Source organism: Desulfogranum japonicum DSM 18378 (genome assembly GCF_000429945.1).
Classification (GTDB): Bacteria; Desulfobacterota; Desulfobulbia; order Desulfobulbales; family Desulfobulbaceae; genus Desulfogranum; species Desulfogranum japonicum.
Genome location: NZ_AUCV01000043.1, coordinates 1 through 54,311, shown reverse-complemented (window position 1 = coordinate 54,311; position 54,311 = coordinate 1). Strand labels below are relative to the sequence as shown.

The window sequence follows — 54,311 nt, the reverse complement described above, 5'->3', positions numbered from 1 at the left end:
TGTGAGTAACTGGGCAAGCATACGTCAGATTCTTTCTACCCAGTGCAGAATGACAATTTCAATGAAGTGTAAGAACGGCAGTACAGTGCACGTGAGAAAAAGTAGCCGCCCGGATGCATCCCAACAGGAAATTTTGTCAGCTCTTGGAGTGCAAAATCTACCAGGTAAGCAGGTGAAGACAACAATATGAATAAAAAGTAACTGCTCACAGAATAAGAAAAAAAGTAGTGCCATAACGGCACATGCTGAACCGGTAAATATCTGTATTTACGATAAATTGTGATCCAGCGTCACGAACTTGGGTTAAGAAATAGAACCGCCTGTAATGCAAAATATAAAAAACTGCTTACAGGTATTCATAAGGCAAAATTCTTGTATTGGTTTTTATCTGTGGCCAGGGCCGCAGAAGGTGTGCCCCGGCTTTATGCTGTACCTTTCAGCTGTGGAGGTAATGTATGGGGTTTGGAATATTTGCTTTTCTGGCTCTCGTCCTATTTTTTTTTCTGGCCTATCATCGCTCCTCCCTTTTGTTTGCAGTCACGGCGTTTTTTATCTTCCTTTTGGGTGGCCTATGGGCTGCCAGGCTTCCAGCTTCTGCAACACTGATAATAATTACCTCGTATTTACTTCTTGCAGTTATATTCACAGTGCCTGTCGTGCGAAGAAATTTGTTTACACGGTATCTTTTTCGAAAGGTACAGTCTGTTGTGCCAAAGGTCAGTACCACAGAACAGCAAGCCCTTGATGCAGGAACACTTTGGTGGGACAGGGAAATCTGGAACGGGAATCCTGACTGGAACCAGTTGCTGGAGTATCCTGTACGTGAATTAACCGGAGAGGAACAAGCTTTTTTAGATGGTCCGGTTGAGACACTATGCACCATGCTGGATGATTGGAAAATTACCCATGAAGAGCTCGATCTCCCTCCACAGGTATGGGATTTTCTTAAGCAAAAGCATTTTTTCGGCATTATCATTCCCAAGCAGTATGGAGGCCTTGGTTTCTCTGCCACCGCGCATTCAGAAATCATAGTCAAAATAGCCTCAAGAAGTATTCCAGCAGCAGTTACTGTCATGGTTCCCAACTCACTTGGCCCGGCAGAACTTCTCATGCATTACGGCACCAGGGAGCAGCAGGATTATTACCTTCCACGGCTCTCCAACGGTGAAGAGATTCCCTGTTTCGGCCTGACCGGTCCTGAGGCTGGCAGCGATGCCAGTTCGATCCCTGATACAGGTATTGTTTGCAGAGAGGAGTACAAAGGGAAGCAGACCATCGGCATTCGTCTGAACTGGCATAAACGCTATATTACTCTTGGTCCCATTGCCACACTCATCGGCCTTGCCTTCAAACTGTACGATCCTGACAAGATCTTAGGCCAGGAGACGGATCTTGGTATTACCTTTGCTCTTGTACCAAGAGATACTCCACATATAACCATTGGCAGCAGGCATTTTCCCCTTAACTGCCCCTTTCAAAATGGTCCCAATCAGGGGACGAATGTATTTATTCCTCTAGATATGGTTATCGGTGGCCCAGAAGGGCTTGGTAAGGGTTGGTCTATGCTGATGGAGGCACTTGCCGCCGGACGTGGCATTTCCCTGCCCGCTCTTTCTACGGGAGGAGGTAAACTTGCTGCCAGGGCTATGGGAGCATATGCCATGGCACGTCGTCAATTCAATCTGCCGATTGCAAAGTTTGAGGGCATTGAGGAAGCCTTGACCAGGATTGCAGGAAACACCTACACCATGGACAGCGTCCGTTTATTGACCGTGTATGGTATCGATAACGGTGAACGGCCTGCAGTTATAACCGCCATTGCAAAATATCATTTGACCGAGCTGATGCGGGCCATAGCAAACGACGCCATGGATATTCATGGCGGTGCAGGTATTTGCCTTGGCCCCAGAAATATACTTGGGCGGATGTACCAGGCAGCTCCCATTGGCATTACTGTTGAAGGCGCTAACATCCTGACCCGAAGTTTTATTATTTTCAATCAGAGCCTGCTTCGCTGCCATCCCTGGCTAAAAGAAGAAATTACCGGGGTGGCCGAGCAAAATCTCATCAGATTTGATAACGCTCTGTTCCATCATATCGGCTTTCTGCTCAGCAATTATTCCCGGGCATTGGTTTATGGACTGACCGGCATTGCATGTATTCAACCTGCTGAATACCTGTCTGAAACCAGAGATTATCAGCGTCAGGTAACTCAAATGGCAACTCGCTTTGCTCTGCTGGGTGATATTGCATTGTTGGTTCTTGGCGGTGGTCTTAAACGACAAGAGAAACTTACAGCCCGACTCAGCGACACCCTTGGCTACCTGGTATTGACCATGTCGGTAATTAAACATTTTGCAGATCAAAAAGCGCCTGAAGAGGACAGACCGTTGCTGGACTGGGCCTGTCAAAAGAATCTCTACCTGGCGCAGGAAAGTATCTGGTCATTTCTTCAGAATTTCCCTGCCCGCAACCTTGCGCGAGTACTTCAACTGACCATCTTCCCTGTAGGACGCAGGTTGAAGTATCCGGATGACCGGCTGGGGAAAAAGGTTGCCGGACTCATAACCACACCTTCTGGAGCGCGGGATCGGCTTACCCGCGGAGTTTTTGTATCACAGTATACAGAAAAGCTTCACCCACGAGAAACTTTGTCCTTGCTGGATCGTTTTCTTATCCTCAATCTTCAAACTCATCATGCACAGGATACGTTGCATAAAGCTTTCAAGCAGGGGATGCTGACACACCACGACCGGTATGATCGTATTGAAGAAGCAATACAAAAAAAAATGATCAGTGTTGAGGACGCAGACAAACTTCGTGAGCTTGAACAGTTACACCAACAGATTATTACTGTGGATGATTTTGCAAATCTTTAACCGGAGAATGCTGTATGAGCCGTTTACGACCTGTCTATATTGTTGATGGCAATCGCACTCCTTTTATCAAGGCTGCAGGACGACCTGGACTATTCAGTGCAGCTGATCTGGCAGTGAACGCTGGAAGGATCCTGCTGGATCGACAGCCTATTTCACCCCAAGATCTCAGCGAAGTAATCCTTGGGTGTGTTATCCCAAGCCCGGATGAGGTGAATATTGCCAGGGTTGTTTCCCAGAGACTAGGATGTGGGGTCAAGGTGCCTGCCTGGACTGTTCAACGTAACTGCGGGTCAGGCATGCAGGCTTTGGAAACCGCTGCAGATCGCATACGAGACGGCCATTCAAGCCTTGTACTCGCTGGAGGCGTTGAAGCTATGAGCCGAGCTCCAGTACTGCTGAATCAGCAGATGGTCAGTTGGCTTGGAGAATGGAACAAAGCTAAAAATATCAGAAGAAAGCTCCAGCTCCTCTGTCGACTTCGACCTCACCATTTTTCCGTTATTATAGGCATTCTTCGTGGGCTTACCGATCCTGTAGTTAATCTGAATATGGGGCAGACAGCAGAAATTCTGGCAGAGATGTTTTCTATTACACGGGCAGAGATGGATGCATATGCTCTGCGCAGCCATCTACGTCTTGCCAAGGCCTTTGACGAAAGTCGAATGGGTGAAATCTCCCCTCTCTATAGCTCAGAAGGGACGTATTATCTTGAAGATGATGGGCTTCGTAGAGATTCGAGCATGGAGCAATTGTCGCGGCTGAAACCTGTTTTTGACCGGAAATTTGGTCGTATTACTGCTGGCAATGGTGCGCAGATAACAGATGGGGCAGCCATGCTTTTGCTCGCAGACGAACAGGCGGTAGCGCGTTACAATTTGCCGGTCATGGGGTGTATCGAAGCCACAAGCTGGGCAGGGGTACCCCCGGAGCATATGGGGTTGGGTCCGGTACATGCAGTGGAAACTCTGTTCCGACTCCATGACCTTACAATTTCTGATATAGACTATTGGGAGCTTAACGAAGCCTTTGCAGGTCAAGTGCTTGCATGTATTCAAGCCATGGCGGATCCAGAGTATTGCGCTACCCAATTTGAGCGCAGTGAGCCATTGGGTGTAATAGATCAAGAGCGTCTTAATGTTGACGGAGGTGCCATAAGCCTTGGCCATCCCGTGGGAGCAAGTGGTGCCCGGATTGTTTTACACCTGTTACATGTCCTGAGCCAGCATAATGCCAGGCGAGGTATAGCGACACTATGCATAGGAGGTGGCCAGGGCGGGGCCATGTTGATTTCTCGTATAGACTCCATAACCAAGCATGATGAAAAGGATTGACCGCATGGATATCACACAAACAGTATACAATCATTTTCATTTTTTCCTTGATGAACAGCAAATTGGCTGGCTTACCATTGACGTTGCCGATACATCAACCAATGTGCTCAGTCAGGAGGTTATATCAGAGTTGCAGCGTGTTCTCAAAGAGATACGGACGGTGGAACTGCAAGCTCTGATTATCTTATCAGCTAAGAACAATGGCTTTATCGCCGGTGCTGATATCAATGCATTTACTGAACTGGGTACAGGGCAGGAAGCGTTGGAATTGATACAACAAGGGCAGGGTGTTTTCACAGAGCTTGAAGACCTGCCGTTTCCCACCATTGCTATAATTCACGGTTTCTGTCTAGGAGGGGGCCTGGAGTTGGCCCTGGCCTGCACCTATCGAATAGCTGCAGATGAGCCAGAAACCAAAATAGGATTACCTGAAGTAAAACTTGGCATCCACCCTGGATTTGGCGGTACTGTCAGGTTAATCCGGCAGATAGGTGGCCCGGCCGCTTTACCTCTGATCCTGTCTGGCAAAATTCTCACTGCAGCTCAAGGGGCCCGCATTGGTATTCTCACCTATGCGGTGCCTCGGCGAAATTTGAAAAATGCCGCAATTCAAATTGCTTTATCTCCTCCTGCACCCAAAAAGGATACATTGGGGAACAAATTGGTGGCATCATCTCTCGGCAGGTCGCTGGTTGCAAGAATTGCCAAACGAAAACTGCAAAAGAGAGTAAGAGAGATACACTATCCAGCGCCCTATGCAGTCCTTGATCTGTATAAGAAGTTTGGCGGATCGTTTACCACCATGATGGAACAGGAAGCTCATTCTGTTGCCCGACTTATTCGAGGTGAAACTGCGCAAAACCTCATCCGTTGTTATTTTTTGCAGCAACAACTGAAATCTCAGCCAGGTGCATCTGCATTCTACCCACAAAACATCCATATTGTGGGCGCTGGAGTCATGGGAGGCGATATAGCGGCTTGGTGCGCACTCAAAGGATATAAGGTATCAATCCAGGACAACAGTCATGAAATCCTTGCCCGTGTTGTTCAACGGGCAAGCCGACTGTTTCAAAAGAAATTGAAAAGAAGGCACCTGATATCAGCAGCAATGGATAGGTTTATTCCTGATCTGAACGGGGTTCATGTAGCCAAAGCAGATGTGGTAATTGAAGCCATATTTGAAGATGTTACTGCTAAAAAGAATGTATTTAGCATCATCGAACCTCAGCTCAAACCAGAAGCTCTTTTTGCAACCAACACTTCATCCATCCCCCTAGAGACGCTGGCTCAGAATCTGCAGTACCCTGATCGCCTTGTAGGCTTGCACTTTTTCAATCCTGTGCCCAAGATGCAGTTGGTCGAGGTCGTTGGAACGGAGTATTCCTCCCAGGACAGTCTACAAAAGGCTGTTCAGTTTACAAAAAGTATCGGCAAACTGCCTTTACCGGTACGTTCCGCACCAGGATTTCTGATTAACCGTATTCTTATGCCTTACCTCCACGAGGCCGCCATATTGGAAAATGACGGTGTTCCTCCTGAAGCTATTGATCAAGTTGCAGAAGAATTCGGTATGCCGGTCGGCCCCATTGAACTCATGGATATGGTGGGACTCGATATCTGTCAATCAGTGGTTGCTTTTATGGGTAAAAACGAAAATGACCTGATGCCAAAATCCTTTCAATCACTTTTGAATCAGGGAAGAGTAGGGAAAAAGAGTGGCGCAGGATATTACATCTATAAAGGAAATAAACCCCAAAAGAAAAGGCCCCAAAAGCACTTTGTACTTCCTGGCGATATTATTGACCGGATGATACTCAGGATGGTTAATGAAAGCATATCCTGTCTCAGAGAAAAAGTGGTATCAGATAGTGACCTGCTTGATGCAGGCATGATTTTTGGGACAGGATTTGCGCCCTTTAGAGGTGGTGTTATCCAGCACATGCACCGGCAGACAGCAGCCAAGCTCTATGATCGACTTCTTGAGCTTGAAAGATCCTATGGTGAACGGTTCAAACCGGATGCCGGATGGCAGAACTATCTTTAGACCACCTTGAAGAATTGTTGATTCATCAAATGTTCCAGAGTGTTCACGCTATCTCGTAGTACTCAGAACTTTACCTTGGAGAGCATAATATGGAACACAATGCAGACTATCTTCTCCCTGATGAGGTACAAACGCTGCCCGGTCTGTTCTGGAAAAGAGTTGCCAGGACTCCTGATAGAATTGCCTACCGCTTTTTTGATACCATTACCGAACAGTGGCAGGATATAACCTGGAAAGCCATGGCAGATAAGGTATCTTTATGGGTTGGAGCCTTAGCGGAGGAGCACCTGAAACCTGGTGAAAGAGTTGCCCTTATGCTTCCCAATGGACCGAACTGGACCTGTTTTGATCTTGCCGCACAAACTTTAGGCCTGGTCACAGTTCCGCTTTTCGCCAATGATCGACCAGAGAATATTGCCTATATTCTCGAGGAAACCCAATCAAAGGTACTTCTCTGCCCAGGTCTTGCCTATTGGAACGATCTGGAACCTGTGCTTGACAGGCTCACTCACATACAGAAAATTATTACTCTGGATTACTGTAAACCACAAGAGCAGGAATCCAGGATTGTCTGCTGTGATTCCTGGCTTGATAACAGATCTTCTGCAATGCCAAAGCAATACCCGACCGACAGCGACCTTTTGGCCACCATTGTATTTACATCCGGGACAACAGGGCCGCCAAAGGGGGTTATGCTCAGCCACCGTAACATCCTGGAAAACTGCCTTGCCGGGCATCTTGCCGTGCCGGTACGTAACAATGATATCTTTCTTTCTTTTCTTCCCCTCTCTCACATGTTGGAGCGAACTGTCGGATATTATCTACCCATGATGGCAGGGGCCATGGTTGCCTATGCACGTTCCATATCCACCATTGCTGAAGATCTGACTATCATAAAACCTACGGTCTTGATCTCCGTACCAAGAATATTTGAGCGGATTTATTCGGGAATACACATCAAATTGGCAAAAAGTTCCTGGGTATCGAGAATACTTTTCAATCTGGCAGTTGCCTGTGGGTGGAAGGCATTTTGCGTTCGTCAGAAAAGAATGTTTTTCCATCCACTCCTGCTAATCAAGCCACTTATTCATCGGACTGTTGCGCGAAAAATCCAGCAGAAATTAGGAGGCCGTCTCAGAGTCATCATCAGTGGTGGTGCTCCGTTGGCACATGAGATTGCACGACTTTTTCTGGGCCTTGATCTTCCTTTAGTCCAGGGCTATGGATTAACGGAGACCAGCCCTGTGGTCAGTGTAAACCGGCTGGATACAAATGATCCGGAGAGTGTCGGTCCTCCTCTGCCAGGTATCGAAGTATCTGTAAAAGATACAGGTGAACTTCTGGTTAGAGGAAGCTGCGTTATGCTCGGCTATTGGCAAAACGAAAACGCAACACAGGCAGTGATTGACGAACAAGGCTGGCTGCATACAGGTGATAAGGCTGTGCTGAAAGATGGATACATATATATCACTGGAAGGCTTAAGGAAATTTTGGTGTTAACTAACAGCGAAAAAGTTCCGCCCGCTGATCTTGAGCTGGCAATAAGCCTTGACCCGCTTTTTGATCAGGTGATGATAATTGGCGAAAACAGACCATATCTGACCATGCTTGGAGTTGTCCAACCCGAGCGCTGGCAAGAATTATGTGCAGAACATGGTCTCTCTGCTGAAGCAAATCTTTTGGCTCATGAAAAACTTGTGGAGATAGCCCTGGCCAGGGTTGAGCAACGGCTTAAACCGTTTCCTGGGTTTATGAAGCTCAAACAGCTTCGCCTGATTACCGAACCATGGACCGTGGAAAACGGGTTGCTTACCCCAACCTTGAAGATGAAACGAGAAGCCATAGCCGAACACTATCACGACTTGATAGATGAAATGTATCAGTGAATACAATATACAGGGCACCCTTCAGGATATTGATCGAATAAAGGAAGCTATTCTATCTTGTACCAATTCTGCGTCCGGCCCCTGAACCATTACATGACATGGACAGTGCAGCAGATTTAACTCTTTCTGCTCACTTCCGATTTTTTTAAAAAGTAGTCTGCCGCCTTTTGCGTGTACAAGCGGGTCATTATCGCCGTGCAGAAGTAATGTCGGGCATTGAATTTGCTTAAGCAGTTTAGCAAGCTCTGTAAGCAGCTTCCCAACTTCCCTGATTCCGGAAACAGGATTTTGTCGGTAATTTATATTTGGGTTTTCAGCTATAAAATCAAGTGATTGATTAATTTTTTCTCCCCCGGATATTTTCTGGACCATGGTATTCCAAACATCTGTGGATGGCATAAATCTGGTTGAATAATCTTTTAAACGAAAAGGAGCTGAGACTGAAAAAACCCCTTTGATCCAAGGTGTTCGGGCGGCAATATGCAAAGAAAGATTTCCTCCCAGTCCTACCCCGCCGATAATGACCTGTCTACACACCGTATCCAGTAATATACAAGCTTCTTCGACAGCATCAATCCATTCCTCATAGGTTCGTCCTGCAAGATCTTCTGCGCATGTACCATGCCCCGGAAGTCTGGGTACGTACACCCAATACCCCTGGCTGTTTAACCATCGCGCAAAGGTTTTAAGTTCCTGTGGGGAAGACAGGTAACTATGGACCAGAACAATACCTGTCTTTCTGCTCATGCGTGGATATAAAATCGGAGCGCCCTTGTGGAGCAGGCTCACGCTTTGGCATTGCCAGGTCTGTTTGTCCTCGGCATATTGTTGTTTTGATTTTTTCAGTAAATATCGTGCCAGAACCGCTCGCAACAAGGTATCTGGCTGCCATGCCAGCGAAAAAAGAACCTTCTGCAGTCGCTCCAGTGGCTCAACTTCATTGGCAATGATTTCTACCGGATTATCAATTCGCCCATGGTGAAAGCTGACTGGAGCGGACAGCTTAGATCGATCCCGCAGAAGAGTTTTACCTTCTTCCTGCACAATTCCCTTTTCCTTGGCCAGTTGCAGAAAATTACTGAATTTTTTAAATCTGTCATCAATAAGGAGATGATGTTGTTCATGCTGCAGGGAACTATGTAGCCTACAGTTTGAAGGAGGTGTTTTTTGCAGCGTCATGGCCGCCAGGTATACCCGACGAAGAAGGTTTCTCTTTTGTACTCTTTGGTAAGGGTACAGGCGGAGGAAGGTTGCGAACAGGTGGTCATGGTTTATCGTGGTCATTGAGTATATGGCATGCATATACTGCTGCATTACGATCTTCCCTTGTTTCTTTAAGAGGCTATGTAACTCCGGCGTCTCGAGAAACTGCTGAAAATTTTTTCTTTTAAGGGCTTTTGTGACGATTTTTCTCTCCAATATGGGAGCAATAGTCATAGGTTTACCAAAGCGTATGTCAAGATCAACCCCGGAAAGAAGCATAGTGCCTTCGATCATGATCTCCTCCAAAATCCGGTCCGGCAGATCTTTAATCATCTTCGCAGCAAGAGTTGCCGCTACATTCTCCCTGGCCCGTAAAGGATAGTAGGTGAGATTAACAGGAACGACGCTGGGACTCTTGAGCTTGGCATTTTTTAACTCAGACAGTCCTAAATGTTGATATACCTGTTGGCATAATGAAGGATCATCTGCATGAAAATCCAGATAACGCTTAAAGAGTTCTGCACGCATGGCCAATATAGCAGCGCCTGTATGTGGCTCTCTCAAGCCTTTTGGATTAGTGGCCATATATTTTCCCCCATGAACGATCTTTTTCGTCTTTACCATAGATCCCTCAGGGAAAATGATCCAATGTGCTTCTCCGGTCAGTAACGTCCGGGTTATCAACTCGTCGCGTTGCGGGTGATTGGTTGATACAGCTCCGACCATTTCAATATAACGGCCAAATCCTCCCTGAAACAGCTGGGCATTGGCCAGAGACCAGACTGGAATTCCTGTCAGGCTGAAAATCTGATGGGGTAGAATAAAGGTTTCGATGCGGGTAAAATGATTAACAACAAAGATACAGGGCGCATCGGGAATGTTTTCCTTCCCATGAACAGAGATATTCGCTTTGGATAACCGGGAAAGCGCTTGAATAGCTATTCCAGTGGTAAGATATGCCGAACGATTCATGGAGGATTCAACTCCGTTCAATTAAGGGGATCTTGTATAATGAGTTGTTTATAATGGAGATCAGCTATGTAAGAAATTTGACCGGAGTCATATCTTTGATAACTGAGCCTACTCTTGCCTCCGAAGGCAACATTTTCAGCATAACGCCCAGGACCGGCAGAACAAGCAATTGTTCAAAATCCCTTTAAAGATATACTTACAATTTAGTAATTATTAAGCATAATACAAGGTCCAAGGGTATTCTACTGACGTCTATGTCAGTTGTATTATGAAGCTCATGAACTCCTGTAATCTCTGTGTCTTTTTATCGAATGAGTCAGGTCACATTACCATCAGCAGGCAACTGTTTGCGCAGAGACCTTGGGAGTAGTACTTGCAGTTAGAGTATGTTGCAAATCTACTGTGTGGTTAGGAATCAGGATACGGGAGGGATACTCGATGGATTTTGTTCTGAATGAACGTGAGCTAATATTTTGATACTATCAAGATGGCAGTCTAAAATGTTGAATATGTCTATGTATTGCAATGTTGTTTTCCGGTCAATGCACTTTGAGTCGCCTGAGGCAATATCAGGCCAGAAACAGGCCAACGCTTATCAACAGTGAGTAGAGAATTAATACAGCAGCAGTTTGGCCTAACATACGGATATAGACTTTGCCATCTTGTGGCTGGCCAATCATCAGCCAGAGTTTCATACCCAGTGGAAATACCACCAGGGGCAGCAATGGCAAGGCAGATTGTAAGATGTAGGCTATGGCCAGGGTGCATGCCAACGCGATTGCAAACCAGAGGCGATATTCAAAAGCGGAAAATTCTCGTCCAAAGCGAACAGCCAGGGTACGTTTGTTTGCCTTGATGTCAGTTTCCACATCCCGATGATTATTCACCACCAGCAGGTTGGTGCTCAATGCACCGACCGCAGTGCCTGCAAGGAAGACCAGTATAGTAAGTTCTCCTGCCTGTACATAATAGGTGCAACCAACGGCTACCCAGCCGAAAAAGATCATCACGAAAAGTTCTCCTAATCCCAGGTACGCCAAGGGGAAGGGGCCTGCAGTGTAGCCGTAGCCCAGCAGGATGGAAAGGATGCCGACTGCCAGCAACCACCACCCTCCAAAGGGGATGAGTCCACATGCGAAAATGAGAGCCAGAAAGAAGATCCCGGCGGTCATCCGCTTCATCCATTTCAGGGAGATCAAGCCTGAAGCAGTTACACGCTTTGGACCCTGGCGTTCTTCGGTGTCAGCTCCTTTGATAAAATCATAATAGTCGTTAGCGAAATTGGTGCCGATCTGAATTAACAGAGCGAAACACAGACAAAGTAAAGCTGGCACAAAAAGGAAGTGGTCAGCCTGGTGTGCCAATGCGCTACCGACCAGTACCGGTCCCATGGCTGCTGGCAGGGTTTTGGGACGGATGGCAAGAAACCAGGGGGGTAAACTGCTTTTCATGGTTGAGGTAATTTACGTGAAGGTTGTAAGAAGTGGAATGTATCCCTCTGTTTTTTCTCAATATGCATTTTGCACACTTTAACGTCTTTTTATCTCTCTTTCAATTGCACTGTACTTTGTCTGTTTAAGAATGGTTCTCAGCTTGACTTCCTGTTTTCTCTGCCTGATAATAAATGATTATGAAAATACTTCATCTTCTCAGTCAGCGTCCTGATTTCACCGGCAGCGGTATTTATTTACAAAATATTATACGCATGGCCGAGAAAAAAGGGCACAGGAATTACCTGATTGCAGGAGTCCCTTTTGATAGCCAGGTTGTCCCGCTGGACGTTAGTACAGATGCCTGTAGATTTGTTACCTTTTCAGGAGGAGATCTGTCCTATCCAGTACCTGGCATGAGTGACGTTATGCCGTATCAAAGCAGTCGTTTTCGTGATCTTACTCCTGCAGAAATTGAGGAATATGAAAACGCGTTTTCAGGTCGGATTAAAGAGGCACTGGAAAAATGGCATCCGGACATTATTCATAGCCATCACCTCTGGTTGATGAGTGCCATAGCAAGAAATATTGCGCCTCATCTCCCTTTGGTTACAACCTGTCACTCCACTGATTTGAGACAATTTATCAACTGCCCGCATCTGCGGGATAGAGTAGGGCAACCTTGCCGTCAAATTGATAGGATCATGGCGCTAAGCAGACAGCAATCTGCTGACATAACCGAGCTCTATGACATTCCTTCTGGACAAATCACCGTTACTGGAGGGGGATTTACAGCAGATTTGTTTTCTCCCGGCAAAAAGCCTGCTTCACCACCTGTTCAGATTATTTATGCCGGTAAGCTGAGCAGAGCCAAGGGTGTTCCCTGGTTGTTGAGGGCCTTGGAAAGGATAGCCCACTTGCCTGTCCATTTGCATCTGGTGGGCCAGGGAACGGGAAAAGAAGACGCCGAATGCCGAATGCTGGCAGACAAACTCAAATGTGGCGTAACGCTATATGGTCGGGTAAGTCAGGATGTTCTGGCACATCTCATGGGCAAGAGCCACCTTTTTGTGTTACCGTCTTTTTTTGAAGGGTTGCCTCTTGTGCTTTTGGAAGCACTGGCCAGTGGTTGTCGTGTGGTAACCACTGATCTTCCAGGTTGTTGTGAGTTGCTCCAGGGTGTGGACAGCAACTTGGCGCAATTACTTGAACTCCCACCATTGCAGGATGTGGATAATCCATTTCCCGAAGATATGGAAAAGTTGACTGCGAATCTTGCAGAAATTCTGGAGAGAAAGATCAACGAAAGTTTAGTCGCTCCTGATGTGAAAAGTGAGATGACCAGCACCATAACCGCCAACTATACATGGCCGGCAATATTTGCAAAAATAGAACAGGTGTACCACGAGGTTCAGTCGGCAACCAGTTGCAGGTAGAGTTCCTTTCCTGAAGCCTCCAGTTCAAGAAGCAAGGTCCTATCTTCTGGTGTTTTGCGTATAATATGTTCTGAATGAACTTTCCAGTTACAATTGACAGGGTGTTTTACCCGGAGAAAAAGCCTGTCAACCTTATACGAGGATGGTGGCAGGTTTTTTCGATTCACCAATATTCCTGAATTCATGGGAACAAGTTGTCCCAACTGCTGATGACAATACTGGCTCCAGCATGTCTGAATATCAGGAACCAGGATTGTTGCAGCATCGTCTGCACTTTTTCGAATAGCGGTTATCCATCTGCTGACCACCTCATAATTTCGCCCTGGATCTGGATGAAGCAGATTGCTCCAGTGGAGAGCTACTATAGGCCCGTTCAGTGGACGTTCAGGACTGGCTGCAACAACATTCCATGGCGTTGGCGACATGCCGCGTTCCAGAACCAGGACATTCTCCTCCCAGGTGATATGCTTGGCAAGTGGAGGTGAAAATCTTCTGGTTCTGGAAAATCTGGTGGTTACAAAGTGAATACCATACTGGTGGAGAATTGACTGGAACGAATCAGGACCATTGCCAAAACTGTGCTTAAGTGCAGGAGGGATGAAAGAACGGGGAAACGCACCCAGGTTATGTTGGTCCAGGAGTTCTCCAAAAGCGTCCAGATGTGTTTTGATGATCTCAGGGGAGCGCATCCAACAGTCATTGTCATGGAACTCTGTGCGATACATCCTGCCATCCTGCCAGAATTCGTGACCAACACCATGAAGGGCTATCTCAAGGTCATCTTGGTGCTTTCTCAGATAGTGTGCAGTTTCCTCAAGCCAGGGCCCCCGGTTGAGGTGATTGTTCCATGATTCTTCCATCCAGGTGGCACCGCCAACTTTTTGTAAAAAATCGTTCGAGTCCCATTCGCAGAGAACCATGGCCAGTAAGATGCGCATGGAGAGTTGTTTTGCCAGATACGACAACGCTTCATAGTCAGCCAGGCAATGTTTTCTGGGCATTCCAGTTCTAAATGGCTCCTGTCGGGAGGAGCCGTCTTGGCCTTGCCACCAGCCCACATCTTCGACAACAAGAAAAAGCGGTTTGGGAATGATGATCTCAAAACCGTTATGAATCAGTGTGTTCATGGTTACAAGCTGATCCAGCGTCTTATTTTTGGGCCGATGGTATTTGATTCTGCAAGCGTTAAGGTGTTCCAGCCCTTGAGGTTCAGACTTTCTTTTTCCGGATACCATTCCTGCCCGGGCAAAGAAAACACTTCCCAGCTCAGCGGACGACTCTCGGCACCCCATTGCTTTTTAAACGTGTAGGTTGAAGCTCCGGGGCTGGATCTGCCAAAATCAAAGCAGGAAAGTCCTTGATCACATGCCCAGGAGAGCATGGTCCAGTAAAGCAACATATTCGGGCAGAGTGGGCGATAGGCTCGCAGCGAAGAAGCCCAAGGGTTATAGAGTGTATTTCCTTTTGTAAGAACAATGGAAGATGCCAATGGCACTCCTTGTCTTTCTACCAGAATAATCCTGACAGATTCTCCAAACGCTTTGAAGATCTCAATGAAAAAATCATACGAATGGACCGGTGAACCCAAATCACGCATGTTGGTTCCGAAGATTTGATAAAAAGAGTCAAGGAGTTCTTTGCCTCCCACCTGGGAAGTACAGCTATTTTTTTCTGCCTTACGAACCTGATTTCTCACTTTGGAGCCAAGTTGCTGCCAAAGAACTGTAGAACATTGCGGTAAAAAACGTCGCAGCCCGACTTTGAAATCAAAGCTACGGTGTTCCCAGCCTTGAATTTTTATATCGTGGATAGCAAGAGGATACAATGCATCCTGACGTAACTCGACATGGGCAACTTCGAGATCTCTTGCCAGGGCAAAGGCGCTATTTAGTAATTCACTGAAAGATTGGTAATCATTGGCAAAAATCCCAGCACAATCAAGATAGGGAAGGGAAATCAAGCGGTTTATGCCATCAGGGGGATGAAAATATATAAGGGGCAGAATTGAAGAAAATTTTTCGACAGAAGAACTTCCGGTAGAGGGGAGAGCGAGAAAATATGGCTGATGGTCGTAACTGTTTTTAATTATGGACGACCAACTGTAGCGGAGAAAGGGACTAAGCTCCGGATGGGAAGAGACATACGCGTCCCAGGCACGTGTGTCATGGCAGAGATAGGGTTTCCACATGATTTACGCTACCATGTCGGCCCTGGCCATACAAGATAAAAACGGTTTTGCACAGTGGTAGGCAACCTCAGGAGAACTCCGTCTGGTGTTGACGAACGATTACGGAAAAGTAATGGCTATTGCGGTAGCATCATCATGCATTTTAAAGCGAGGATACAGATGACAGGATGTATCCTTTTTCTGCAGGCTCCTCACATGCTCTAAAATGCCTCCGACACCTCTCTGGTGGTAAAGGCTGACAAACTGTTCCATAGTGCTATTTTCTGATTTCTCATTACCTGAGCATGGCAGGGACAAACCATCGGTGTATAAAATAATATCCGCTATGCCTTCAAGAGGTTCCCGGCCAGAGTTGGCAAAATCAAGGGCCTGTTTTTCACCATTCAATGAGCCATACTCCACATTCATTTTTTCTCTTACCTCAATGATCTTTTCTTGAAGCAAGTCAAGAATGTTGTCATCTGGAGAAGGATTCAGTTTTTTCCACTCAGCAAAGGTTTCTTCATCCTGACCTGGATCTTGAACCAGCATGTGAAAAGAGCCGTCGCGCTTGATTGTGAGGATAAGACAATCGCCGATTTGGCACCAATCAAAGTAATTCTCTTCAATTCGTACCACTGCCATACTTGTGGACCAGCGATTCCATTTTTTTTGGAGATCAACGGCAAAAGTAGCCATATGATTACGGATAAGTCGGTTGGCTTTGTCTGTCAGTTCCAGCAGCGAGCCCTGGTTAAGTTTGAATACCTCGGCAGCCTGCTGTGCAGCAAGGAAGCCTCCACTCGTGCCATCGCTGAAAAGTTGGCCATTTATACTGGAGGCTCCATCAAAAACTCCGAAGATGTTATCCTGCATGAGAAGGACATCTTCGTCGATTACACCGGTTCCTCGTTCGCGGATGTAATCGACCTTTCGATCATTACAATGTGCAGATAAAGGGGGAGATATGGACTCACGGATTAATTCATAGGGTGAAGAATACATAGTTCCTGGTAGATATCATATTTTAAGGATCCCTTAACATCTACCATAGGTTGTTACTATTGAGCAAATAGGAATTTTTAATGATAATTGAGTCTTGAATTGTCAAAGCTAATAGAAGGGTACAATCTTTTGGAAATATTATAAAAACATCGACCCTTCTTCAATAGGTGTTGCATAGCATGTGGATATGGATTGCATGGGGCACTCACCCTTGCTCACTTTACATAATTCATCCCAATTCCCATTCTGGAGATACCCACGTAAAGGTTGATGAACCGAGCTCAAGAATTGAAAAGCTTTTTGTAAACGCATGTCCCAGGTGTGACTGTAGCGTAACAGGTCGTCTGGACGTACAATATGTTTATCCGGGCCTGGAAGTTCAAAGGGTTCCAGGATGTTTAACGTGCCGTAATGATTTGTTAGCTCTTCATCTGTGTGGATGTCTCGTACTGCGATTTCAACTTGATAGGCTGTAATGCATGTATTGGGATTGTTGTTATGGTTCATGTATCGAGTATTGTCCCAGCAGAAAATAAAGTTGCCCCTATTGTTACGATAGCTGTAATGCAGAATGGTTTCCTGTAATTCTGTGCTGTATTGCCGGAGTTGAGCAGGCGTTATCTCCCGGTCGAGTTGGTCCTTGACCCAGGTGATGGTCCCTGTTGGAATATAGGCTGTGGCAAAGAGGCCGTAACCAATGTTCTCATTAATATATCTGACTTCAGTGGATGGATGTATCATGGCGATTTTGGTCAAAAGCTTCTTTTGGTATCAAGGCGCTGGGTGATTTCTCGTAATATAATCTTGTACAGCTCTGCTCCGAGTATTCTGTCTTCAACGCCATGGTCCACTGATGGATTATCGTTAATTTCGATCACTTTCAGACCTTGCCGAGTTTCTTTCAGATCCACGCCATAAAACCCCTTTCCTATAGTGCCAGAGGATTTCTCCGCAAGTTTTGTGATACATCGGGGAACGAGGTGTACAGGTATAGTTTCGCATTTACCTGATTGTACGTTTCCGTTGGAGGAGTGTCTGTAAATCTGCCAGTGTCCACGTGCCATGAAGTATTTGCAGGCAAAAATAGACTCGCCATTGAGCACACCTATCCGCCAGTCATACTCTGTGGGGAGAAATTCCTGGGCAAGGAGCACTGATGAATGTTGAGCAAGTTCTTTAATCTTAGCATTAAACTGTTGCTCGGTTTCTACTTTGTGTATTCCTATGGAAAAGGAACCATCGGGAATCTTCAGAACCATTTTTTCGCCAAGAAATGAGGCAACCTCGTCAAATGAAGGTGGATTCTTGCAAAAAAGCAATTTGGAACGAGGTGTTGGGATGCTCTTATTATCAAGGAGTTCTTTTAGATATACTTTATTTGTGCAGCGAATGATGGATGAAGGGTCGTCGATTACAACCATATCCGCCTGCTCTGCCTCTACAGCGAGCTTGTACGTAATATTGTCAACAGCAGTGGTCTGACGAATAAACAGCGCATCAAATTCAAGCAATCTGCTCGCGTCTTCTTCTGTCAATAGTTCTGCGTTGAGACCCATTTTACGCGCCTCAGAAATAAAAAGATTCAGGGCTCTCCTGTTACTTGGAGGCATTGATTCCCCTGGATCATGAAAGATGGCAATGTCGTAACGCGCAGGTTTTTTTTCTTTGGGTTTTCTCCATACTTTCTTATTAAAGCGGTCAAGATTGTCGGCAAAAAGGTCTTGTTGGTGGTCATCAAGCTCTTTGAGGGTAAGTGGCCGGATATCTGTAATATGGTGTGGACGTTTAAGATTGAAGCATACCCTGAGTAATGGTGCGGGGTATTGTTCAAAGATAGCCCTGGCGATTTTGCTGAAAGCGGGATTTTCAGGTTTGCCAAAATAGAGATCAAGAACATATTCTTCAGATGTGTCGCTTTCCGGTAAAGAGTTTTGTCCGTTGGTCATAACGGGGACTGGTGTATCAAGTCTTACCGGGCTTTTTCGGTCCAGCTTGTTAAGGGTTTCAATGCTGGGCAGTATTTTATGTTTCCTGGCCTGGGCGAGCAAAGAGCAATAGTAACCTTCGGACAGGTAGTGCAGATCTGAACAGAGATTAATGACCAGGTGGGGTTCTGCGCTTAATTTTTCATTTTGCAGGTACGTGGTTGCAGTGGTTACTCTATCAGAGGAATAATAGGGCGCCCAGAGATCCAGAGAATCAATAACAAGAAAAACATTTTTAAGGGTAGGTGGACAGTCTGGGATTGCTGTTTCCCCTCTGGTAGCTGATTGCATGGGTACGGTTTGCCTTTATTTGATTTGGAGTAGAATAATACTCCGAATATATTGAGAAAGAAGTGAACTGAACACAAAGGCTACATACGGATAGAGGTAACTGATCACGGGTATGCCGGCCTGTCACTGACGGAGAAAGGTCGGGGGATAATTGCAGGTGCAGCATCCTCCGACTTTTCCTGGTTTTATGGTGTTGTGGGCATCGGGCATGGTCTGGAGGCTATCCTTCCACGCAACGGATTGTGACACAGGAATGTATGCTTTGCCAGTAATGTATCTTGTTGAATACATTGCTTTCTGAAATAAGGCAGATACATTTCTCCTCTCTGACCTATGCACCAGGCCCTGCCGGCACATAGGTAATGACATGGAGTATCTTGTCCTTGTTTTCATTGTGCAGAGTTCCATTAATGGTTATCTGCTGACGCAGCAACAACAATATATCATTGAGTCGATCATCAAACCTGACAATATATTTTTCTTCATCATCGGTCAGAAGAGCGCACCCGGTCACAGTACCATTTGTCTCCCACTGATCGGCAACAAGAAGACCTGTGAGGGTGGAACGTCTCGACACAGTCTCTCCTAATCCATTGCTTAGACCATATTTTTTACATACATTATCTTTTAATATTCGTTTACCCTGTAATTGTGATCTTCATAACGTTCAACTAGGTCGAGCCTGATAGGGGTGAGTGAAATGAGTTGGAATTCTCTTTCACATTCTTCGCAGTAAACCTCATCACCAGCTTCATGGTCGTAATAGATTTTGATTCTACCGCCACACATCGGGCACTTTTTCGTTTTCATGATAACTCCAAGTCAAAGTTAATAGCTTATAGACTTGTTGGCAAACAGTGTGCCTGTTTTTAACTATTTGTTTTAGCGGTTTTTTTAGTTGATGTGGGTGGGAAAAGAGAACTTTTTGTTCTCTTTTTGTTCTCCAGTGACTATGCTGTGAGTCTATATTTTACGCAAAAGACAGCTTTTGCATGATTTTATAAAGATAGAAGGTGATGAGAACTTTTGGTTCCTGTTTTTTTATGATGGGAACCTGGATTTCTTCTTTTTCGGGAAATGGTATGAAGCAAATTCTCGTGGTGAGCAAAAATCCAGAATTGCTGGCAAGTTTGAGGACAATATATCCAACAGGTTTTCAAATACTTACAGCCTCTTCAGTTATGGAAGGGCTTGATTTGTTCCGTCAGTATCGTTGTGATGTCATATTTATTGAATTACGAATCCTTCAATATTTTTCTCAAGCCAGTTCCAGTGACTATGGTGCTGCGCTGCAGCCATTCAGGGCACAATCACCAAATGTTGACATTGTAGTCATCACCTCCCAGGAGTTATTGCGTGAGGCCGTTACTGCAGTAAGGCAGGGTGCAAGTGCGTATATCATGTTTCCCATAATTGCTGAAGAGCTTCGGTTGGTTTTCAGTACGCTCAGGGATTCGCAAATAGTACAGTCAGAACGTAACTATTTACGTGATCAGTTCTGGGACCAGGATGCTGCTCCTTTTGTTAAAACTCAATGCCAGAGAATGAGCAAAGTCTTTGAAGATGTTCGTTCTGTCGCTCCAACAAAAAGTACTGTATTGCTCACCGGAGAAACCGGCACTGGGAAGGGTGTGCTGGCCAAGCTGATACACCGCCATAGTAACAGGCGCAATGAACAATTTATTCATGTCCATTGTGGTGCCATTCCTGACACGCTGCTTGAAAGTGAACTCTTCGGTCATGAAAAAGGTGCTTTTACCGGTGCTGTCAAAAGAAGAATGGGCAAGTTTGAAATAGCCCATGGCGGGACTATTTTTCTTGATGAAATCGGGACGATAACACCTGCTGCACAGATCAAGCTCTTGCAGGTGCTACAGGATGGTGTCCTGCAAAGGGTGGGGAGCGAGCAGGATACCAGGGTGGATGTTCGAGTGATCGCTGCCACCAATGAAAGCCTGGACCGACTATGTGAAGAAAAAAAATTTCGTAAAGATCTGTATTACAGGCTCAATGTGTTTCCCATTAATTTACCCCCGCTGAGGGAGCGAAAGGAGGATATATCAGGTCTTGCTCAAACGTTTATTCAACAGTTTAACAGGTACCATGTAAAGGATATCCGGGATATTCATCCCCAGGTAATAGAAGCCTTTCTGCGATATTCATGGCCGGGAAATATTCGTGAATTAGAGAATATTATTGAACGGGCCTGCATTCTTGAACGTTCTTCCGTACTATTGCCTGAAAGTTTTCCTGCCGAACTTTTTGCAGTGGAGGAAAACCTTAGCAGGGTTCAGATGGATACCATGCTGACTCTTTCAGAGGTCCGAAGAAGGGGGCTTGAGGAAATCGAGCGTTGTTATCTAAAGGGAGTGCTTGAAATGCATAGAGGCGTTATCAATAAAAGTGCTGAGGCAGCAGGGGTTACAACGAGACAGTTTCATAAGTTGATGAAGAAATACGGTTTACGAAAAGAGGAATTCAAAAAATAAGCACGTTGCAGCTTCTGGCTGGCAAGGGAAAAAACGTGTTAGAGCCTATCCTGTGAGCTTTGCAAGATCGGCTGCAACGTGCCTTGACATTATTGGGTTTCAGTTGGGTGTATTTTCAGGAAAATGCTCGCTTTGACTCCCGAGGCTGATGAAGTTGTAAGCCCCACACTAAATTCACCTCCTTTGATATGAAGCACTTCCTTGCAGGCATCAATGGAATTGAGAGGAGCCCAATGGAGAGCATCTCTACTGACATAGAGCATGTAATGTTCCAGGAATGCTTCCATTTCCTGTTTATCCATTTTAGCAAAATCACTTGATTCTAATTCCTCCAGGCGTTTCCATTCTGCTTCCGTCATGTTCTGCGGAACCTGAACCCGGAAATAGAGCGGCTCTTTCAGTACCAGATCTATATGATCCTGACCGAAATGTACCAGATCACTGTCTATATGCAAAAGTATGGGGATCACATCGCCTTTTTGTAGTGCAATGACATACTGGTTTGGATCACTTCTTTTTGGAAGAGCCTGAACCTCTTCCAGAGAAAGAATCTTTTCCTGCGGGAAAGTCCTGGTAATTACATCATGACCAGCGCAGCCGGTCAGCACTGAAAACAGAACACAGAGAGCTGCAATACAATAGAACTTCATTCTATTCCTCATGGTTTTCTCCTTCTTGGCTAATATATTCAAGGATATCTCCTGGTTGACAATCAAGTGCTTTGCAAATGGCGTCCAGAGTTTCAAAACGGATGGCGCGTGCTTTACCTGTTTTGAGAATGGAAAGATTCTGCGGAGTAATGCCCACGGCAGATGCCAGTTCATTGGAACGCATTTTTCTGCGTGCAAGCATCACATCGAGATTAACACGTATGGGCATCGTTTATACTGTCAAATCGATATCTTCTTGTAATTGCCGTCCTGCTTCCATTACCCAGGATATTACGGCAAGAATACCGCCCAGCACCAATATATTTATGTCATCAGAACCGAGGCTCAATGTCAGCATCCTCTGGCCAGGAGGATGATGTAGGGTAAGAACAACGCTCAGGAGACTTCTGCAGCAGAGCCCGGCAGCAAATGACAGCAGAAGCACCTGGGAAAGTCTTTTGTACCAGAAAACATTGGCAGCCAGAAAAATCTGTCCCTGCTCGTAGAGCTGAAACAGGCGTTGCAGGCAGTAGAGCCCATACACACCTACTCCAATGGGCAACAGGGTAGTTACGATGAAACCCATCAGCAATGTTGGCCATGGCAGAGGGAAATGCAAATAATAGGGTAAAACCTCTTTTTGAACTAATTCGGGAAGATGATTCAGGAATAACCAGAATAATCCATTTGACAGGGGTACCACAGCCATCAAGATCTGCATGAACAGCCGAAACCTCCGACTGACCCTTTTGAGTTTCAGCGTATTAGGTTTGTCTTTTTGCATAATGTCAGTCTCCACAGATAGTTAGGTCTTTATAATTATCGGCAACTACTCATGGTGCACCTGATTTTCCACGATCGGTTTGACTTAGGAATGATCAAATACGTTGCCCAGCCTGCTTACGAAGGTCTCAGGAGCACTGCAACCATTACAAATACGAGAGATGTTAAAGTGTATCCGTCTCAACTGGGAATAATTACGATAAATGTACTGGCGATAAGCTCGGTTGTATGAAACAGATATCTCTACAATGCAAATGAAATCTGGCTTGATCTGTATCAAAGACACGGACGATTATTGTCTGATAGTTATCGTTTGTCAATAATTTTTAAACGTAAAACATGAATTAATGATCACGGTGAGGGGGTGTGCAAAGCGGCGAAAACAGAATTTACGGTTTTGAAATTCATTTTTTTATTTCAGCAACTTTGACAAATATTACCAGTCAACTATAGTCGCCTATATGAACGGGTAAAACACAACGAAAGGGTAACCATACATCGGGTGGAAGCTGGTATGGGTTGTCACTTTATTTCAGATACTTGTAATTTTTCCCCGCCCCTAAGTGAACAAAACAACCATGAGAGAGGAGACATAGATGTTGATGAACCAGGTTGACCGTAACTGATTACGGGGTTAACAACACTGGTATTTCAATTAGTTCTGAGTTGTAACTGGTTACAGGTGCTTCAGATTTGGACAAGCGCGGTTTTTTCGCAGGTTAGCAAAGACTCCGGTAGGCTATCTATGCGGGAAACCGCGATCGTGCAAAGAGATAAGCGACCAGCGGGAGACTTCGTGGAGTCTGTGATCAGTTACGGTTGACCTGGGGACGGGATGTGTATCCACTGCGATGAGGAGAAGCATGTATAAAGTACTTATTGTTGAAAATATTCCAGTGATTATCAAACTTCTCTCTCATTTCTTCCAGGCGCAGGGGTGTGAAATTCAGCAGGCCCAAGATGGATTGGAAGCCATCAATATAATGGAATCTTATGTGCCGGATATACTTTTTACCGACCTTATAATGCCAAAGGTAAGCGGTGAGGTGCTGTGTAGAATAGTTAGGGATTCCCAGCGATTACGAGATATTTTTGTGGTTATTTATTCTGCTGTGGCTTATGAAAACGAAGACTTTCTTTATCAACTCGATGCCGATCTATACATTGCCAAGGGGGGTGAGGGAAGAATTCAGCACCATATTCAGACGGTAATTGAGCATTACCGTAGCGGAAAAAAGCGTTTTGGTATCGTGCAGGGGACGGAAAAAATAAAGAAAAGAAGCATAACAAGAGAGTTGCTTTTATCACGTCGGCATTATCTCGCAATTATGGAAAATCTGGCCGAAGCAGTTATTGAGATGGATATCAGCGGCCAGATCGTTGAAGCAAACAAAGCAGCGCAAAGATTATTGGCCCGGGATTTTACGAGCATTGTCTCCAGGCGATTAACCGAGTTTATTGCCGGCCCCGGATTACGTGAGGTCAAACAATGGTTTCTGCGGGCTGGTACCGAAGATATCGCACCTTTCCATTCCGGCTACGACAATCCTCTTGAATCAGGTTCACACAAAATTCTGTTGCATCTTGTTCGTACCATTGACAGGGACACCGGTTTTATCATTGCTATCTTACAGGATATCACCCCTCAAAAACAAACAGAAGAACAACTGGTGCAAACCGTACAGGAATTTAATGCTGTTATGGACGCCATAGAATATGGGGTTCTCTTCATGGATTCAGATTTACGGGCCCGTATTGCAAATCGTGCTTTGCGTGATATGTGGGGATTGCCAGATGAGATTTTAAACACAAGACGAACCTTTCGAGAGCTCATACATTACAATCGTCACAGCGGTATCTACGACATGGCGGCGGAGTCTTTTGAGGATTTTGCCGCACAGCGGGAAGCATTGGTGAAAGCAGGAATCAGTGAGCCAAAGGAATTATATTGTAGAGACGGCAAGGTCTTGCAATACCAGTGCGTTGTACTGCCCGATGGGGGCAGGATGCTCACATATTTTGACATAACTGAACATAAAGAAACCCAGGCGCAGCTCGCTAAAACCCTGGAAGAAGTCAATGACCTGGCCCGTCACGACGCTTTAACCGGTCTACCAAATATCCGTTTACTCCAGGAACGTTTTTATTTAACTTCATCAATTGCCAAACGTAAAAAATGGAATGCTGCTATCCTGTTTCTGGATCTTGATGGGTTTAAAGCTGTCAATGATACCTATGGACACAGGACTGGCGATATGGTTCTTAAGATGGTTGCACAACGCCTGCTGCGTATTGTTAGAAAAGTCGACACGGTTGCGCGTCTTGGTGGTGATGAATTTTTAATTATTCTTTCCGAGGTGCATGACCAGGATATTATTGGCAGGGTTGTGGAAAAAATACTTGGGCAGCTTGCGGCTCCCTTTGAGCAGGGGAAAATACGTATACAGATCGGGGCAAGTGTTGGTATCGCCCTGTTTCCTTCACAGGGGGAAAACTTGAAAAGTCTTATAAAAAAAGCAGATGATGCTATGTATGAAGCAAAAAGAAAGGGGAAGCAGACATACGTTTTTGCCAGCTGACCACCTTATAATCTGAAATTTTGTCAAAAAAGCCAACTTGTTGAATTGTAATTAGTAACGAAATTCACTACTATTTTTTACACGGTGCGTAGGACAATACCTTTCGCATGGTCCCGGACTGCAGGCTGCGCCACACACACCATCAGGACTGAATTTTGTCGATAATAACGTTTTGAAATGTAAATAATGATATCGGTGAACAACTGAGAGAATGAAAGGATTACTATGTTGAAATTTTTACCAGGAATCTTTCTGCTGCAAATTATCACTGTGGCTTTTGTAGAAATTTTTCCTGTTGATTTTGCTCATCTGGAAGGGATAACCAGTATTGAATGGTTGCGCCTGGCCATTCCGTTACTGGTTGTGGGGTTACTCACTGCTTTTTGGCTGGGATCAACAGCGGCACATATGCGCAAAGATGAAATTCTGCGTTTACGGGAAAACCATGCAAAGGAACGCGAAGGTATCATAACCAATGCTGAGCGTGCCAAAGCAAAGATCGTCAAACAGGCACATCAAGAAACCTTGCAGGAAGTGCGACGCACTTCAACTGAAGCAAAAATAAAAGTAGGAGCAACCTTTATAGGGGCCGCAGGGGTAGGGGCTTTACTGTTACTGACACAGTTTATGACGTTGGGACTGCTATTGCTGACCGCGGCAGGCGGGGCACTGGGAGGCTATACTTTGCGTATCCGGCAGGAAAAGGGAAAAACCTTGCTACCCTGGAAACAGGAGAATACCAGCTCATCAGCGTTGGAGATGAAAAAGAAGGATTGACTGTCTCCGTCAGATCGATTTTTGAGAGTGATAGTAATATACAATTGGGGTTCATTAGAGGATTGTTAATATTGCTAACTGGTGATCTTCACTTTGCGATTCCCCAACTGGTGCTAGGCAGACGCTAAACTTGTTAAGGCATAGCGACTGCGCGACCAATAACCAGGGTAAATGGCAATCGAGGAACCGCTTCACAGCCTATTATGCATTGTTTACCTTTGCTGTAGGCTCTGAAAAAACACCATTATTATGAGCCTCCGATATCAGCTTCTGATAAAATTTTTCAAGCACCCCGCCAGAGAAATACTTGTTCATGTATTCCAGGACTTCACTGTACTCAACATTCAATTTTCTGTATGAGGAATGACGTTCATTCGTACATAGATTCTGAATGAGAGGCATTAATTTGTCAGCTGATTTGACAATTTTCGACTCAAGTGATTCTTGGTTTATGTACTCATCAAACAAAGATGAGAGGCTTTTTGCTGCGGATTCAGGTAGCATTGAGAATAATTTTCCAGCTGCAAGTTTTTCATTCTCTTCCTTATTCTTTATATCATCCCGATATGGATTGGTGTCACCTGCATAGATTTCTGGCAAATCATGAATTAAAGCCATCTTTAAAAGTTTGGAGAAATCGATATTGTCAAATTCATTTTCAAGCAAAATTAAGAAGACAGATAGATGCCAAGAATGTTCAGCATCACTTTCAGCCCTACCGTTACTTGACGTCTGACATACTCTTTCACAGGTTTTAAATTTTTCGATTTCCTTTAAAAAATCAATTGTGGATTCTATTTCCATTACATCTCTCTCTTTATTTGCACCGGAGATAGGTCGGAGGCCTTACAGCTTCCTTCCCCTTAAAAGCGTATTTGCGAGTATCCCAGCATACTGCTCAAACATTCAACTCACGCTTCATGTCCCGATCCTCCATACACTGCCAGGAGGGGTTCACACCCAGTCATCAGCGTAACGGCAGCATGCCTCCGTGGGTTGCCAGTGGCGGAATACCGGGTTTCCACGAAAACAGGTAACTTATCGGCAAAGTGACTTCGCGGTGCAAATAACCACTCTGAGAAGCGAGGTGAACAAGCCCGCGGCAAGTTCACAACTGCTCGATTTGCCTCGTTGTCGATTCCAGGAACTTGAAAATCGGTTACTGCCTGCACATCTCCAGATAATCCCGCATGGCTTGCTCTTGCAGAGTCTGTATTTCTCCGTCCTGCTTCATTCGTGTCAATACGGCCTCCAATTTTGCTGCCAAGGCCGAATGACGTGTATGAAGATAATGATACAGGACATGGCGTTCAAGTGGGGGCTGTAAGATCCTAATACCTGACGGGTCAAAATCTTTAAGATCGCACTGAACACTTATACTATCCACAACGATATCAACGCGACCGAGTTTAAGCATTAAAAAGGCCTGCTTGATATTACTGACCTCCTCAACGCTCATGCCCTCAGTCTTGGTTTTAACCAGTTTAAATCCTCTGACGGCTCCGATAGTGTATGGCATGAGACTTTGCCAATCCTCGACCACGAATTCTGTCTCTTTGGTATAGACTACAATATCCACAGAGCCTATTGGAACAGAAATCATCATGAGATTTGGATACGTTTGCTCAAGTCCGGCAAGTCGCTGAAATTCTCCATCTGTATCTCCCTTATTGGCCATCATCAGTGCACGTTCGCTAGGTAGTTCTAAAAACTGAAAGCTGATGCCCAGTCTCGAATAAGCTTCCTTTAGGATACGCTCTCCTGATAATATCGCTACTCCAGACCGGTTGCTCGGTCGTGAAAACACTAGATGCTCCTGAGCCTTACAGGGAAGCGTGGAGAATAACATGAAGATCACCAAGCACCAGATACTGTAATCCGTTTTCATAGATCGCCCTTCCTTATTTCCTCATGTACGATCGCGAAATAGCAGGTTTGTCTCAGCAATGAATCCATAGACGTTACCACCCCGCATACCTTACCAGTTGAACCGTTTTCCGATCCTGGTGCGCCGATACAAAGAGCAACTTCTCTTGTAATTACACATGGGGTAAGTGACTTAACCTGGCAACCTTCCTGTATTTGTAACTGGTTACGGTGCACCAGAGATTTTCGTAATCGGGCTGGCACAGTGTATTGAATCATACGTATGTCAGGCTGATCGCGAAAGATCAGGTGCACTGTGAACAGTTACTCTTCTCATATAATTGTCTAACGTTATCTTGCAAAATGCAATAGGTATGTCTTTTTCCAGGCCAACAGTGGAGCGCCATGTGTGGATAACATGCCCCTTGACGATTGTATGGCCTGTGTTTGGGAACATTGGCTTGAGATTCGCACATTCATCCTTGTAGACAGCTATACTCCGTCGGAGTCTATTCGGCTACGGCATGGTAGCTCATTGGAAGCGCCTAGTGCGGACCAGCTTGCATGGTGGTGTGGATGCTGGGGGAGAGACTCCCTCGGCTACCCTATTATGTGATGCTTTTTATTAGGAAGTCACATTAAACTGTTAAGATGCTTTCATGCTTTGTTCTGGAGAGAGATTGGCCGTTGATATGTCAGGTCAGCCCATGGGCTGTTTTCCGCAGAAAATGCAAGATCTTATCTGTAAGCTGTTCTGGTTGTTCTTCTATCACTAAATGTCCGGCATCTTGAATTACGTGTAATAATGAGTCTTGTATCAAATGGTGCAAAACTTTACCCCGTTCCAATGGTATCCATGAATCCTCTCGACCCCAAAGAATCAAAACAGGTCTGGAAATCTGAGCATATAAGGGCTGCACCTCGTCAGTGTAACTTGAATTTGCCTGCGCAATTTGCCTGTAAAATGCCGTCTTGCCGTTAGGCTCCGTCCATGGACGGACAATCATATCTAACATCGCATCATCAATGGGTTTGAAGGCCGCTGTTTTGACGTATGCACGAACAATTGCTTCATGGATGTAGTCTGGCACACCTGCAAAAGCGGCTTCATGGGTTCTGACGTGCATAAAAAAAGGTGAACCCCACGGAGAAACTGCCACGGGGTCAATAAGTACGATTTTGTCGAACTCCCATTTATTAATAAGGTGCGTCCGCAGAACCGTCGCACCCCCAAAGTCGTGACCGATGATGGCTGGCTTCTCAAGTCCCCAGTAATTCAAAAGCCGATCCAACACCTGATTCTGAATGCCTAGCGAAACATCCCCAGGCGATTTATCCGACTGACCGTAGCCAATAAGGTCATAATAATATACGGTGAAGTCTTTTGATATGGCGTCAATAAGATGACGGAAATTGAATGAAGACCATGGTGTACCGTGAACCAGGACCACCGGAGGTCCATCACCAGTAACCCCATATCTAACAGTGCGGCCATTAAAAATATAGGAATCAGGTAACTTCCATTCGGTCATTTAGAATCTCCTTTGGGGCAATGATAACAAGCTGCATAGGGTGCTTGATGCCGCTTTTTGTGAGGACGAATTCAGTGGTCGAGATGGCCATAGTGCTGAAAATCTAGCTCTGTTAAGATAGCATTGAATTTACTCAAGCAGGAAAAATCGGCGCTCAAATACAACATTAGAAAGCTGGATGGGACAATAACAATCTTGCTAAGGTGTTGTTTGCCTGAAATTACCCATGCAATTGTCCTGCTTGTCCAACCGGGGATAAGATTGTGGTTCGTTCCTCATCCGTAACTGATCACAGGTATTTCACACGGAGTCTTTCGCTGGTCGCTTATCTCTTTGCACGATCGATGTTTCCCGCATAGATAGCCCACCGGAGTCTTCGCTAGCCTGCGAAAAACCGCGCTTGCCCAAATTTGAAGTACTTGTGACCAGTTACGACTCAGAACTAATTGAAATATTAGTGTTGTTAACCCCGTTATCAGTTACCCTCTCTCATACAACCTATCCATATTCGTTATGTTAATTATGTTAGGAGATTGACAATTCATAGCGTTGTCCTGTTACAACCGTTCCCCATTGAGAATCCTGAAGTTCTTCAACTAATTCGAAACCAAATTTCTTGTAAAGATGTCTTGCAGGCTCTAGTCCTTTAAATGTCCATAAATAAACTTTTTCAAATGACATTTGATTGCAAAAAGTAATGGCACGATTCATTAGTCGATTGCCGACTCCATTTCCTATAGCTTTTTCAGAAACAATAAACCAGCGAAGATGAGCTGTTTTTAATTTTTCTGAGGAACTATCAATAGCAATTGAAGCTTCAATAGAGCCATTTATTGATAATGACCAAATGCAATCCTGTGATTCATTATATCTGTTTATGAATTCTGATAATTCGGTTGCTACCTTAGCCTCAAAATACTGACCAAAATTCCATTCCTTTGAATAGTATGAAGCATGCAATTCAGTTATTCGGCCTATTATGCCCGGCATGTAACCTGTTATAATTTTAATATCTTTCAAGATTGTATTCCTGTTTTACAAGCAGTACATTGTAATCAATCCTTCATCCCGCGTGTTATTTTAAACATAATCGCGGTGTTGAACGGTACTCGCGCAGATCAGGCAAACGCAGTTTGAATGATCTATGCTCCGTTGCCGGTCAGATACCTCATTCTGGCGCGAAGCGAAGCGATTAAGAGTAACTGATTATAGACTCCACGGAGTCTCCCGCTGGTCGCTTACCTGCAAAAACTACGCTTGCCCAAAACTGAAGTACCTGTGACCAGTTACAAGTCATAACTAATTGAAAAATCTGTGTTGTTAACCTCCGTGATCAGTTACGTTTAAGGTCCGAGTTTATGCAAATATTATAAAGGTTCTGCATGAACTCCAAGGTATTGTACAGGAGGATTTCGCGTTGAGAGATTTAGCCAAAACTTATCCTTAAGTTCCTCGGGCCACACAGTGACATTGTCAAAGTCTCCTTGAGCAAACCATTTTAATTCTTTAATCAAAAATTCATCTCCCCCCAAGCCTTTAAGATTATCAATTGTTTCTTTTCCAAAATACTCTGTAATTAAATAGAAAACTTCCATGTGATGAATGTCAGTACTCGTCTCTGAATACTCCCTAATATAGAGTAATGGGCCCACTTGAACTGTTAAACCAGTCTCTTCGAATACTTCTCTTTTCACAGTATCAATGGTTGAGTAATCCTGATCATTAAATCCACCCCCTGGGGGGACCCACCATTCTCCTGTATGATCCACATGTCGAACTAAGAGTATTTCTTTGTTTTTACTTAAAATCACTCCAGCGGCTCTTATTCTATGTTTCATTGTAAAAAGGCTTCATAAAGGGTGTTGAAAAATGGCATGTTGAGGGCTGATTTCAGTCTCCCATAAGGTCAAATTTGTATTGAATTTTTGCTACTCAATAAGCACTTACCAAAGGGACTTTACAGCGGAGTCATTTGTTGGATATTTTGGTCCATTTTTTTCTAACTTTTCTTTTTCTTTATTTATAACCATAAACGGTGACTTTCTTATCCGAAGAAAGAAATACAAGTCCAATCCTTTCTGCTATTTCTAAAAGCGTTTTATCGTCAGAACGTACCCACTCAATGAAAACAAATAGTTCTGGAGCAAACTCCATACTTTCAATGTAATATCCCGTCGGAACCCAGGATTGAGTAGACTTTGTAGGTTCGGCTACATCTATAAACTTGAATTCCAGCCAGATGCCTTGTTGTTTGGTTTCAGAAAAGAACTCTTTCCATTTCGTATCATTTGCCAAGGCTACAAGATTTCTTTGATTAGAAATTTTTCTGGCCTTATTTCTCGATACTAAATCTGCCATATTTTGTTTAGGGTCGCAAAAAATAATACATATCCAAGAATTGCGTAAGATATCGGTTTGGTAACGTCGTAGCGTTAATGTTTCCATACTGGCCGTATTGAGCCCTTGATGCTACGACGTTGCCGAGTTGAGAGGCAGGCAAGATTGAATAATTCATTTTTTTCGTGACCCTTAGCACATAATTACGGTGCTGACTGGTGCTATACGTCGATCAGGCATACGAAGTTTGAATGATCGACAAGCTCACCGGCACAAAGGATAGAGAAAAGTCCTTTGTGTACGAGTGCAGCGCCGGGGGGGGGGAGCCTGCGTTTTTACAGTACCAAACAAACAAGCGAATTATATTTTATAGTGTAATTACAGTCTGTTAATATGTGCATTTAAATTCTTTTTGAGAAAATCGGAAATACGTTTTTCATATCTGCTTTTTTCAAACTGATATAAATCTTCATGGCGTGCATTTTGTATTATCCAAAGCTCCTTCGGTTCGGATGCCGCATGATAAAGCCGCTCGGTTTCTGGTAATGTTGTATGACGATCCGCACTGCCGCCGATAACAAAAACCGGACAGCTGACTCTTTTTATTCCGTTTACAGGCCTGAGTTTACCAGGGCTAATACCGAATCGTAACCGCAATTGAATTGTAAGCATAGGTGTAAAAAAACGGCTGATCTTACCGGTATAGAGTTCCAGACGGTTGGCAACGGCTTCCTCTATTGTCGGATATACAGATTCCAATATCAGCGCATCCACTTCAATCGGATAATCTCCGATGAGACACGACGCGCCACCTAATGACTGCCCGATCACTGCAACGGGTTGGAGCGGAAACTGTCTTTTTGCAAAGCTGACGGCCGCACGGGCATCTTCTGATTCAAGATATCCGAACGTGATATATTCACCGCTGCTTTCACCGTGTGCCTGAAAATCAAACAGCAATACCGAATAACCGTTTTTATATAAAAATTTTGCCCGTTCTGTCATTGCAGTCCGGTTGGCTCTCACACCGTGCATAAGTATTATGATGCCGTCTTTTCGCTCAGAACGAAGTAGCCATCCTTTAATCCGCTTTTCACCAGAGCTGATTGTGATGTTTTCAGCTTTCAATTCGGGCGGAGGCGGACCAATCTTTTTATGTACCGGTGCCACCAACCTGCTTCCTGTTAGAAGGCATAATATACCGAATGCTATTGTGATAATTAATAAAAACGCAGTAAATTTTAGTATATATTTCCGCATACATTATGCTGGTAAACAGGTTAATCTAGACGGTTGATTTTTTCCGATTCCAATTTCGATTTCTTTTCAATGAGAAATCCGAGTAATTCCGTTTTCGCAAGTTTTTGAGGTGGCTTCACACTTGAAGCAATTCTACAAATTGCCATATTGAAGTATTGGATTTCTGTTTCTCTTCTTGCCCTCAGGTCTTGAAGAGTTGAGATGAGCTGTCCGTTTGATCGAAGACTAATGGCTTTGATTTGCTCAATAATTTCATCTGCTGTTAAGGAAATACCTAACGTTTCCGCAACGGGAACGCATTCGTGGACAATGTCTTTGGCTAATGCCAACACTCCAGAATCTCTAATGAATATTCCATTATCAATGTCTAGAAGTGGACAGATCGAGTTGAAAACAGTATTGATTATTCCTTTCATCCAGACTTCTTTGAGAATATCTTTTTCCTCATAAAACTTGAACTGACCGGTACTGATCGACTTAGCGAGACCGGGTTCGGTGCTACCGTTTTGCTCAAGAATCCCTATTGGAGAAGGCTTGACCATTCTTGCCGTGAATTCACCGGATTCCAACCGCTCTGCCGTTATGTATACGACACACCTGGAGATACTTTTGAAATTTTTCCCCAGAAAGGGTGCTTCAACACCAATTCCGTTTTGCAGAAGCACTAAGTCTAATTTCTCTTTGTAGCTACTCATCATCTCAGCAATTTTGCTATTGCCAAACGCCTTGGCCGTGACAATCACAGAACCGTTCAAAGTTGTGGTCGGTGCAAGTCGTTCAGTAGCAATTTCTTCGACGAGCTTCGTTCCATCCTGCAATTTCACAATGATCCGCGATCTTTTTGAAGAAGAATTCTGAGCAGTAACTCGATAGACTACTACTTGTCTCCCCTCAGACTGTAATGAAGCCGCCAAAGTGAAACCAATAGCACCCCCGCCAACAATCGATATTCGTTCTTTCATCATTTCCTTCAATCAATCTAACGCCTGGGCGACTGACTGCGCGAAAGCGCGGTTAGTTGTTCCGTGGAAGCCTTTATGTACGCCCGGCATGGGTGTAATCTAATGAGTGCATGTTCCCTGTATGTAACCCCTGTTACCGTAGAGATGACAGGAACATATAAACTTGCCGAAAGCAAGAGCGATCTCGCGAGGGCTTGTTTGGAGGAAGCAGAAGTGCAGGTGAGTAGTGTCAAATCGTATGGAGAGCGACTACCATCTTGCAGTCTGGAGTGCTTCCATAAAAAATGCAGTGAATATTTCCCTGTGGGGTAAAAAAATAGTCTTCAGCCGTTGTTGCAGACAACCTCACAAATAAATGATTTTGAAAAAAATATCGAGCAGATGAACCAAGAAATCAATCCCGAAACAGAGTTGTTAAGAAATATAGGTCTTACACCTCGCCGAGACTAGTCTGGAGAAGCAGATAGGCAATTGCGGTTTGCTACATCGGGGATTCCATATCTTCGGTGATTATAGATTGGCTCGGCACATTACATGGAAGCGAGGTACGAGATTCCAAAATTATGGACAACGAACAGAAACGGCATACAAGGTCGAATCTCCATGTGAGTCAGCGCAACATGACAACGCCTTGGGTTTGGGAGATACATAAATGCAGCGGTCGCATCGTGATAGATCACGTTCTTATCCGGGGAGAACTGCCCGACAAGCTGTGGCTGCTTTGGCAGCGCCGTGCAGGCAACATGCAGGGGTATCGGGCAGGAGTCAGCAGAGGTCATGTTAAGCGTAGGAAGTCGTGAGGTAAGAACCAGCGCGCTTTCAGGTATATTTTGCAGTTGCTGTCTTCTCGCTGTCAAAAAGCTGCTGATATTTTTCATCCGACTACGGTCCGATTTCCTTTGGGACCGCCAAGTGCGGGTCCACCCGCATACTAGGTTGTATCGGGGCTAGGGGAGTGATTCCCCTGGCTACCCGATTAGGCTAAATATCCATTTCAAGATGCCACTCATTATTTTCTTGCTCCAGAACTTCGAAAATGGCCCTAAACATTTTCAGTTCCTTTAGGGCTTCCGTCCTGGTTTCCTCTCCAATGGTATGATACCGCTCTAGAACTGAAATGTACTTTGTTACAAGGGTAGTCCCGACACTTGCTGGATACCACACCACTGGATTAGCCTTCTCAATTTGCTCGTCTGTTGCGCCTGCTTTTCTGAGAAAATCGGCTATTTGATCAGTTGGCGTGTGAAGAAAGTCATCTAAACGGCCGCAATTCTCGTCTTCACCAATAGATGAAAGAAAGTCAAAATGGAGGAATATCGTCACTCCGTCATTGGGCAGCGTTAACGCTTCACTATCGTTTTTAATTGCAACAAAGATAGATGCCATGTGTATTCCTAATCTCGGTGCTGACCAGCGCCATGGGCAGCGCAAGCAAGCGTAGTTTGGTGGTGGTGTTCTCACGGTGTCTGGTCAAGTACCTTGTCCTGGCGCGAAGCGACAGGACGAGGGGCTTGACGTCGTTAGCACCGCGATTCATGGCGACGAAGTCGCCATGAACGTTCAGTTGAGCGGCACGCATCAGCGCGTCCGAGCGTAGTGAAACGAAGCGTTCTCGAACGACTTGTTATAGCCTGTATATATTACATTTTCTGCACAAACCACTCATATGTACCTTCCATTGTGACAATATTATTTTCATCAGTTATTTTCACCGGGACTGAAATACTTGCTCTGCCTTTTTTGTCGAACTGAATTTTGAATTTGGTTTTAGTTTCATCGCATATCGTTGCTTCAGCTTTAATGTTTGACGAAGCAGGTCTTTTAAATTTGGTTTCGGATTTTCGTAGTACTGGAACTACAGAATTGGCTAAGTCAGAATAATGATTTTGTAATGCTAAGCCACTGCAAGCTTCAGCTAGAGCAAACTGTGCGCTCGCATGAAAAGTACCAAGATGGTTTTTCATATTATCACTAAATTCTAACTCAAGAACATCTCTTTTGTCAGTAGACTCGAATATCTCGATATATTTGTTAAAAGGTATTTTTGTTATTTCCATTTTGCTTTCGTCAATGAGTAATTTTTTCTTTCAAAGCTACCGGGTAGGTCGGAGGCCGTACGATCTCCTTCCCCCTTCAAAACCGTACTTGCGAGTTTCCCAGCATACGGCTCAAGTATTCATTAAGACTACCACTGATTGGTGAAGTCCGGGTAGGATATTATCAAATCACTTATAGTCTCCACCTTCGCAATACACATGAAATGCCTTTGTCGTACCGCAGTAGAGGATGAACCGGCCGAAGCGTCATTTGCTATTCCCTTTGATAAGGTTCCTTCTGAATCAGTATATTTATCCCATTTGAAATCTGGATTTTTTTTATCTCCTGACCGATAGATGTTCATTAAAGCAATTAATGAATTATCACTACAGTCATCATTGATATCAACCCCAATCTTCCTGAACAGGAACGTAACTTCTGGATAGGAGGGAAAGCGAATAGAGATATTTCTGGGAGGTGTAACTGATTCTGGCATAAAGTCATCAGGTAGTTGCACCCATTCGGCTTTGGAAGTATTCAACGCAATCCATCTATCAGAAATCTTTACGATTACGAATTGATGACCATTGATCGTCATTTCTTTATCCTGTTTAATCAGGGCCTGATTATAAGTATCTGATTTAGTGCTAATCGCATAACGGAGATCTTTAGGATTAGTTACCAATCCAAGCGCTTTTACTACTGCCATAAACGATCTGGCATAATGTGAACAACCAAAAGCCGCTTTTGTTTTAATAATGTCATCTGCAGAGGGGGCAAAAAAGACATCCGCTGGATTCGATTGCATAAATCTTGAACGCCAGTTTTTTAGGAGCTGTTTTTGCTCAGAGGTAAGATTCAGCGTGTAAAGTATCCCAAGTTTTAATGTCTCTAATTTATCGTAAATGATAAATTGACTCGGTTCGATGGCGTTTGTTTGAACACCAGTTTTAGGATCTGTTAGTATTTCTGATACTTTCAACAACTGAGACAATTCATCTTTCTTATCATATGAATCAAGAATAGGTTTTACTACATTGAACGCATATTTCTTAACTGCTGGTGTAACTTCAATGAGACATCTTGCTTCTTTGGCATACGCCGGCAAAATGAAAAAACAAAAAAGAGAAGTCAGAATCAATATTACCACTGTCCTTGCGCATTGTTTCATGATAATCGATTTTTTTTATCTAATATTGTTATGTATTGTTTTTATAGCACAACGCCTGCAATCACGTGGCTTTGGTCCGCTCCTGACGGGGTGTAGCCGGTCTTCCTAAAAAAACAGGGAGAAAAGAAAATAAGGAAAATTAGCATGATACACAACATCATTTTTCCATGATTTGTCAATAATTGTGTTTTAATGCCAAAAATCGCCATTTTTGACAAATTGTTGAAAATGCCTTTTTTCAAAATTTCGCAATTATAGTCAGATAGAAAAGTGGTTTTTTAATATAGACCGGCTGCACCCCTCCTGACGACGTGCAACACACTTGACACTGCCCGTCAAACGATAGGCGAGAGGAATATGCCAAAATTGGCGACAGCGGGCCGAAGTCACATGCATTGCTTTGCTCGGCTTCCTCACCTCCATGGAATGTGAACAGGCTTCGACATCAGATCAACACGGTTATGATTACAATTCATGGAGTAAAAATTCTACCGCACGGTCGATCTGTGCATCACTCCCCTCGCAATAGCGAATGTCCCATGGAACCTCAATGTCAGGAGTCACCCCAACACCTTCAAGATTAACACCATCAACGAGTGATGTTCGTCCTGCAAGATACAAGAGATCGCCATTAGAGAGGGGATACAACCGCCCGCCCAAGACGGCTCCTGCTGTGCGTTCTCCGATAACGGTGGCTAGATGGTATTGTTGTGCGCCAAACGCAAGAATCTCTTTGCCGCTTCTGGTCCGGTGATTGACCAGGTATACAGTTGGTTTCCTCAATTGGGGATCATAGTGATATGTCTTCCCTGATCGATCTTTTGAGATGATCACAGGAACCTGTTGGTTAAACAGATTAAGATAACTCGGATCGGCTCCTCCCAATCCGTACCGCAAATCAATAATCACGGCATCGCACGTCTTCAGAGCACCCCACGAGAGGGCCGAGACCAATTCTTGATGATACTCTTCAGCAGCATACGAGTAGATATGAATATAGCCAATCTGTTTGCCTTGAGTCGGAATAGACCGGATACTGGCCCGTTCAGCCTCCAGCATTTCCAGCTTGGGATTCAGAAGCACTGGCATCATGGCCACGGTCTGTCGGGAACCATGCCGCTGACGTTTAATGGTGAATGATACCTCGCGTCCAATGGAGGATGCCAACGAATCAATAGGATGGTACGGTTGGCCATCAACGGCGACAATTTCATCTCCCGCGAGTATCCCCGCGTTGTCAGCCACACTACCAGGCAACACCGACACCACAAAGTCCTGCCCCTCGAGACGTTCTGTGAGCAGCCCAACCGTCGGATACTGGATATCTTGTCCGTCAAAGAGGGCTTGAATCGCCGGCAGAAATGAAAAAACTGAGGCTAACTGATAATATTCAACGTCCTTTGGAGAAAGATAATACGTATGCGAGGTGTTCAGGGTTCCAAGCAGGTCATTTACGGTCGCTGAAAATGCCGCTTGTTCCTGATGGAAACGTAGCTCCTTGACCTGCATTCGAGCTCTATCGCGTTTCGATGCAAACTCCTGAGGAATCGGTTTCCCATTATAGAAATGCTCGTCAACCGTTGCGAGAATTTCATCAAACACTGCAAGATATGAGCCCGCTGGTGATGCCGAGTTGACAGACGACACCATCAAGCAGAGTCCTAAAAAGCTGATTACCCATATGATACAAGAACGTTTCATGAAGAGGCAACTCCTTTCCGTAATGAGCATGTGAACGATCACAAAAGTAAAAGACATTACACCATATGATACGTGTAGATGCCATCTCTACATTGATCTCAACTTTTTTGTCAGGAATGATAGGAAGTAAGAAGCGACGAACGTTAAGTTGAGCGGCAAATACCACGATGAAAGCTCCCCGGCAAAGTACCCTTTGAGGAGTCCGGTAAACGTTCAATGGTAAGGATAGCCACCAGTGGTATTTGTCAGCTTTAATGCCTGGTTAGGTATAATTTTGTTGTTCTTTATATATTAACAGGTTGAATGGTACCTGATAGCTACTTTTTTACCTTTTTTTTCAACTTGTTGTACGCTTTTTTGGCTTCTCCGTTTTTTGCTTTGATGATTTCAAGGTTATCAGTGCTGTAAATATTTTTGATTTCCATCATTGAACCGCCCAACCAGTAGAGAGGATCAAGATTTCTGGTTCTTGCTTTACTAACGTTTCAATTTCTTTTTCTGTTATCAGATGAGACTTTTTGATTACCTTGACTTTCCCCTTAGTATCAATTTCCAGATCGCAGTAAATATATGGAATTTTGTTAAACGTAGTGAATGCATAGATAGATAAACCGAAACTAGAACTAGGATTTAAAATTGTCCAACCACCGATGGCTAGGGATATGGATATAACTGCAACGACAACTTTTTTGTCATTTTTAAATCTAATCGCCATGAACTGGGAGCTCACAGACACCGACAGGTTGGCGTCCTGTGAAGTTTATCGTTGGGCATTACCATATATTGCAAGACTTGTTGTCAATGTCTTACTGATGCTTCCGCCATACCTCTTTTCAATGAGTATGTGAACTCCGTTACAAAGTTCGTTGAGTCTTCTTTCTCCGAGTGCGATGTGATCCGAAAATGTCCTGAGCAACCCAACGTATTCTTCGCTTGTATACTTAATCTCACGGTCATATGCAGCTTGATGAAACAGTCCCAGAGGATTGTCTTCAACCGCGGCTTCATCCATGGGCATGCTCGGAGTTGAGGGTACTAATTCGGGGGCAATCGTTTGGTAAACAGATTGAACCTCTGAGAAAAATCCTTCTTTCTTCTTTGTATGTCGATTGGTGAAAACGGCCAATCCACCGTTTTCTTTAAGCAGCCATGCGGCTTTCCTGAATCTGAATCCAGGTTTTAACCAGTGAAAACAAGTGGCTGCATAGACTAGATCAAATGACGCAGGATTATCTTCATATCCCTCAAATGAGCTGCACTCGAACGAATATCTCTGCATATTATCATGGCATGCTCGGCATTCGTCCAGTAACTTTTCTCCGGGATCGATACACACTTGAGTGGGACTAAGGTCAGAAAAGATATTCGTTGCCTGTCCAGCTCCACAGCCGATTTCCAGTATTCTGCAGCTCTTATGCAATCCAAGTATGCTGACGACCTTTTCAGCTATCGCAGTCGGATATCCCGGCCGATATCGTCGATACTCTCCCGCATTCTTGTCAAATGTCATTGATAGTGGCTTCATGTTTCTCTTGCTATCGAGGTGGGCTGGCCAGTTACCAGACCGTTCACTCACAGATCCCTGAGTGCAATTTTCTCGCACAGGGCTCCTCATTAGTATTCGCTTCGTACAAAAACATTTAAGCTCCAGTAGCCTGTTATCCGGGACGAGGAATTGAGAAAGTCTGTAAAAGCCCCTCAAACCCTCGCCAATTACAGCTTTTCTGCTGTCTTTTCCTGTTCAGCCACGTAAATACAGTTTTGCAACTGTAATTGTAGAAAGAACTGATCTTCTCAAAGTTTCCACTGACACCATAATAATTGTAGAGTGCCCTTGGAGTTTTGCCGCAAATCGCTCCATGACGGGTTCCTGGCACTTCTTTCACTGCGTGCCGCGCTCTATGACCCAGGCAGTCCCTCCGGAATCTTGCCATTTCTATTCCTTTGTTCTGGCTTCCGATACGCTAAAATCGTCGCCAACTGCATTTTACCCTGATGAGGCTGAATTGCTTGAGGGAGGTATGTCTCCCCTGCGGCCTACGGTTTTTCTGTGTACGCTTCATGACTTTTGTTCGCCAAAAATGGCTTCGCGAGTCGCGCAACACTCGGTGCGGGCTGCTGGTTAGGCTTTGCCTGACAGGGACTTCCTGCTTTATACAACAGGTCACCCTGCAAGGAAGCGCCAAGCTTCGCCTGTCGACTAATGTGCTGGTCACCGGCGGTGACGGGACGGCCTCGTAGAAACCCAAACGAGAACCGCACCTGTCTCACCCGTCCGAGTGCACTGGCTTGTCATCTTTTGGTTTTGCACCCTGGAACCCATGGTGATTTGGCCGCCTTCAGGTTCTTCGCAACATCTTGGGGCAATTTTTCCAACTCGGTCCAATAGACTATGGTACGCGAAGTCCCGCTGCTCGCCAAAGCATCACCGTACTCCAAATAAGCACGAGTCTTTGAAGAACCAATATACGTGGTCCATGTTGCACTGCTCATCTGCTCAATTTGCTTGGCGATTTCCAGGAATTCTGGCGCAGGCACATGCTTAATTCGTGTTCCTCCACAGCCCGGCAGAAAAATCATGGATAGGAGAAAGGCAACGATCAGGCTCTTTGAAAGCATGGCTCTCTGGGGGAAAGATAACAAGCAATTATACAGAAGAGTGAGTAAAATCATCCAGAAGGGCTGGTTAATCCTTTAAGGTGCCCCACTCACTCAGTGTTTGATTAATATCTGATATTAGATAAAACAATTATGTTATTTAGCGCAAGCTGTAAATAGTCTGCTTCTGGGTAACACCATCTAAAAAGTATTATAGGCATGTACGTCAAAAAAATAGGCGGCGTTCATGCAGGTCATACTTATGGAGGCCAGAGGCAGGTACGCTGAGTTTCTCGCCACTAAAAGTATTGCACAGCAATACATTAATAAATGTCAGAAATATAAATGTCAGAAATACCTTCGTTATTACTTGGACTTTTGTCATAAACATCGTTATGAGGAAACAAGCTCTCAAAAGTGAAGGAATACAGTCCCCATGAGTAAATGTAAGTAAGGGTCAAGTTCTACAACTATACACTCAAATATTTTGTAGATGATGTTTTAATCATTTGAACTAATAGTGATGCCAAAAAAAGATCTTTCGTCGTTTGCCAGGAAAGCTCACAATGTCCCGGTCGCAAGACAGAATTTTATTGACCAGGCAGGAGGAATTTTTCAATCCAGTGTAGGATATGATCATTGGAAATCTGCAGACAAATGGAGTAACTTCTGGAGTTTCTTTTTCGATACCAATCACGGCTGGGTCCAATCTGTATACGGTTCCATACCCATAGACGAATTGTACCAGAAGCAACGGCACTCTATAGAACACATCATTCCTAAAACGTTTCTCAAAGAATATCTCAAGAAAAAAGGTGTACCTGACAGTATTCGCAGGGGGGCTACGGTCAACCCATTCAATTTTGCTGCTGCAGAGCGCCGTCTGAATGCTGGTCGATCCAACTTTCCGTTTGACATGGAAGACAACACTGTGAGCAGACCGTTTCGGATCAACCTGAACCCCGACGCCTATATGACAACCGGTTTGAACGAAGAAAAGAAGGAATGGATCATTCCCTCACGGACCAAAGGTGATATTGCCCGGGCCATCCTGTACATGCTGCTCATATACAGCATTGACGAACTCTATACCCAGCATATTGAAACACTGGTGCACTGGGCAAAGATCGATCCACCGACAGCCTGGGAGCTTGCTTATAATGAGTGGGTAAAAGGCCGACTCGGCATCAACAATCCATTCATTGCTGATGCCGAAAAAAGCAGGGAACTCCTGGATAATGTAGAGTTGATGAATTCCCTGATGCTCAAGGAAAAATGATTGTCTTTTCCCCTGTTCGTGTTACTTAAAATTCTCTGGTTTAAAAGACTGTGGCAGTTGCCTCGCCATTGATTCGAAATTACTAGTATTACAAGTGTTTTTCTGAAAACTTCTGGTTGGAAAAAGGCTTGTTGATCAGGAGATAGTTCACCCCATTTTATATTGACAAGGAATCCGTTCTAACATTCCATCGCCGTAGATGGAATGCTGATGCAGTTCAGGAAGGTAGATGTAGCCGATATGGCAATGGCAGGTGTCGTTCGGGCAGTGCGGTGAACAGTGCAGATTAGCCATATCGTTTTCTGAGATATTGCCTATGATTGTATCAACAAAATGGCATCGCCGTATATCTCCTTTTTCATCTACGGAAAATATCTCCTGGCCGGTCCGGCAGATATGCCCACGGGACGGATAATAGTGCAGGTTATTGTTAAAAAGTGGGTCAAGCAAAACCAGTTCTTCAATCTCCTTGTCTGTATAATAACCGTGCCACCGTTTATAGGCATTGATCCACATGTAGACAAATTGGGGCAGGGTTGCTCTCAATTGCCTGATGGTTGGAATATTCGTTTTGATTCCAACAACTCCGCAACTGAATCGAAGATTTCTATCCAAAAGCGCCTGGTACTGATTGGTAAACTGCTCTAATGATATCTGCTCCGGATGAAAACTCAACCAGAATGCAGCCGTGTCTGCGGCAATTCTGTCCAACCAGTCATCGGCAGTTACTGAAAATGATCCGTTGGTCTGTACCGCCACTTTAATGACATTTGGCAGTTTGGAAAGCCTGACCATTGCTTCTCTGTAGTATGCATGAATCATTGCCTCGCCATAGGGAGTGAACAGTATGCGGTAGTGGTGCTGCGAATTTTCTATAAACTCAATAAATCGACTTATTCCGGCCTTGTCGGTCTCAAGATCCTGATGGACAATTTTTTTCCAGGCAAAAGGACAGTACGCACAGTGGAAATTACAGCTTTTAAGTGATCCTCTGTACAATATTGTAAACTCCATGAAGACTTATCCCAGAGTAAAAGTTTCCATGCGCTTACGAATAGCTGGAGAAATAAAAAAAGGGCCGATGACGTCTGAATACATAATCCCTTTTTCCCTTAGCCGGATATGGCTGTCTGAAGAACAGAGCATGCCGAGTTCTGAAAGTATACTTATTTCTGGAAAATCAGATTCGCAGTCGCTGCCAAAATAATCAGAATACACCTGTTTTTTCAAGCCCCGACACTTGAGAATGGATTTAATCAGATAGCGGCGTTTTTGCTCTTCCAAAGACAGTATAATGCCGTGTTCTGCCTGGTTGAATGCAGCATCGGGAAGATTAGTGTATGACTCGATAAGGCGTTTGACTTCCTTAGGTTCTACGGCATATGGTGTGGCATAATGGACGGATCGGGTGTATGAGCGAGCACCTGTTCCAAGACCGATCATACCATCTTCCTGACAGCAATAATCGGTACTGGTGTTATTGTTACCTTTCTCTGCTTTTCTGAACATGCGCATGGAATCCTGCACATATCCATGGGCAAGTAACAGGTCTCTGCCAACCTGATAAAGTATCATGGTGTTTTCGTTGATGGGTTTTCCTGCAAGTGGGGTTAGCTCTCTGATATACAGTGGATATAGAAAAATTTCTTCAGGATCAAATGCGAGTGCGGTTTTCAGTGATTCGGTTAGAGTCTGCGGGGTTTGTCCTGGAATGCCGTAAATCAAATCCAGATTGGTCACCGGAAACTCAAGCTGTGTGAGGATATCAAGGCCGTCTGTCACATCCTTTACGTGTGTTCCCCGGCTAAGGACCTGCAACTCTTTTTGAATAAAACTCTGAATACCTACACTGATTCGGTTGATGCCCCGCTGTTTGAGAAGGGACAATTTGTCCTTGCTGATGGCCACAGGGGAAATTTCCAGTGACCCCGGAGCCTCTTGTGAAATACCTAAAATATTGAAAAAGATCTCCATGATTCGATCCAGCTGCTCAAGAGAGATAACGCTCGGAGTTCCGCCGCCGATGGCAAATTGTGTTCCGCAAAATTTTCCTAAGAAATAGCGTGCTGCTAAAGCCTGTCTTTCCAGGGTGTCAACATAGCGCTCCATCAGCTCTTCACTTGCTTTTGCCATGGAAAACAGATTGCAGTATCCGCATTTACTTTGACAAAAAGGAATATGGGCATAGAAGAAAAGGGATGACCTGTCTTCTTTTGCCCATAAATCAGACAGGTTGAGAGGGGAGGTAAATGTGCGGTATGATGTCTTATGCGGATACGAGTACATATACGCTGAGTAGGGCGTTGATACATCCAGGTTTCCGAAAACAGGATGCTGCTGATCAGTTTTCATGGTTTGGCTTGTTGATTGGAAACGTATTTTTCAAAGAGAATGCTGCAAAGGGTACTGTCCATACCTGTTCATGGCACAAACGATGTCCTCTGTAACCATCTTCGCCATAGGTTGTGCCATGATCCGAACATAAAATGCAGAACGGATTTCCCCGCATGGAAAGTGCGTCGAAAAGTTTTGGCAGCTGACTGTCTACATAGCGAAGTGCCGCGGCATGAGTCTTTTTAGAATCTTTGGTTTCCCCTTTAGCATACATGTAGTTAGGTTGGTGAATGGCAGCTATGTTAAGAAAGAGAAATAAAGGCTGACCTTTGCGTTTTTCACTCTGGTTACGGATGATCTCAACGGCGATATCTATTTGGTTTTTAGTCGAATCAGGATCAGTGACCCCTGTGGATTCTTCCCAGTGACTTTCAGTAAACAGGTCGGGAAATACCGAGGTCATCGGGGTTTTTTTGTTGAAAAAGCCTACACCTCCGATACAGGCAGTGTGATACCCCAGTTTTTTTAATCCGGTGACGATATCTGCCGCCTCAAAGGAATAGGTGTTTGTCCCGGTGGTTTCGCTGCCGGGAAAGGCAGCAGCAAAGTAGCGTTCATGAGGTCCAGGAACAACAGGTGTCGGTAGAAAACCTCCAAAAAAAGCATGATGGGACGCCCATGTAAAATTTCCGGGTGCATGCCGTTTTTCCCAGTTTTCAGGCATCATTTTTCTTAGATTAGGGGTGCCGCCAGATAACCACTCTTCCGTTGCAACATCGTATCGTAAGGTATCAAAGGTGATGAACAGGATGTCGTCTTTTCCGACAATCCTGTTCATGTTTACATCAAGCGTTGTTGTAAGCTGTGTCATAATACGTTTTTTTCAATATCAGTAATACATCGCAGACAAATATCAGCATTACAATGCGTTTCTGACAGGGGTGATACCAAAGCGGTTTTCATACCGAGAAGATGTGCAGGATCGATATCCTTTATGGGGTCATCTCCGATCATCATGGCCTGATCCGGTGAACAGGAAAATGCCTTTAAAGCTGTTCTAAAAATACGGGGGGAAGGTTTGCCGTACCCCAGGTCACCTGAAATAAAGCAGTGCGTAAAATAGGCCCATAATTGGGCTTGATCTATTTTTTTACGCTGTACCTTTCCCGGTCCATTGGAAATGATACCCAGTTTAAAGTGTCCGGACAGCCGTTTCAACATGGCATGTATTTCTCTGTCGGGTTGGATATTTTCCGCCAAACATCCAATTTCTTTGTTTAATGTGGAGATCTTGGCTCTGTCCAGAGGAATATTGGCTGCGGCCTTCCTGTAAAAAACTCTACGTTCAGTCTGGCCACGGTCATCGAGTTCGACAAGCTGTTGTATCAAGCGAGTCTGTTCGTAATCATCCAGCTCACCTGCATGGTTTAGAACCCATTGACGAAGCCTGCATAGGAACGCATGATTCCGGTCAATCAAGGTGTTGTCCAGATCAAAGAGCAACAGTTTCATGCTGATATGAAGGGCGTTGCTCTGTCCGGCAGGTAGCAAGCCAGCGTTCCACTTCCAGAGCATATGGATCTTTGCCCTGGAAAAACGCCTGGTTCACAAAATCGCCAAAGGCGTTAATCTCAAGCACACGGGGATTTCCAGATCCACGGGGAATGAGGATGTCGACTCCTGCATAAAAGGAGCCTTTAAAAAGTGCGCAGGTCGCTTCTGAGATATGTTCAACCTTTTTGATAAGCGAATCGCTCATCCAGGAAGAATCAATCTGTTTTCGTCTGTTTCGCAGGTGTAGATTTGTAAATGGTCCACGTCCGATACGCGCTATTTTGTGAGTCGCTTTTCCGCCGATAACAACCTGTCGGATGTCAAAGGGGCCGCCGTCGGCATAAGCTTTAGGTATCCACTGCTCCACGTGCACGCCTTCTTGGCACAGCAGGTCAACTATGGAGCGGATATCGCTTTGTCGGCGATAGGTGAAAAACGTTTTGGTATTGTACAGTTCCACTTTTCCTTTGGTTCTAACAAGTTCCAAAGTTGTCATGGCCGAAAAGAGATTCAACGAAGGGTGCTTGCTGAACGCCACGATTCCCATAGCACCGGAACCGTACCTTAGCTTGATGAATACGCGAAAAATACGTGTCTGGGTCATCAGTGCAACAAGATGGTCAAAACTTTTCACCGGTTCATTGGGTGACAGGTCTTTGGCCACGGGAATTCCGGCGTTGGAGAAAAGCCTGTGAACCGAGCATTTATCAAACATTAACATGATATCGCTCGGATCATTCATATATCGTGCTCGGCTTTGAGCCACTTGTTTCCCAATCCCGTTCAAATAACGGCACCATCCGGTATACCACAAGCTAGGATAGGTTATTTTCCCCATCTCAAATCGCATTCGGTCAATATCTGTGACCAGTTCGCCTTGGTGAAGAATCCTTGCACCTAATCGGATCAGCTCTTTTTCAACCGGGAAATTTTCACCGGCGGTTTCGATACGGATGGTTGTATCCGGGGAAAGCTGGTCTGGCAGGTAAACCGTATCTGTGAGAAGGTCAATATGTGAAATGACCTTCCCCTCAACGCCCTTAGCCTGCAGGGCCCGCATAAATCGTTTGACCCTGATATGAAAAGGATCTCCAATAATCAAAAATTTCATGCTTATTCAGAGACAAAAACCGTCCTGTAAATTTCTCCATCATACTCTTCTGCTTCCTGTGGGGCTGAACAGTCGCAGTCAACGGGCAAGGAAGCTAACTTTTTGCACATTCCCTTGCTCATATAGTGGTGCCTTAAAATCAGCTGTTTCAGTGACCGTATTTTTTTTGAGTCCAGCAACGCCTGAGCACCTTCGTCTGTCAGAGTTCCAAGGGAGAGGTCAAGAACATCAAGCGTGCTCAAGATGTCATGATCTGCCAGAAATTTTGCAATGTCATCGACAATTTCGCTATTTTTCAGGCCAAGATAGGTTAATTTTCCAGATGAGAAAGCTGCAACACATTTTTTGATGGTCTCCATACTGCCGTCAAAGCCGTACTCTTCAACACCAAGCCACAGTTCAAGGTGGGTGAGTTCCGGAAAAGTACTGGTACATATATCATGAGGTACCGTACTGCTCAATCCGCCAGACTCAACGATCAGTTTCTTCAAGCCGGCATGTCCAGCGTTTCCAAGCCGTATGGCTGCGCCGCGAATTCTCAACTCCTCAAGGCCGGGATAGGCTTTAAGCAGTTCGCTATAGTCTCCCTGTTGAATCCAAGACATCTCACAGTCTTCATATGTGATGTCACCTACGAAGAGCGCCTTGAGTGCCTTTAAGGCCTCTTTGTTTTTAATCAGCAGATTGATGACCTCCTGGGGGTTTTCTTCCCACTCTTCCCCCCACGGACCGATAACCAGCGCCTGTATCTGTTGCACAGCAGGATCATTAAACAGGGGAGCAAATTTCTGGGAAATTTTCAAGTTCTGTTTTTCGGCTTCCTCCCAGCTGATCGACAGTCTCCATGCGTATTCTTCTGCATCTGCCAATTCTTCCTTGGGATTGTATTCTTTAACCTTCAGTCCGTGAAAATTTTCTATGTATGTTTCTATGGACATGTAACTCTCCTGTTAAATACCGGTTTATGTAGAAGGGTGTTTTGTGGCTAGTTGTGACTAATAAAATATCAACCTAAGTTGCCTTTTTTTACAAGACATTGGAGCAGAGATGTCGCCGACATTAGTGAAGATAGCTGGTTTTGAAAACAAAAAAACAGCTGAGTATTTGGAATTTAGGGAATGAGATCCCCTGGCCACAGACAGTTTCAACGCAGGCTTAAGGTACAAGGCAACGGGTACAGGTCCTTAGGGTTGCGAAAAATAGTAAATATCCAAAAAAATCGTAGGATATCGGTTTGGTAACATCGTCGCGTCAATAGTTCCACACTGGCCGTATTGAGCCATTGACCCTACGACATTACGGAGTTGAGAGACAAGCAAGATTGATAATTTATTTTTTCCGTAATCCTTAATATTCAAGATGTCTCGTCGAACTCCCAATGAGGGATTGTATAATTTTTTGGTGGATCATTACCACTATTTCGATAATCTCCGAATCGTCGATTCGTCTCTGAAATATATTGCCTTTCTTGATGATCGTTCTGTGGTTTGGCTACCGAACGTTTGTAAATATAGTAACGGCTAGCGACTTCACTATAACTGCACTGCTATGTTTAGTATCAATTGAAAAATCTACTTGTGAAAAATGATTTTTGCATATTTTGCCTATATGATAGACGAAACACATATGGTTTACCTATGGATTATTTAGGCTTTTTAGTCTATGTATTTTTAATTATAACAATGTGTTTGTAACGCCATGGGTAGCGGAAAGATATAGCAGGTGTTTTGTGCATATTAGATAGTTCTAGGCAGTTTATGGTGTTGATCAATGGAGGAATAATGGTTCTCAATCCCTTGAGAAAGACGTTTTTGTATATTTATAACTTGATGTTGGCTGTGCCAAAATATACGATGGTTAACAATAACGCGAAATACAAAATCGAAATCCGTCTACCCATATATCAAAATATGTATGAAAAATATACCGGCATACGAAGAACTACTGGAAAAAATCCAGGAATTTGAGCAACGTGAATTTGAGCTTCAAAATATAATCCGTGAATTACAAGCCTGTAAGAAAAAACTTGAAGAAGTCTGTGGATTAGCCGGATTAGGCTTCTGGACCTGGCAGGTCTCTACCGGCAAAGTAACGTGGTCTCCGGAAGTGTATGATATTTTTGGTCTGAGTCCCACGGATTTTACCCCGACCATTGATTCAATATTAGCTCTCTCTCCATGGCCGGAAGAGGCTGCTCGCGGAGTTGAGATCATTAATACGATGGTTGGCAGCAATACAAAGGGCTGTTATGAACAAAGATTTTTGAGAGCAGACGGCAGCATAGGATACTATCGTTCCACTTTTAACGGTAAAACAGATAATGACGGACACGTCTCATTGGTTGAAGGTGTTGTCATAGATATCTCAGAGCGTAAACGCATAGAGAAAGCACTTCTGCAGTCTCAGAAAATGGAAGCAATCGGAACATTGGCTGGTGGTATCGCCCATGATTTTAACAACATTTTATCTGCTATCCTCGGATATGCCCAGCTTGCGCAATTGACTTGTCCTGAAGATGAAAAAATCCAAAAATATGCTACCCATATTTCCACAGCAAGCATCAGGGCAAAAGATCTGGTCAACCAGATACTGGATTTCAGCCGGCAGCGGTCATTGGAAAAAAGGCCCGTGGAGATCGGGGTAATATGTAAGGAAGCCCTTAAATTAATGGAGGCAATCATCCCAGCCAATATTCAGATGCATCAATTTTTCGGGCCAGATGGAGCTACGGTACATGCCAATGCAACGCAAATTCATCAGATAGTTGTAAATTTATGTACAAACGCCGCCCATGCGATGCAAGATAGCGGCGGGGAGTTGGTCGTTGAGTTGGTCCCATTTACAGTAGGGTCTGAAGATGAAAGAGGCGGTCTCAAGCTTCCCACAGGTAAGTACCTGAAACTGACGGTTTCAGATACAGGCTCCGGTATTCCGCGAAATATCCTTCCCCAGATATTTGAGCCCTACTTCACCACAAAAGAAGTTGGGGATGGAACAGGCATAGGACTGGCCACAGTGAGAGGCATTGTAAGAGATCATGGTGGGGATATCAAAGTCGACAGCGAACAGGGCATCGGCACAACCTTCCATGTTTTCCTCCCAACCATTGACAGTGGACCTGTAGCTTTTAACGATACTTTTGTCCCCCTTGCCACAGGAACAGAACAGATTTTGATCATTGATGATGAAAAATTCATCGTAGAAATCGGTAGAGAGATGTTAAGCGGACTTGGGTATAGGGTAGATGTCAAAACAGATCCACTTGACGCTCTCTGGGAGTTTCATGGGGACCCGGATAAGTATGATCTGGTCATTACCGACTGGACAATGCCTAATATGAATGGTGCGCGACTTATCAAGGAGCTTAAAAAGGTACGTGAATCCATACCGATTGTTCTTTGCACAGGCTTTAGTAAAGAACTCATTTTGGAAGGAGAAACTGGTGTTGAAGCCGATGCGATTCTAAGAAAACCAATCACCATGCATACGTTGGCTCAGACAGTAAAAAATATATTGAGTCCAGCTGGCAAATAGACTGTAGTAGGTAAAAGTATAGATAGATACAAGCCGCGGATAGGAATAGCTGATCGTAAAGTCTGTAATTCCCTCACGTTTTACGTTTGAAGTGTTTTGGTGGCTGTGACAGCGTAACTGATCACGGGGTTAACAACACTACTATTTCAATTGTGGTTTTTCGCAGGCACGCGAAGACTCCGGTAGGCTATCTATGCGGGAACCCGCGATCGTGCAAAGAGATAAGCGACCAGCAGGAGACTTCGTGGAGCATCTGTGATCAATTACGTGACATCGGTATTTTTTTGGGCATCATATACAACAATAAGCGGTTTGCGCAGGTTCTTGGACAGTGAATCGGCCAGTGAACCGAAAAAGAATTTTCTGACCCCCTTGGTACGGATCGCCCCCATTACAACAATGTCATGGTTTTCGGCTTCATCCTGAATCGTTTTTACCCTGGCATCTGTTGGAACAGGTTTGACCAGAATTGGCACCTGTTCTGACTGACGATTAAGCCAGGAAGAGATTTCTTTGGTTTTGGAGTGGACCAGCTCCTGGTTGACATCTGATGTCATCATGTAGAGCAGGGTAATCTGATGTTCTCCAACTTTTCCCAAGGCAAGCACTACCGGGTATACTTCTTCCAGATCGGTCATATCTATGACAGGGACAAGTATCCTTTCTGTATGCAGAACACCATAAAACTGGACCACAATAACAGGGCATCCCACGTGAGAGGCTACGGTCTCAAGCACCTCCGGAAAAGCTGAGGTCTTGTCGTGCAGCGGATAGCTCAACACCACTGCCTTGGCATTATTATATTCCACAGCTACAACCAGGCCGGAATAAATGCTGGAATCGGGAACAATCTCCGTCATCAGCTTGTACCCCATGGTTTCGACCTCTTTCCGTTCAATCTCAAAGTTGTGTGGAGGTGGTGGGGTACCTGGAGGTTGAATAAAGACAGCCATGGGAGTGGCCTGGTAGTGATGTGCGAATATGGTGGCTATTCTGGCAATACCATTAACAGTGTGGCGTCGCGTAGCCCCAAACACAACGACATTCTTGGGATTTTTTACCGGAGTGAGTTTTCCCCAGGTCCATGGGAGAATAGCTACCCCTGCCTCTGATCTCATGAACTGATCGCATTCCTTTTCTGTCATACCGTTACATAACTGCTTTTTTTCAGTTGTTTTTTCAGTCTGTATCGCTTCCTTGGCATTGATAATGGCAAAACGTGATGTGAGAGGACCGATAAGCTCAGAAAGAAAAACACCGGTCAGGACCACTGGCGTGATTATGGAAGAATAGACAGAAAGCACATTGTCGGAGCTGATCAGAAAGATAAGGCCGATGGCAATTCCCGCCTGTGGGATAAGAGCTATTCCAATATATTTCCGGACGATTTTCGCTGCCCTGCCGATCCTGGTGCCAAGTTGAGCTCCCAGCATCTTGCCGCATATTCTGGCCAGGAAATAGACAATTCCTATGAGGCCGGTACTGCCTATATTTTTTATATCCAGGTGGGAGCCAGCAAGAGTGAAAAACAGAACATAAATAGGCGGCTCAAAACTGTTCAAGGCACGAAAGACGCGTACATCCCGTTCAGCCTTGTTTACCAGGGTGAAGCCAACGGCCATTCCAGCCAGCAACGGCGAAAGATGCATGTATACTGCCAGTTCATTGCATAACAGCAGGATGGCCAGTCCTGCTGTCATCATCTCACCCTCATCTGCCATTTTTCTCAGCGCTACTTCCAGCAAAAGGCCACTTATAACACCCAGGATCAGCGACATAAGGATTTCAAGGAATCCATTGCCGATGGCAACGAATAGAGGCGTGTCTGCCTGTCCGATGATCTGATGGCTTAGTGAGAGTACCAGGCCAAAAAGCATAATTGCCAGGCCATTATCTATTGCAACCACAGCCATCAGGGAAGACGTGAGAGGACCTCTTGCCTTTAATTCCCTTACTATCATCAGGGTGGCCGCTGGTGCGGTTGCAACACTTACAGCGCCAAGTAACATGGATAAAACCAGTTGATCTCTGAACAACCATTCTCCCAAGTGCAAGGCATCTGTAATTTGAAAAAGAATAAAGACAGTGAAGCTGACCATGGAGAAGGCGCCAATTGCTTCAAGGAGACCAGTCCAGAAAACACTGCCGGCGTAGACCTTGATTTTTTTGATTTCGATATGCTCGCCAATACCGAAGGCTATAAGCATCAAAGCGATATGGGTAAAATGATCCAGGCCATGGCCAATGGACTTTTCAGTGATGATTCCAAATCCGGTTGGCCCCAGCAGTAAACCCGCAAGAATATAGCCGGTTACGGAGGGCAGGCGAAACCTCTGAGAGATTTTGGCTACAACCAGACCCACTGCCAGAAGCACTGCCAGGCCAATGGTTACCATGACTGCCGGTCTGGGTAAAGGATAGTGTGCCGGTTTTGCAAGACTGCTTGTAGGGTTAATATTTTTTGCATTTCCAACCTACCGACTTTTCATTTTGAAGGCAGACTACTTCAGCATAAGACATGAATCTGTAAAAAAAGATCTGTCACTATCATAAAGTTTCCAACCGACGATGATGTGTGTCAATTTAGAAATGATGTTTGGAAGTCATGGGTTAGGTGACCTCGATATTGAAATTTCATTTCTTAACGGACACTAACTCATTTGGCAAAAAAAAATCATGATAAATGCGTAGATATGGAACTTTCAGGGTATGTTTAGGAAAAATAGTTTTTCTTTTGTAGGACCAATGATCGGGTAGCTGGAGTTATGATCGAAAGTGGTGTTTGAGGAAGACATAAAAAATAAATGACGTATCCTGTTGGGATCAATCCGCCAAGAACAATTCCAACACAAAAAGGATACGTCATGAACAAGAATAAAATTATTAGCCTGAAAAAGCCTGGAGAGTTTTCCGAGGATCCACTGACCGAGTTGTTGCGACATGGTGCTCGACAACTTATTGCTGACGCTGTCGAAGCTGAACTTCAGGATCTTCTGCAGCAGTATGCAGATGTGAAAAATGACCGGGGGCATAGGCAAGTGGTACGCAATGGTTATTTGCCTGAAAGAGAAATCCAAACGGGAATCGGCCCGGTCAAAGTAAAGGTCCCGAAAATAAGGGACAAGAGT

46 protein-coding genes are annotated in these 54,311 nt (G+C 44.6%); 11 read left to right on the top strand and 35 right to left on the bottom strand.

Annotation, left to right across the window (positions count from 1 at the left end):
• Positions 1–455 precede the first annotated feature (455 nt).
• The 4 genes from G493_RS29895 (at position 456) to G493_RS0117635 (ending at position 8,140) form a co-directional block, all read left to right on the top strand.
• Positions 456–2,879, top strand: coding sequence for an acyl-CoA dehydrogenase (locus G493_RS29895; protein ID WP_035274996.1), 2,424 nt, complete (start codon positions 456–458; stop codon positions 2,877–2,879).
• Between the two features lie 14 nt (positions 2,880–2,893).
• Positions 2,894–4,210 (top strand): acetyl-CoA C-acetyltransferase, encoded by a 1,317-nt coding sequence (locus G493_RS0117645; protein ID WP_028581474.1) that lies wholly within the window; start codon positions 2,894–2,896, stop codon positions 4,208–4,210.
• 4 nt (positions 4,211–4,214) lie between these two features.
• Complete coding sequence (locus G493_RS0117640) at positions 4,215–6,254, top strand: 3-hydroxyacyl-CoA dehydrogenase NAD-binding domain-containing protein (RefSeq protein ID WP_028581473.1); 2,040 nt, start codon at positions 4,215–4,217, stop codon at positions 6,252–6,254.
• 89 nt (positions 6,255–6,343) lie between these two features.
• A complete protein-coding gene (locus G493_RS0117635; RefSeq protein WP_028581472.1) occupies positions 6,344–8,140 on the top strand; it encodes an AMP-dependent synthetase/ligase in 1,797 nt (598 codons plus the stop codon).
• 21 nt (positions 8,141–8,161) lie between these two features.
• Here the strand turns inward: G493_RS0117635 and G493_RS29890 are convergent, their stop codons facing one another.
• Both G493_RS29890 and G493_RS0117625 read right to left on the bottom strand, forming a co-directional pair.
• Entirely contained in the window at positions 8,162–10,315 is a 2,154-nt protein-coding gene (locus G493_RS29890; RefSeq protein WP_051309465.1) for an alpha/beta fold hydrolase, read from the bottom strand.
• Positions 10,316–10,884: 569 nt separating this feature from the next.
• Positions 10,885–11,766: a 1,4-dihydroxy-2-naphthoate polyprenyltransferase gene (locus G493_RS0117625; RefSeq protein ID WP_051309463.1), complete on the bottom strand. Its 882-nt coding sequence runs from the start codon at positions 11,764–11,766 to the stop codon at positions 10,885–10,887.
• Between the two features lie 179 nt (positions 11,767–11,945).
• On the opposite strand from G493_RS0117625, the gene G493_RS0117620 reads away from it, so the two are divergent.
• Positions 11,946–13,181, top strand: coding sequence for a glycosyltransferase family 4 protein (locus G493_RS0117620; protein WP_028581470.1), 1,236 nt, complete (start codon positions 11,946–11,948; stop codon positions 13,179–13,181).
• Here G493_RS0117620 and G493_RS0117615 read toward each other — a convergent pair.
• The 7 genes from G493_RS0117615 to G493_RS29885 all read right to left on the bottom strand — a co-directional run bounded on the left by G493_RS0117615 (position 13,157) and on the right by G493_RS29885 (position 19,439).
• Positions 13,157–14,308, bottom strand: a complete 1,152-nt coding sequence (locus tag G493_RS0117615; RefSeq protein ID WP_028581469.1) for a hypothetical protein — start codon at positions 14,306–14,308, stop codon at positions 13,157–13,159. The two genes, G493_RS0117620 and G493_RS0117615, sit on opposite strands and share 25 nt — an antisense overlap.
• A 2-nt stretch (positions 14,309–14,310) precedes the next feature.
• Entirely contained in the window at positions 14,311–15,369 is a 1,059-nt protein-coding gene (locus tag G493_RS0117610; RefSeq protein WP_028581468.1) for a GNAT family N-acetyltransferase, read from the bottom strand.
• Positions 15,370–15,468: 99 nt separating this feature from the next.
• Positions 15,469–16,353 (bottom strand): protein phosphatase 2C domain-containing protein, encoded by an 885-nt coding sequence (locus tag G493_RS0117605; RefSeq protein ID WP_051309459.1) that lies wholly within the window; start codon positions 16,351–16,353, stop codon positions 15,469–15,471.
• A gap of 138 nt (positions 16,354–16,491) precedes the next feature.
• On the bottom strand, positions 16,492–17,094 hold the full coding sequence (locus tag G493_RS0117600; RefSeq protein WP_028581466.1) for an SET domain-containing protein: 603 nt from the start codon (positions 17,092–17,094) through the stop codon (positions 16,492–16,494).
• Between the two features lie 11 nt (positions 17,095–17,105).
• Positions 17,106–18,629 (bottom strand): RimK family protein, encoded by a 1,524-nt coding sequence (locus G493_RS0117595; protein ID WP_051309457.1) that lies wholly within the window; start codon positions 18,627–18,629, stop codon positions 17,106–17,108.
• 331 nt (positions 18,630–18,960) lie between these two features.
• Positions 18,961–19,206 carry a hypothetical protein gene (locus G493_RS0117585; RefSeq protein WP_028581464.1) on the bottom strand — a complete coding sequence of 82 codons (246 nt, stop codon included), beginning with the start codon at positions 19,204–19,206 and terminating at the stop codon, positions 18,961–18,963.
• Between the two features lie 50 nt (positions 19,207–19,256).
• Entirely contained in the window at positions 19,257–19,439 is a 183-nt protein-coding gene (locus G493_RS29885; RefSeq protein ID WP_035274994.1) for a hypothetical protein, read from the bottom strand.
• A gap of 272 nt (positions 19,440–19,711) precedes the next feature.
• On the opposite strand from G493_RS29885, the gene G493_RS0117575 reads away from it, so the two are divergent.
• Positions 19,712–21,118, top strand: a complete 1,407-nt coding sequence (locus G493_RS0117575; protein ID WP_028581463.1) for a sigma-54 dependent transcriptional regulator — start codon at positions 19,712–19,714, stop codon at positions 21,116–21,118.
• A gap of 89 nt (positions 21,119–21,207) precedes the next feature.
• On the opposite strand, the gene G493_RS0117570 is transcribed toward G493_RS0117575, so the two are convergent.
• Genes G493_RS0117570 through G493_RS0117560 form a run of 3 tightly spaced genes read right to left on the bottom strand, consistent with a single transcriptional unit; the run spans position 21,208 to position 22,552 of the window.
• Positions 21,208–21,780, bottom strand: coding sequence for a hypothetical protein (locus G493_RS0117570; protein ID WP_028581462.1), 573 nt, complete (start codon positions 21,778–21,780; stop codon positions 21,208–21,210).
• Positions 21,770–21,997 carry a helix-turn-helix domain-containing protein gene (locus tag G493_RS0117565; protein ID WP_028581461.1) on the bottom strand — a complete coding sequence of 76 codons (228 nt, stop codon included), beginning with the start codon at positions 21,995–21,997 and terminating at the stop codon, positions 21,770–21,772. The genes G493_RS0117570 and G493_RS0117565 overlap by 11 nt, the downstream gene beginning before the upstream one ends.
• Before the next feature lie 3 nt (positions 21,998–22,000).
• Positions 22,001–22,552, bottom strand: coding sequence for a DUF2975 domain-containing protein (locus G493_RS0117560; RefSeq protein ID WP_028581460.1), 552 nt, complete (start codon positions 22,550–22,552; stop codon positions 22,001–22,003).
• A gap of 862 nt (positions 22,553–23,414) precedes the next feature.
• Here G493_RS0117560 and G493_RS0117555 point away from each other — a divergent pair.
• Both G493_RS0117555 and G493_RS29880 read left to right on the top strand, forming a co-directional pair.
• Complete coding sequence (locus G493_RS0117555) at positions 23,415–25,130, top strand: two-component system response regulator (RefSeq protein ID WP_028581459.1); 1,716 nt, start codon at positions 23,415–23,417, stop codon at positions 25,128–25,130.
• Between the two features lie 225 nt (positions 25,131–25,355).
• Positions 25,356–25,907, top strand: a complete 552-nt coding sequence (locus G493_RS29880; protein WP_051309455.1) for a hypothetical protein — start codon at positions 25,356–25,358, stop codon at positions 25,905–25,907.
• A 201-nt stretch (positions 25,908–26,108) separates the two neighbouring features.
• On the opposite strand, the gene G493_RS0117545 is transcribed toward G493_RS29880, so the two are convergent.
• From G493_RS0117545 to G493_RS0117465, 16 genes are all read right to left on the bottom strand, one after another.
• The gene (locus G493_RS0117545; RefSeq protein WP_028581458.1) at positions 26,109–26,711 is read right to left on the bottom strand and encodes an HD domain-containing protein; all 603 of its coding nucleotides are present in this window, start codon (positions 26,709–26,711) and stop codon (positions 26,109–26,111) included.
• A 355-nt stretch (positions 26,712–27,066) separates the two neighbouring features.
• On the bottom strand, positions 27,067–27,714 hold the full coding sequence (locus G493_RS29875) for a substrate-binding periplasmic protein (RefSeq protein ID WP_161629851.1): 648 nt from the start codon (positions 27,712–27,714) through the stop codon (positions 27,067–27,069).
• A gap of 754 nt (positions 27,715–28,468) precedes the next feature.
• On the bottom strand, positions 28,469–29,305 hold the full coding sequence (locus tag G493_RS0117535; protein WP_028581457.1) for an alpha/beta fold hydrolase: 837 nt from the start codon (positions 29,303–29,305) through the stop codon (positions 28,469–28,471).
• Positions 29,306–29,830: 525 nt separating this feature from the next.
• Positions 29,831–30,325: a GNAT family N-acetyltransferase gene (locus G493_RS29870; protein ID WP_051309451.1), complete on the bottom strand. Its 495-nt coding sequence runs from the start codon at positions 30,323–30,325 to the stop codon at positions 29,831–29,833.
• A 347-nt stretch (positions 30,326–30,672) separates the two neighbouring features.
• Positions 30,673–31,143 carry an NUDIX domain-containing protein gene (locus G493_RS0117525; protein WP_028581456.1) on the bottom strand — a complete coding sequence of 157 codons (471 nt, stop codon included), beginning with the start codon at positions 31,141–31,143 and terminating at the stop codon, positions 30,673–30,675.
• 178 nt (positions 31,144–31,321) lie between these two features.
• Positions 31,322–31,750, bottom strand: a complete 429-nt coding sequence (locus G493_RS0117520) for a DUF6678 family protein (RefSeq protein ID WP_153306573.1) — start codon at positions 31,748–31,750, stop codon at positions 31,322–31,324.
• Positions 31,751–32,020: 270 nt separating this feature from the next.
• Positions 32,021–32,902: an alpha/beta hydrolase gene (locus tag G493_RS0117515; RefSeq protein WP_084813632.1), complete on the bottom strand. Its 882-nt coding sequence runs from the start codon at positions 32,900–32,902 to the stop codon at positions 32,021–32,023.
• A 20-nt stretch (positions 32,903–32,922) separates the two neighbouring features.
• A complete protein-coding gene (locus G493_RS32445; protein ID WP_084813631.1) occupies positions 32,923–33,867 on the bottom strand; it encodes a ketopantoate reductase family protein in 945 nt (314 codons plus the stop codon).
• A 527-nt stretch (positions 33,868–34,394) separates the two neighbouring features.
• Complete coding sequence (locus tag G493_RS0117505; RefSeq protein WP_028581452.1) at positions 34,395–34,742, bottom strand: hypothetical protein; 348 nt, start codon at positions 34,740–34,742, stop codon at positions 34,395–34,397.
• Positions 34,743–34,845: 103 nt separating this feature from the next.
• Positions 34,846–35,250 (bottom strand): hypothetical protein, encoded by a 405-nt coding sequence (locus tag G493_RS0117500; protein WP_028581451.1) that lies wholly within the window; start codon positions 35,248–35,250, stop codon positions 34,846–34,848.
• Positions 35,251–35,504: 254 nt separating this feature from the next.
• Positions 35,505–35,921 carry a YiiD C-terminal domain-containing protein gene (locus G493_RS0117495; RefSeq protein WP_028581450.1) on the bottom strand — a complete coding sequence of 139 codons (417 nt, stop codon included), beginning with the start codon at positions 35,919–35,921 and terminating at the stop codon, positions 35,505–35,507.
• Positions 35,922–36,049: 128 nt separating this feature from the next.
• Complete coding sequence (locus G493_RS29860; RefSeq protein ID WP_153306572.1) at positions 36,050–37,042, bottom strand: hypothetical protein; 993 nt, start codon at positions 37,040–37,042, stop codon at positions 36,050–36,052.
• A gap of 495 nt (positions 37,043–37,537) precedes the next feature.
• Positions 37,538–38,773 carry a S41 family peptidase gene (locus G493_RS0117485; protein ID WP_028581449.1) on the bottom strand — a complete coding sequence of 412 codons (1,236 nt, stop codon included), beginning with the start codon at positions 38,771–38,773 and terminating at the stop codon, positions 37,538–37,540.
• A 424-nt stretch (positions 38,774–39,197) separates the two neighbouring features.
• Positions 39,198–39,488, bottom strand: a complete 291-nt coding sequence (locus G493_RS0117475) for a hypothetical protein (RefSeq protein WP_028581448.1) — start codon at positions 39,486–39,488, stop codon at positions 39,198–39,200.
• A gap of 45 nt (positions 39,489–39,533) precedes the next feature.
• Positions 39,534–40,298: a class I SAM-dependent methyltransferase gene (locus G493_RS0117470; RefSeq protein WP_161629850.1), complete on the bottom strand. Its 765-nt coding sequence runs from the start codon at positions 40,296–40,298 to the stop codon at positions 39,534–39,536.
• 767 nt (positions 40,299–41,065) lie between these two features.
• Positions 41,066–41,392: a hypothetical protein gene (locus G493_RS0117465; RefSeq protein ID WP_028581446.1), complete on the bottom strand. Its 327-nt coding sequence runs from the start codon at positions 41,390–41,392 to the stop codon at positions 41,066–41,068.
• Positions 41,393–41,894: 502 nt separating this feature from the next.
• Here G493_RS0117465 and G493_RS0117450 point away from each other — a divergent pair.
• Positions 41,895–42,650, top strand: a complete 756-nt coding sequence (locus G493_RS0117450) for an endonuclease (RefSeq protein WP_028581445.1) — start codon at positions 41,895–41,897, stop codon at positions 42,648–42,650.
• Positions 42,651–42,797: 147 nt separating this feature from the next.
• Here G493_RS0117450 and G493_RS0117445 read toward each other — a convergent pair whose 3' ends face one another.
• From G493_RS0117445 to G493_RS0117420, 6 genes are read right to left on the bottom strand one after another with little or no spacing between them, the layout of a single operon-like run.
• Entirely contained in the window at positions 42,798–43,664 is an 867-nt protein-coding gene (locus G493_RS0117445; RefSeq protein WP_028581444.1) for an STM4011 family radical SAM protein, read from the bottom strand.
• 6 nt (positions 43,665–43,670) lie between these two features.
• Entirely contained in the window at positions 43,671–45,002 is a 1,332-nt protein-coding gene (locus G493_RS0117440; protein ID WP_028581443.1) for an STM4012 family radical SAM protein, read from the bottom strand.
• Positions 44,992–45,855, bottom strand: a complete 864-nt coding sequence (locus G493_RS0117435) for an STM4013/SEN3800 family hydrolase (protein WP_028581442.1) — start codon at positions 45,853–45,855, stop codon at positions 44,992–44,994. Before G493_RS0117435 ends, G493_RS0117440 begins: the two co-directional genes overlap by 11 nt.
• Positions 45,852–46,496: an HAD family hydrolase gene (locus tag G493_RS32440; RefSeq protein WP_028581441.1), complete on the bottom strand. Its 645-nt coding sequence runs from the start codon at positions 46,494–46,496 to the stop codon at positions 45,852–45,854. The genes G493_RS0117435 and G493_RS32440 overlap by 4 nt, the downstream gene beginning before the upstream one ends.
• Entirely contained in the window at positions 46,477–47,649 is a 1,173-nt protein-coding gene (locus G493_RS0117425) for an STM4014 family protein (protein WP_028581440.1), read from the bottom strand. Before G493_RS0117425 ends, G493_RS32440 begins: the two co-directional genes overlap by 20 nt.
• Positions 47,650–47,651: 2 nt before the next feature.
• Positions 47,652–48,587 (bottom strand): STM4015 family protein, encoded by a 936-nt coding sequence (locus G493_RS0117420; protein WP_028581439.1) that lies wholly within the window; start codon positions 48,585–48,587, stop codon positions 47,652–47,654.
• Between the two features lie 976 nt (positions 48,588–49,563).
• Here G493_RS0117420 and G493_RS29850 point away from each other — a divergent pair.
• Positions 49,564–51,183 (top strand): hybrid sensor histidine kinase/response regulator, encoded by a 1,620-nt coding sequence (locus G493_RS29850; protein WP_051309446.1) that lies wholly within the window; start codon positions 49,564–49,566, stop codon positions 51,181–51,183.
• A gap of 263 nt (positions 51,184–51,446) precedes the next feature.
• Here the strand turns inward: G493_RS29850 and G493_RS0117410 are convergent, their stop codons facing one another.
• Positions 51,447–53,579, bottom strand: coding sequence for a cation:proton antiporter domain-containing protein (locus G493_RS0117410; protein WP_028581438.1), 2,133 nt, complete (start codon positions 53,577–53,579; stop codon positions 51,447–51,449).
• A 468-nt stretch (positions 53,580–54,047) separates the two neighbouring features.
• Between G493_RS0117410 and G493_RS0117405 the strand changes: the two genes are divergently transcribed.
• On the top strand, positions 54,048–54,311 hold a 264-nt coding region (locus tag G493_RS0117405), incomplete at its 3' end, for a transposase (protein ID WP_035274998.1).

Coding starts and splice junctions, on each gene's coding strand:
- G493_RS29895 (WP_035274996.1), top strand. CDS start 456: ATGGGGTTTGGAATATTTGCTTTTCTGGCTCTCGTCCTATTTTTTTTT.
- G493_RS0117645 (WP_028581474.1), top strand. CDS start 2,894: ATGAGCCGTTTACGACCTGTCTATATTGTTGATGGCAATCGCACTCCT.
- G493_RS0117640 (WP_028581473.1), top strand. CDS start 4,215: ATGGATATCACACAAACAGTATACAATCATTTTCATTTTTTCCTTGAT.
- G493_RS0117635 (WP_028581472.1), top strand. CDS start 6,344: ATGGAACACAATGCAGACTATCTTCTCCCTGATGAGGTACAAACGCTG.
- G493_RS29890 (WP_051309465.1), bottom strand. CDS start 10,315: ATGAATCGTTCGGCATATCTTACCACTGGAATAGCTATTCAAGCGCTT.
- G493_RS0117625 (WP_051309463.1), bottom strand. CDS start 11,766: ATGAAAAGCAGTTTACCCCCCTGGTTTCTTGCCATCCGTCCCAAAACC.
- G493_RS0117620 (WP_028581470.1), top strand. CDS start 11,946: ATGAAAATACTTCATCTTCTCAGTCAGCGTCCTGATTTCACCGGCAGC.
- G493_RS0117615 (WP_028581469.1), bottom strand. CDS start 14,308: ATGAACACACTGATTCATAACGGTTTTGAGATCATCATTCCCAAACCG.
- G493_RS0117610 (WP_028581468.1), bottom strand. CDS start 15,369: ATGTGGAAACCCTATCTCTGCCATGACACACGTGCCTGGGACGCGTAT.
- G493_RS0117605 (WP_051309459.1), bottom strand. CDS start 16,353: ATGTATTCTTCACCCTATGAATTAATCCGTGAGTCCATATCTCCCCCT.
- G493_RS0117600 (WP_028581466.1), bottom strand. CDS start 17,094: ATGATACATCCATCCACTGAAGTCAGATATATTAATGAGAACATTGGT.
- G493_RS0117595 (WP_051309457.1), bottom strand. CDS start 18,629: ATGCAATCAGCTACCAGAGGGGAAACAGCAATCCCAGACTGTCCACCT.
- G493_RS29885 (WP_035274994.1), bottom strand. CDS start 19,439: ATGAAAACGAAAAAGTGCCCGATGTGTGGCGGTAGAATCAAAATCTAT.
- G493_RS0117575 (WP_028581463.1), top strand. CDS start 19,712: ATGAAGCAAATTCTCGTGGTGAGCAAAAATCCAGAATTGCTGGCAAGT.
- G493_RS0117570 (WP_028581462.1), bottom strand. CDS start 21,780: ATGAGGAATAGAATGAAGTTCTATTGTATTGCAGCTCTCTGTGTTCTG.
- G493_RS0117565 (WP_028581461.1), bottom strand. CDS start 21,997: ATGCCCATACGTGTTAATCTCGATGTGATGCTTGCACGCAGAAAAATG.
- G493_RS0117560 (WP_028581460.1), bottom strand. CDS start 22,552: ATGCAAAAAGACAAACCTAATACGCTGAAACTCAAAAGGGTCAGTCGG.
- G493_RS0117555 (WP_028581459.1), top strand. CDS start 23,415: ATGTATAAAGTACTTATTGTTGAAAATATTCCAGTGATTATCAAACTT.
- G493_RS29880 (WP_051309455.1), top strand. CDS start 25,356: ATGTTGAAATTTTTACCAGGAATCTTTCTGCTGCAAATTATCACTGTG.
- G493_RS0117545 (WP_028581458.1), bottom strand. CDS start 26,711: ATGGAAATAGAATCCACAATTGATTTTTTAAAGGAAATCGAAAAATTT.
- G493_RS0117535 (WP_028581457.1), bottom strand. CDS start 29,305: ATGACCGAATGGAAGTTACCTGATTCCTATATTTTTAATGGCCGCACT.
- G493_RS0117525 (WP_028581456.1), bottom strand. CDS start 31,143: ATGAAACATAGAATAAGAGCCGCTGGAGTGATTTTAAGTAAAAACAAA.
- G493_RS0117520 (WP_153306573.1), bottom strand. CDS start 31,750: ATGGAAACATTAACGCTACGACGTTACCAAACCGATATCTTACGCAAT.
- G493_RS0117515 (WP_084813632.1), bottom strand. CDS start 32,902: ATGCGGAAATATATACTAAAATTTACTGCGTTTTTATTAATTATCACA.
- G493_RS32445 (WP_084813631.1), bottom strand. CDS start 33,867: ATGATGAAAGAACGAATATCGATTGTTGGCGGGGGTGCTATTGGTTTC.
- G493_RS0117505 (WP_028581452.1), bottom strand. CDS start 34,742: ATGAAAAATATCAGCAGCTTTTTGACAGCGAGAAGACAGCAACTGCAA.
- G493_RS0117500 (WP_028581451.1), bottom strand. CDS start 35,250: ATGGCATCTATCTTTGTTGCAATTAAAAACGATAGTGAAGCGTTAACG.
- G493_RS0117495 (WP_028581450.1), bottom strand. CDS start 35,921: ATGGAAATAACAAAAATACCTTTTAACAAATATATCGAGATATTCGAG.
- G493_RS0117485 (WP_028581449.1), bottom strand. CDS start 38,773: ATGAAACGTTCTTGTATCATATGGGTAATCAGCTTTTTAGGACTCTGC.
- G493_RS0117475 (WP_028581448.1), bottom strand. CDS start 39,488: ATGGCGATTAGATTTAAAAATGACAAAAAAGTTGTCGTTGCAGTTATA.
- G493_RS0117470 (WP_161629850.1), bottom strand. CDS start 40,298: ATGAAGCCACTATCAATGACATTTGACAAGAATGCGGGAGAGTATCGA.
- G493_RS0117465 (WP_028581446.1), bottom strand. CDS start 41,392: ATGCTTTCAAAGAGCCTGATCGTTGCCTTTCTCCTATCCATGATTTTT.
- G493_RS0117450 (WP_028581445.1), top strand. CDS start 41,895: ATGCCAAAAAAAGATCTTTCGTCGTTTGCCAGGAAAGCTCACAATGTC.
- G493_RS0117445 (WP_028581444.1), bottom strand. CDS start 43,664: ATGGAGTTTACAATATTGTACAGAGGATCACTTAAAAGCTGTAATTTC.
- G493_RS0117440 (WP_028581443.1), bottom strand. CDS start 45,002: ATGAAAACTGATCAGCAGCATCCTGTTTTCGGAAACCTGGATGTATCA.
- G493_RS0117435 (WP_028581442.1), bottom strand. CDS start 45,855: ATGACACAGCTTACAACAACGCTTGATGTAAACATGAACAGGATTGTC.
- G493_RS32440 (WP_028581441.1), bottom strand. CDS start 46,496: ATGAAACTGTTGCTCTTTGATCTGGACAACACCTTGATTGACCGGAAT.
- G493_RS0117425 (WP_028581440.1), bottom strand. CDS start 47,649: ATGAAATTTTTGATTATTGGAGATCCTTTTCATATCAGGGTCAAACGA.
- G493_RS0117420 (WP_028581439.1), bottom strand. CDS start 48,587: ATGTCCATAGAAACATACATAGAAAATTTTCACGGACTGAAGGTTAAA.
- G493_RS29850 (WP_051309446.1), top strand. CDS start 49,564: ATGAAAAATATACCGGCATACGAAGAACTACTGGAAAAAATCCAGGAA.
- G493_RS0117410 (WP_028581438.1), bottom strand. CDS start 53,579: ATGGTAACCATTGGCCTGGCAGTGCTTCTGGCAGTGGGTCTGGTTGTA.